The organism is Mycolicibacterium elephantis DSM 44368, assembly GCF_004014805.1.
GTDB lineage: Bacteria > Actinomycetota > Actinomycetes > Mycobacteriales > Mycobacteriaceae > Mycobacterium > Mycobacterium elephantis.
This window is the reverse complement of the sequence record NZ_ATDN01000025.1, coordinates 1-56,484: the sequence shown is the minus strand read 5'-3', so window position 1 is coordinate 56,484 and position 56,484 is coordinate 1. Positions and strand designations below refer to the sequence as shown.

Here is a 56,484-nt window from a genome sequence, read left to right as displayed (position 1 = left end):
CGCTGGCGGCGGCGGGCCGCACCGATGAGGCGCGGCGACTCCTGGCACAGCTTGCCGCACAATGCACCGAACTGGGGATGGTCCGTTACCTGGTGGACGGCGGGCCGCATGTGAAGGCGCTGCTGACCGAGCTCGACCCGGCCTGACCTGCTCAACCGCGCTGCAACGCATCTGCAACACCCGTCCGCGACGGTGATCCCGTCACCTCATCGATGGTCCGCGGGGGAATCAGCCGATGAGCAATCGACTGGAGGAGAACAAGATGAAGAAATATCCGTTGTGGGTGTTCGGCCCCGCTGCGATCGCCATGGCGATCGGCGTGGTCATGCAACCCGCGGTGTCTCAGGCGAAAGACGAGTGGGACATCGGCGCTTACGACACGTGCATCAAGGCGGCCCAAGACCGGTTCTTGGCCGAGAAGATCAGCACGTCGCAGTACTACGACGAGCTGCGGTTCTGCTGCGACATGTCCGGCGGGCAATGGACCGGCGGCAACGGTAATCACTCCGCGGGCAAGTGCGAGGCGCCGCCGGCCACCGCACAGACCGCGCCGCAAAGCCCCGGGGAAATCGTTCGGGCACCCACCGCTGGGACGGCAGATCCAGGCCAGAACCCGGAGCGCACCGGCGGCGGCACATTCGAGGCGGCTCCTATCGGTCCCGGCGGGGGTCCGGTCCTCTACATGCCGTAGACACGCTTGGGGCGCCGGCTCATCGTCGGCGCCCCAAGGTCGTGTCAATCAGGCGTCAGTCAGCGCCTCGGAGACCGGGGTCGGGTTCACCTCGATACCGCACTGGTTCGAGATCTCCACCGCCGGCTGGTTGATCGCCTTCAGCTCGGACTCGACCTGGGGATTCTGCGCGAAGTACGCACGGAACGCCTCGGTCGGCTCGGCCGGCGACTGCGTCGCGATGCGCGTCAGCTCCTCGTTGGCCTCGGGATTCGAGGCGAGGTAGGTGCTTGTCGTCGCCGACACCGTGCTGGACGTCTCGGCGATTGCGCTCACGCTGCAGGTGTTGTCCCGCGTCGGCGCCGGTTGAGCATTGGCGACCGGTGTGATGATCGCGGCTGACCCGAACGCGAGCAGGCCGCCTGCGAACATGCCGTACAGGCCGCGTCGAACGGTCGTTGCGGACATCTTCATAATCACTCCTTCGGTCTGCGACCGGATGGCCGCTCCCGAAAGGCGTAACCGCTCCCCCGCAGCGGCTAAACAACCCCCAGCGCAGGGCGGCGTGTCGTCTACTCAGTTCGTGCTGGCCAGCGCAAACGGCAGGACCTCTGCCGCTCCCGCCGCTCTGACCAGCCGCGATGCCATCGTCAGCGTCCACCCCGTATCGGTGACGTCGTCTACCAGCAGCACGGGGCCGTCGACCGCGCCGACCGCCTCGGGTGACGCCCACGCGCCGTGAAGTGCGGCGACGCGGTAGGCGGAGTTCGCCGCCGTCACCGGCCTGCGCTGCGGCGCGTACCGCAGGACCCCCAGGTCCGCCAGCCGGCCCAGGCGGGCGAGCTCACCGGCCAGCGAGGTGATCAGCAGCGGATGGGTGTCCGAATCCAGCGCGAGCACCGCCGTCGGCCGGGTTTCCCACTCCCAGGCCGCCAGCACCTGCACCGCGGCCTGGACCACGTCGTCGGGCACCGTCGTATCCGGTTCATCGAGCAGCCGCCGCAGCCGAGCGCCCCACCCGAAATCGGTCAACCTGCCGATGGCCCGGCCCACCGCGGGCCCGTCGGCGATCCGGCCCTTGAGGTCCAGCCCGAGCTTGTCCAGCCCGGACGGCCACTGCTTGCGCGGTGTCAGCTCGACACCCGGCCTCATGAGCCGGCGCCGGGTGTCCTCTTCGGCGGTCGCGGTGACGGTGGTGTCGTATCCCGCGCCGGCGCAGTTGTCGCAACGACCGCACCGCTCGCCGTCTTTCAGCAGCGGATCGTCGAGTTGCCCGCGCAGGAACGCCATTCGGCAGCTTTCGATGTCCAGGTAGTCCAGCATCGCCTGCTGCTCATGCCTGCGCGCCTCGTCGAGCTTGCGGTAGCGCGCTTCGTCGTAGATCCACTCCTGGCCGGTGCTCACCCAGCCGCCCTTGACACGTCGCACCGCACCGTCGACGTCGAGCACCTTGAGCACCATCTCCAATCGGGTCCGGTTGAGGTCGACGAGCGGCTCCAGCGCCGCCGTCGACTGCGGACGGTCAGGTTCCAGCTCCCGAATGACCTTGCGCACCAACGGCTCCGACGGGAACGCGACGGATGCGAAGTAGCGCCAGACGTCCTGGTCCTCGCGGCCGGGCAGCAGGACGACCTCCGCGCTGGACGTGGACCGGCCGGCGCGACCGACCTGTTGGTAATAGGCGATCGGCGACGACGGAGCACCGAGGTGAACAACGAATCCGAGGTCGGGTTTATCGAACCCCATGCCGAGCGCCGACGTGGCGATGAGCGCCTTGACCCGGTTGGCCAGCAGATCGGCCTCGAGTTGTTCGCGTTCAGCCGCTTCCGTCGAGCCGGTATAGGCCGCCACCGGGTGCCCCTTTTCCGCCAGTAACGCGGCGATGTCGTGTGCCTGCGCAACGGTGAGCGTGTACACGATCCCTGAGCCGGGCAGCGAATCCAGGTGCGCGGCAAGCCAAGCCGCGCGCTGCGCCGGGTTTCCGGCCTTGACCACCGACAGCCGCAGCGACTCACGGTCCAGCCCGCCGCGCAGCACCAGGGTCTCGCCGCCGCCCACGCCGAGCTGGGCGGCGACGTCTTCGACCACCCGGTCGTTGGCCGTCGCGGTGGTGGCCAGCACCGGGATATCGGCGCCCAGTTCGGCGATCAGGGTGCGGATCCGCCGGTAGTCGGGCCGGAAGTCATGGCCCCAGTCCGACACGCAGTGGGCCTCGTCGACCACCACCAACCCGGCGTCGTGCGCCAGCGCGGGCAGCACCGCATCGCGAAAGTCGGGGTTGTTCAACCGTTCTGGGCTGACGAGCAGAACGTCGAGCTCGCCACGGCTGACGCGGCGGTGGATGTCGTCCCACTCGGCGACGTTGCTCGAGTTGATCGTCGCGGCGTGCACACCGGCCCGGTCGGCGGCGGCCACCTGGTTGCGCATCAACGCCAACAGCGGCGACACGATCACCGTCGGGCCGTGCCCTTCGCCACGCAGCAGCTTGGCGGCGATGAAGTAGACCGCGGACTTACCCCAGCCGGTGCGCTGCACCACGAGCGCACGCCGCCGGTGTACGACCAGCGCCTCGATCGCCGTCCACTGATCGTCGCGCAGCACCGCATCCGGACCGGCCAGCTGCTCCAGGATGGACTGCGCCTGCGCGCGGACTTGTCTGCGTTTTGTTGCGCTCACCGCAACAAAACGCACACTAATCGCCCGTGGGGACGGGTCAGGACGTCGACGCCGCCTCCTGTTCGCGCTTGATCTCCAGCGCGATGTCGATCAGCTGGTCCTCCTGCCCGCCGATCAGCTTGCGCTGACCCGCCCTGTGCAGCAGCTGATGCGCGGGCACACCGTAGCGCTCGGACTGGCGGATGGCGTGCTTGAGGAAGCTGGAGTACACCCCGGAATAGCCCATGATCAGCGCGTTGCGGTCCAGCAGGCACTCGGCGGGCATCGCAGGCGCGACCACCTCTTCGGCGGCGTCGGCGATGTCGAAGAAGTCGATGCCGGTCTTCACGCCGATCTTGTCGAAAACCCCGATCAGCGCCTCGACCGGCGCGTTCCCCGCGCCGGCGCCGAACCGGCGGCACGAGCCGTCGATCTGCTTGGCCCCGGCACGCACGGCCTCGATCGAGTTGGCCACTCCGAGGCCCAGGTTCTCGTGGCCGTGAAAGCCGACCTGCGCGTCGTCACCGAGTTCGGCGACCAGCGCCTGCACCCGGTCGCGCACGCCCTCGAGCACCAGCGCACCGGCGGAGTCCACGACATACACGCACTGGCAGCCGGCGTCGGCCATGATGCGGGCCTGCTTGGCCAGCTTCTCCGGCGGGATGGTGTGCGCCATCATCAGGAAGCCGACAGTCTCCAGCCCGAGTTCGCGGGCCAACCCGAAGTGCTGGATCGACACGTCGGCCTCGGTGCAGTGGGTGGCGATGCGGCAGATCGAGCCGCCGTTGTTCTGCGCCTCCTTGATGTCCTCCTTGGTGCCCACGCCCGGCAGCATCAAGAACGCGATCTTGGATTCCTTGACCGTCTCGGCGGCGAGCTTGATCAGCTCCTGCTCGGGGGTCTTGGAGAAGCCGTAGTTGAAGCTGGATCCGCCGAGCCCGTCGCCGTGGGTCACCTCGATGACCGGCACGCCTGCGGCATCCAGCGCCGACACGATCGCGTGCACTTCGTCCTTGGTGAACTGGTGGCGTTTGTGGTGGCTGCCGTCCCGCAGGGACGTGTCGGTCATCCGGACGTCCCAGATCGGGTTGAAGTAGATCTCGCTCATGCCTGGCCTCCCGCTGTCGTGGCGAGGGCTTCCTTCGCGATTTCCTCGCCCACCTTGGCCGCCGCCGCGGTCATGATGTCCAGGTTTCCAGCGTAGGGCGGAAGATAGTCGCCCGCACCCTCCACCTCGATGAACGTCGTGACGACGTGGTTGCCGCCGTTGACCACCGACGGCTCGTCGAACTGCGGTTCGTTGAGCAGCCGGTAACCGGGCACGTAAGTCTGCACCTCGGCGACGACGTCCTTGATCGACTGGGTGATCGCGGCGTGGTCGGCATCGGGGGGGATCGCACAGAAGATGGTGTCGCGCATGATCATTGGCGGCTCGGCCGGGTTGAGGATGATGATGGCCTTGCCCCGCTTCGCGCCGCCGATCACCTCCACCCCGGCGCTGGTGGTCTTGGTGAACTCATCGATGTTGGCGCGGGTTCCGGGGCCGGCCGAGGCCGACGACACCGACGCGACGATCTCGGCGTAGGGCACCTCCACGGCGCGGGTGACCGCGTACACGATCGGGATCGTCGCCTGCCCGCCGCAGGTGACCATGTTGACGTTCGGCGCGTCGAGATGCTCGCGCAGGTTGGCCGGTGGGATGACGCCGGGTCCGATCGCCGCGGGCGTGAGGTCGATCGCGCGGATCCCCGCCTCCGCGTACTTCGGCGCCGCGTCGCGGTGCACATAGGCGCTGGTCGCCTCGAACACCATGTCGGGCTTCTCGCTCTGAGCCAGCAGCCAGTCCACCCCTTCGTGCGACGTTTCCAGCCCGAGCTTGCGGGCGCGCGCCAGACCCTCGCTCTCCGGGTCGATGCCGATCATCCAGCGCGGCTCCAACCACTCCGAGCGCAACAGCTTGTAGAGCAGGTCGGTGCTGATGTTGCCCGATCCGACGATCGCGACCGAAACCTTGTCCGGCATAACTAGCTCCTCGACTATTCGAAATTCAACCGCACCGAGCCGAGCCCGGCGAAATCGGCGATGTACTCGGCGCCCGGGGTGGCATCGAACGCCTTCGTGCACGACCCAGGCAACACGATGTCACCCGCCTTGAGCCGGACACCGAAGCCCTCCACCTTTCGCGCCAACCACGCGACCGCCGTCACCGGATTGCCCAGCACCGCGTCGCTGCGGCCCTTGGCCACCACCTCGCCGTTGCGGGTCAGCACGGCGTCGATCGCGGTGATGTCGATGTCCTTGGGTGACACCCGGTTCTCCCCGAGCACCCAGCCCGCCGAGGACGCGTTGTCGGCGATCGTGTCGCAGAGCTTGATCTTCCAGTCCTTGATCCTGGTGTCGATCAACTCGATGGCGGGCGCGAACGCCGCCGTCGCCGCCAGCACGTCGTCCTCGGTGCATCCGGCACCCGGCAGGTCCTCGGCCAGGACGAAGCCCACCTCGACCTCGACGCGCGGATAGAGATAGTCGGCGGACTTCACCGGCTTGTCCTCGAACACCTGCATCACGTCGAGGAGGTGCCCGTAATCGGGTTCGTCGACGTTCATCATCTGCTGCATGGCCTTCGACGACAGCCCGACCTTGTGGCCGATCACCTTGGCACCCTCGGCGACCTTCTGCCGGATGTTGATCAGCTGGATCTCGTAGGCATCAACGACGTCGATGTCGGGATGGCGGTCGGTCAACGGGGAGATCGGAACCCGGCTGCGCTCGGCCTGGGCCAGGTCGGCGGCCAACCGTTCACGAACCTCGGAACTGAGCATCTGGGTGAAGTCCCCTCGTTTCTTCGACCGGCGCAGTTGTGGGTCGGCCGGGCAATTCTATAACGTGTTCTACATGACCGGACAGGAGTACGACGTCGTCGTGGTGGGCAGCGGCGCCGCTGGCATGGTCGCCGCCCTCACCGCAGCTCACCAGGGACTCTCGACGATAGTCGTTGAGAAGGCTGCGCACTACGGCGGTTCCACTGCGCGGTCAGGTGGCGGCGTGTGGATCCCGAACAACGAGGTCCTCAAGCACGACGGCGTGAAGGACACCCCCGAGGCCGCCCGCGAGTACCTGCACACGATCATCGGCGACGTCGTACCCCCCGAGAAGATCGACACCTATCTCGAGCGCGGCCCGGAGATGCTGTCCTTCGTGCTCAAGCACTCCCCGCTGAAGCTGTGCTGGGTGCCCGGCTACTCCGACTACTATCCCGAGGTTCCCGGCGGCAAGCCCACCGGGCGGTCCGTCGAACCGAAGCCGTTCAACGCCAACAAGCTGGGACCCGACCTGGCGGGCCTGGAACCGCCCTACGGCAAAGTCCCGATGAACATGGTCGTCATGCAGCAGGACTACGTCCGGCTCAACCAACTCAAGCGCCACCCGCGTGGGCTGCTGCGCAGCCTGAAGGTCGGTGTCCGCGCCACATGGGGCAAGGTCACCGGCAAGAACCTGGTCGGTATGGGACGCGCACTGATCGGGCCGCTGCGCATCGGACTACGCGAGGCGGGCGTGCCGGTGCGTCTGAACACCGCGTTGACCGACCTCTACGTCGAGGACGGCGTGGTGCGCGGGATCTACGTGGTTGATACACGGAACTCCCAACCCACTGAGCCAGAACTGATCCGGGCCCGCCGCGCCGTGATCCTGGGATCGGGCGGCTTCGAGCACAACGAGCAGATGCGGGTGAAGTACCAGCGGGCGCCGATCAGCACCGAGTGGACGGTGGGCGCGAAGGCCAACACCGGCGACGGCATCCTGGCCGCCGAGAAGCTCGGTGCCGCACTGGACATCATGGAGGACGCCTGGTGGGGCCCGACGGTGCCGCTGGTCGGGGCGCCGTGGTTCGCGCTGTCGGAACGCAACTCGCCGGGCTCGATCATCGTGAACATGGCGGGCAAGCGGTTCATGAACGAATCCATGCCGTATGTGGAGGCGTGCCACCACATGTACGGCGGAAAGTACGGGCAGGGACCGGGGCCCGGCGAGAACATCCCCGCCTGGCTGGTGTTCGACCAGCAGTACCGCGACCGCTATATCTTCGCCGGATTGCAGCCCGGGCAACGTATCCCGAAGAAGTGGCTGGAGTCCGGCGTCATCATTCAGGCCGACACCCTCGAAGAGCTCGCGGCGAAAGCGGGCCTGCCCGCCGACGCGTTCAGGGCGACGGTCGAGCGGTTCAACGGCTTCGCCCGCACCGGGATCGACGAGGACTTCCACCGCGGTGAGAGCGCCTACGACCGTTATTACGGCGATCCCACCAACAAACCGAACCCCAATCTCGGTGAGATCAGCCACGCGCCGTACTACGCGGCCAAGCTGGTACCCGGTGATTTGGGCACCAAGGGCGGTATCCGCACCGACGTCCACGGCCGTGCGCTGCGCGACGACGGCTCGGTGATCGAAGGGCTATATGCTGCAGGCAATGTCAGCGCACCGGTGATGGGGCACACCTATCCCGGTCCGGGCGGGACCATCGGCCCGGCGATGACGTTCGGCTATCTTGCAGCACTACATATCGCCGGAGCCGCGAAGCCGGCGACATCTACGACGGGGAAGAACTGATGCCGATCAATCTCGACGAAGCCCTCGGCGCGGAGTTGCCGGCTGCTGAATTCTCTTGGTCCAGCAGTGACGTCCAGCTCTACCACCTCGGGCTCGGCGCCGGGATGGACCCGATGGACAAGCGGGAGCTGAGGTATCTGGTCGACGACACCCCGCAGGTGCTGCCCACGTTCGGCAACGTCGCGCAGAGCTTCCACATGACCGAACCGCCGTCGGTGCAGTTCCCCGGTATCGACATCGAGCTTTCGAAGGTGTTGCACGCGAGCGAGGCGGTGTCGGTGCCCGGGCCGATCCCCCCGTCGGGCACCGGACGCGCGGTCACCCGGTTCACCGACATCTGGGACAAGGGCAAAGCCGCTGTGATCTGGTCGGAGACAACGGTCACCGCGCCGGATGGCACGTTGCTGTGGACCCAGAAGCGTTCGATCTTCGCCCGCGGCGAGGGCGGCTTCGGTGGCGAGCGGGGGCCGTCGACGTCCTCCGAGCCTCCGCAACGCGCACCCGACTTCGAATTGGCGATTCCGGTGTCTCCGCAGCAAGCTTTGCTCTACCGCATGTGCGGGGACCGTAACCCGCTGCACTCCGATCCGGATTTCGCCGCGGCCGCAGGCTTTCCGAAGCCGATCCTGCACGGATTGTGCACCTATGGCATGACGTGTAAGGCGATGGTGGACACCCTGCTCGACGGCGACACCGCCCTGGTGGCAAGTTACGGTGCGCGTTTCGCCGGTGTGGTCTTCCCCGGCGAGACGCTGAAGGCGCGCATCTGGAAAGAGGGCGACGGCTTCGTCGCGATGGTCACCGCGCCCGAGCGGGACGATGCCGTGGCGTTGGCCGGTGTGGAACTGATCCCGGCCTGACGGTCATTCCTTTGCCGTAATTAAATACAGCTAACTGTCGAAATCGGCTTATTAACCCCATCGTCACTGCCACCACGCATTTGAATTGAATACAACCGGCTCGCCCAAAGATACCTTTGAGCAATTGTTACGTCAGTGAAAAAACGTCGGTCTTTCAGCATCTTTGCTCGTGTAGTATTCTTTGAGCAAAGTTATGTCGGGGCATTTCCTGGTCGTGGGCGTCGGTGGTCGAAAAGATAGGGATTCGCCCGATTCATCGCTGTGCAACATCAGATACCTTCGCAACATGAACTCTTGGTTCGTAAACTGATAGAGGCGCCGACCCCGCCATGACAGTCCGATATGCGACCTCCGAAGTGAGCACCCGCTTGCCTTCGACCTCGAGGCGCGGTCGAGGGGGTGTTCACTTGCATACGCCACCGAGGCAGGCGTCGATCTCGGTCGTCGTCATCGACGGCCAAGATGTCGTGCACGCCGCCCTGGAAGCGTGGCTTACCAGCGGTGGCACTCCATTGATCAAGATCGTGGGCAACTACTCACATCCGACCGATTTCATCGCAGAGCATCCGCTCGCGGAGGAGGGAGTCGATGTGGTGTTGATGGCGCTGCAGTACGAGGGGCACGGCCCCAACTTCGGCGCGGTGCGGCACTTGACCGAGGTCGGTTACCGAGTGATCGTCTATTCCTATCTGACCTCGAACGAGATCATCCTCACCAGTCTGGACGCCGGCGCCCTGACGTACGTGGCGAAGTTCGAGAGCGGTAAGCATCTGCGCGAAGCCATCTATGCCGCCCACGCGGGTGTCCCTTACATCCCCCCGCGCACCGCCAGGGCGCTGCAGAACGACCGAACCGTCGGCCGGCCGAGATTGACAGAGCGTGAACGGCAGGTCCTCGTTGCGTGGTTCCGCACCGAGAACAAAGACGTTGTCGCCCGGAAGCTGAACATCGAGGCGACGACAGTGCGGACTCATCTTCAGCGGGTGCGAGCGAAATACGCTGCGATCGGACGGCCGGCATCCACCAAGGCGGCACTCATCGCGCGGGCGATCCAAGACGGCATCCTGAGCGTCGACGACCTTTGATCGTCGTCTGATCGTCGTCGACACCTAGGCGAACGGCTTTTGTAGCACACTGATCAGATCGCGGTACTTCGCGACGGTGTATTCTCCCGCCTCGCCCCACGAGTCCGTTTGTGTCACAGACATGCCCGCGTCAGCGGCCCAGCCGGCGACCATCTCACCGGTCACATTCGACCGATTGCCGTCATCACGCAGTCGCCCCTGGCTCGCCACCTGTTGCACAACTCGTCCGACCGTTCCCAAGCGACATGTCAACGGCGCCAGGGCGAGACTCCAGCCACGTTTGTCCGCATGGTGCACGACCGCACTACCGCCGGGGCGGAGAACCCGGCCGATCTCGAAGATATAGGAGCGCACGACCTCGGCATCCATGTGGACGAAGGAGTCGAACGACCAGACGAAGTCAACGCAACCATCTGCGGCGGGCACCGATTGCCCGTCACCGAGCTGGTATTCGACATGGTCGAGGTGCCCGAACCGCTGTCGGCAGGTGTTCAAGCAGTTCTCGTTGATGTCCACCAGCACGACGCTGCGGGCCGAATCAACCAAGAACTCCGACCAGCGCCCGTAACCCGGTGCGATCTCCACCACGGCGGCACCGACGCAGTACGGTGCCATGAACGTCTCGACCAGGGCGTCCTTCCACATGGCATAAGGGCGTCGACAGTAGCTGGCGAGGTCGTCCCATTCGTCGCCGTTTTGAACCCAGTCGTGTTCCTGACCCCAGGTTCGGCGGTTCCAATCCAATGTCGGCATAGCGACTCCTTTCTGTGAGATGCGGACCGACTCATGACGACCCGCGGCCGGCGAGGACCTCACGGGTCCTGCCGACCTTGCGTAGTGAGCTCCTGACCAGGCTCCGGACCTCGGGATGGGACAGGACATAGGAAGTGGCCGCCGACGAGGGTCGGCGACAGGCCGCGTACATCAGCGCGCGCGGGGAACGACGACTCACGAACCCGGTCATCACCGACCGGTCGTCCGTCTTGAGGGTGTGCTTGTACTGCTCGTCGCCCCTCGAAAGATCGATGCACTGCACGCCGCGAGCGAACACGGCGGCGATCGTCCGCAGCGTGCGGACCGCACCCGGTGAGTAGCGCGCCCACTCGGGATCGTGCGCACAGAACCAACCCGTGAAGACGGTGTCGGTGGCGAGGCTCAAATCGGTGGCGATGGCCTGTCCGCCGACGCGCAAAGACGAACCGACGCAGTAGACACCGTCGCTTGGCTCTTCAGCCAACTTGTGTAACAACGCGACGACATCACGACGGGCGAACAGATCGGGCCAACCGCTGCGCCGATACTGCCGGGACTTCCAGGCAATCAGCCGACCCAGGTCCACATGGTCGGTCGCGGCGCCCGAGGAGAACACCATGTCCGGATGCTCGCGGAGTAGCTTGCGCTCCTTGTATAGAACGGTTTTGATCGCCTTACGCGTCGCTATTCGGTTCAGGTAGGGCGTCCAACCGCCATCGGTGTCGATCGTCGGCGCCGACGCGGGCTTCAACGATTGGATGCCATGCCATTGGCTCCCGATCAGCTCGGCAAGTTCGAGAACCTCCAGACCCGCCGCCTTGAGCAGCTCCGGCCACGACCACTCGAACCCGCCGCGATGGATGAACCCTTGGCGGGTGTTGACTTTGCCTCCGATCGCGGTGGCCACCCTGCGCGAGCGCAGTTCGATCGGAAGAAACCCCACGACCGCCGAGTCGTCCTCCACCACGACGACTCGGGACCGATCGCTGACGGCATCCGCGGCGAGCGCGAATCCCGGTGTCAGGAAAGGCGTCTGCGCTGACAGATCAGCCGACTGATACTCGCGCCAACACTCCAACTCGTGGGGACCGAGTTCGTGGGGGCGTACCACCGATGCCTTCACGCCAACACTCCTTACCTACTAGGCGATCGGTAACGCGTAGACGCGGACATAATCAACAAGCATCCGGTTCGGAAACGCCGTGCTCTCATCCGGTGCTCCGGGCCAATCCCCGCCGACCGCGAGGTTGAGCAGGATGAAGAACGGGTGGTCGAACACCCACGATCGACCGGCCTCCTCTTTCGTGATTCGCCGCGTGGGCCGCCCGTCGACCTGCCACTCGATGAGCTCGGGAGACCAGCGCACACTGTAGGTGTGCCAGTCCCCCAGCGACTGGCCCGGTGGCAGGACATACTCCGCGCCCCAGCGGAGTCTCGGTGCCTGAACGTGCTGTTCGATGTCTCGCAGCCGGTGACCGATGGTTTCCACGACGTCGATCTCGCCGGCCTCGGGGAACCCAACCTCGTCGAGGTCGATTCCGACCAGCCAGAATGCCCCCCACATGCCCGTGCCGACCGCGCCTTTGATGCGGGCTTCGAAAACCCCGTAGCGCTGCGAGAACTTGTACTTCGACGTCAGCTTTCCGCTGACGTACTCGCATGTGCCATACCAGCATTCGAGATCTTGGTCGGACCGGTCCGCTTCCAACACCAAATGTCCCGCGCCGTCGAGGTACGCGTTGCCCGATCGCGTGTAGTACTGCAGTTCCTCGTTACCCCATCCGGTACCGCCCACGTCGGGTGTCCAGTGCGCCGGATCCGGCGATGAGCCCGCCGGACCGTCGAACTCGTCGGTGAACGTGGGGGTATGCGCACTTCCGGGAACGGCCTCACTGCGCGTGAGGTGGAACTGGCAGGAAGACACCAGGCAGATGGTGAGGACCACGCCGAGAATCTGTTGCATCGACAGGCCGCGATAAGCGCTCATAACCGACCCACCGCGATTCCCCGTGGCGCGTTACCCACCCTGGCCGAAGTCGCGACGATACGCCTCGTTGCGGTGTCGATGACCGTGACCGCGTCCGCATACATGCCGGCGACGTAGAGCCGGGCACCGTCGGGGCTGAGCGCCAGCGTGGTCGGCGCCTCGATGACACCGATCGTATCGATGACGCGGAGCGCCTGGGTGTCGATGACCGACACGGTGTCGGAGTTCTGGTTGGCGACGAACACATATCGCCCGTCTCGGCCGACCGCGATCCCGTACGGGTATTGACCGACCGGAATGCCCGCCCCGACGAGCCGTCTGGTTTCGGTATCGATGACGGAGACGCTGTTGGAGCTTGTGTTGGCGACGTAGACGCGACTGCCGTCGGGGCTCACCGTCACCTGGTTCGGCCGCTCGCCCACACTGATGGGACTGGCGGCCAAGGACAGCGTGTGCGTGTCGAGGATCCGGACATCGTTGCGGTACTGGCTGGTGACATAGATCAGCCCGCCGTCAGGGCTGATGGCGAGGCCTCCCGGCGCGTCACCAACCCTGACCGATACGCCGACCTGCCTGCGGGTGATGGTGTCATAAGCGCGGACGTCGTCGGTTTCGCCGCCCGCGATGTAGATGGTCGTCCCGTCCGGGCTGACCGCCACCCCTGCCGGGTAGCTGCCGACCCGGATCGGATCGCCGACGACTGCGCCGGCGGCTGTGTCGATCACGGTCACGTCGTTCTCGGACGGGCTGACGACGTATCCGCGGTGCCCATCGGGGCTGAGCGCGATGTCGGACGGCACCAAACCCACGGCGATGGGGTCGGCGACCGGTGTCAGGTCACTCGCATCGAGGATCTGGACGTCGCTGGTCCTGGCGTTGGCCACGAACACGTACAACCCGGGCGCCAACGCCGCGGCGCTGTGCCGCGACGGCGGCATGGAGCACGCCGAGACCGTCGCGACCAACGCGGCGATCAGGCTGAACAGCAGTGTGTTACGCATCGCGGAACCCGATCGCCGTCTTGACTGCGGTGCGGGCGGCCCGGCCGGCCCGATAGACGGGAATCCGCTCGATCCAGTACTCGGCGAAGTCGTGCTGCTGTGCGCCGAACCTGGTCTTGAACTGCGCCAAGCCTTCGGAGAAACCGGAATCACCCATGTGGTAACGACGACAGCCGTCGCGACATGCGGCGGCGATGGCCGTCTTGTGGAGCAGGCTGTTCACTTTGACCGGCACGGCGACGTCGGCGTCCATCGCGCCCCGGGTGTAATGGGCCACCGCACCGCCGCGCAACACCAGGATCGCAGCGGTCGGGCGGCCGTCGTACCAGGCCACCGAGATCTGGCAGCGGCCGCCCATTCGTCGCGCAACGGTGCGGAACTTCTGAAGCGAATCCCTGCGGCGGCCCCGCGCCCGAGCAAGCCACCGCGGCTCGCGTTGTCGCGCCGCCCACCGATCGAAGGATTTGAGGAGAAGATCGTAGAAAACCGGCACCAGCTCGCCGCTGCAGTCGGTTTCGACGACCACGCCCGCTTCCTCGGCACGGCGGACCTCACGGCGCAACGCTGACTTGAACCGAGACTGCCACACGGCGTCGAAACCGCCGTCCAGATCGAGGATGTGTGCCCGCGACGGGACTGCGGTGATCCCGCGATGTGCAGCGAGGGGCGCCCAGAGGTCGGCCTGCAGCGGGTTGGGACGCAGGTGCACCCGCGACGACGCGGAATTCGAAAAATCCTGTAGCACAGCGGATATCAAAGCACCGTCGAGAATCTCCTGCGGCGCCACCAAACCGCCGTATCCCCAACTCACAGGCATCGAATGAGTGGCCGAAAGGCGAGTGCCGTACCGTGGCCGTACCAACGGCAGAACAGCCAGCTCACCGCCGGGAAGTTCGTATAGACGACTGGCGTCCTGGAAACGGCCCGTAGCGGTCAGGCACTCGACCCACTCCGGTGACTGTGTCGGCATCGCCTCGGCATCGGCGGCGTAGACGTCTCGCCAGACCTGACGCGGCACAGGGCTGTGTACCCGCACCCTCGGCACCGGCGCGAAGGATGGTGTGGTGGTCTGCAGGTACATGGCGCTCACATCGCCTTTAAGGACTCGGCTTGGGGACCAGAGGTGGACCGCAGCCAGTGAATGGTCCGCTTGATGCCGTCGGCGATCGACACTGTCGGCGCCCAGCCAAGCTCCGCACGACATCTGGTGTTATCCAATGCGATCGCACGGACCTCCCCGGTTCGGGCAGGCGCATGACGCGGCGGCGGCGCGCCGCCCACCGCCGCCGCGATCAAGCGGTGCACTTTGGTCACACTCGTCTGCAGGCCGGTACCGACGTTGACGATCCCGGTCACGGTCGAGTCGGCGGCGGCCGCCCTGACAAAGGCGTCGACGACATCCCCCACATACACGTAGTCGCGTGTCGACTCGCCGTCTCCGTAGACGGTGGGAACACTCCCCTCGATGAGCGCCTTGCAGAAGATCGCGATGACACCCGCTTCACCGTCCGGATCCTGCCGTGGCCCAAAGACGTTCGCGAGGCCGAGACAGACCGTGGACAAACCGTACATCTCGGCGTAGACGCCGGCGTAGAGTTCACCCGCGATCTTGGCCGCCGCGTACGGCGACAGCGGGTTGATGCTTACCTGCTCACTCACCGGGATCAGCGTTGGCGCGCCATACCGAGAGCCCCCGGACGCCGCGTAGACGACTCGTGGCACGTCGGCACGCCTGCACGCTTCGAGCACGTTGATCGTTCCCAACACGTTGACCCGCGCGTCGTACAGAGGATCGGTCACCGACTTCTGCAGGTCGGCCTGGGCTGCCAGATGGAAGACCACGTGCGGGCTGGTAGCGGCGACGATGCCCGAGAATTCCTGTGCTGTCACGTCGCCGCGGATGAACGTGAACTTTCCGACCGAGCAGTGTCCGTACCCGCGTTGTGCGGCGTCGAGGTTCTCGGCATGACCGGTGCTGAGGTTGTCGAGGCCGATCACTTGGTGCCCGTCGGCGAGAAGCCGGTCGACGAGGTTGGATCCGATGAAGCCGGCGGCTCCGGTGACGAGTGCGCGCATGATCAGCAATCTCCTGTCTGGTGGCGTGGTTTCAATTCGGCAGATCTGACGAAGACACCTCGCGTGGCGTCGGGGCCTCGCAGTCGTCGCAGCTGCCGCCAGACGGTGGTTCGCAGCCGCTCGGGGTACGGAGCAACACGTGCGCCTTGACCGTTCAGCCACGTCCGCACCTGGGTGAGCGTCGTTCCGGCGGTGACGGTGAGGCGGGCCAGCGCCATCCGGTCGTCGGCGTGGGAGCTGAGCGCATTCATCACCGCGGCCGCGGAACGGTGGCCGGCCGCCGCGACTACACGTCGAGTGCGGACCGACTGGAAGCCGTGCGGATAGGCAAAGCTGGGAACCTCGAACCCGAGTGCGTCCTCGAGCATTTCCTTGCTGCTCCGCACCTCGTCATAGACCGCATCGTCCGTCATGATGTCGAGCTGCGGATGCGTGTGGGTGTGAGCGCCGATCTCCACTCCGAGTTCAGCGAGTTCGGAAAGCTGCGACCAGTCCAGCATCGCTGCGGGCGGCAGCGTCAGGTCCGGTGCTCGGTGCCCGCGGCCGGCCAGCGCTCCGGTCGTGATGTACACCGTGCTCGGCAGTTTGAAGTCGGCCAACATCTCTGCGGCATAGGCGAAGTCGGCGAAACCGTCGTCGAAGGTGATGAGGACTGGATGGGCAGGCAGAGGGCTGTCGCCTGCGAGGGCGGCACACAGGCCGGAGACCGTCATGGCGGTCCGCCCGCTTGCCTCGATGAGCTCGAGTTGCCGGGCGAACATGGCGGGCCTGACCGTGTAGGGCGCGATCCAGTCGGCTGGTGCCTTCGACACCGAGTGATAGAGCAGGATGGGGATGACGCTCATGACTTCACCGCCGTTCCCTGAGTCGTCTCGCCGGCCGGGTCCGCCCCGGCTGCACGCTTCCCCCATGCCAGCGCGGCGATGGTCGTGACGGCGGCCAGCACCGCGATGCGCGGCGGAAGGGATCCATAGCGCAGCACTGTCATCACGACGGTGACCAGGATCGCCAGCGCCGCGCTCAGCGCGATGGTCAGAACCCACCTCTCGGAGGTGTCACGTACCAGGAGAGCCGACATCGGATATCCGGGCCCGGCCAACACGAATAGAAACACAGCGACGACACGTATCGGCGAGGCCGGTGGCATCATCATCACGATGGCCAGCACCACCCAGCCGGTGGCCGCCAAGACCCAGAATCGGATTCGTATGTCGCGCAGGGAAATAAGCGTGGTCACATCGACCCCTCTTGCTTCATCGGATGGGCCATCGTCAGCACCACCGCGTCATCCGTGCGATAGATCACCGTGAACAGCGGTGAGTTGGTGACGGTTTCGGTGAGGCTGGCGATGCTGCCCGCCGGCATCGCTCCGATCATCTCCACATCGGCGATCTGGCTGCGGGTGAGAACCAGATAGGCATGGTGATAAGGCGCCATCAGGTCGGTGAAACCGCCCACCGGGTCGTCGAGTATCGCCTGGCGATCCTCGGGTTCGAGAAGACCGAATCTCTCGTAGGTGTAGAACTCGTAATTCATGAAGGCCCAGGGAAAGTCGCGGGTGGCACCGATGATCAGAGAGCCCCTTGGCGCGATGCCGTACACGAAGACCGATGCGCCGGCTTCGCCCTGGCTGAAGTAGTTCGCCTGCTCCTTGCCGTAGTAGCTGACCAGGAATCCCGGGATCAGCATCAGCAGAACGATTGGCAGCGCAAGCCTGGTAGCCCATGAGCGTCCCTTGCGTTTGGTCGGGAAGAAGGCTGCCGCCGCGAAGAAGCACAGGAACGGCAACGCGAACAGATAGATGCGGAACACCATCTCGCCGTCGTAGTCGTTGATGGCGACCACCGGAACCGGTGCGATAGCGAGCAGTGCCAGTGCGAACTCGCGATGATGGCGCAGTCGCCGGATGAACCCCGCCACGGCCAGCAGCCCGATCGCGCCGCTGTGCAGCCGGTCGATATGCGCGACCACGACCTGGCTGGGGCTGGCATCGCCCAGGTTGATGAAGCCGGACTTCGCGTTCTCTCCTGGAGCACCGAGTTTGGCCATCAGGCCGGCCATGTTCTCGGCGATCCATGGCCAGGCGAACAGCACATCCCAGCCGACCGCGGCAAGGATCGCCACCAGCAGAAGGGCTTTCACCCGGTATCGACAAATCGCCAGGACTGCCAGCGCAAGCACCGTCATCAGCGGGGTGAGTTGGTGGGTGGGGGCGATCGCGGCCACCATCAGAACCAGTGCTCCCCAGAGCATCAGGTCCCGGCGGCGGTTTCCGGTCTCACCCCGCGGCCGAGGTGCCAGATAGCGCAAGCACAACGCCAGAATCGTGAGGTACAGGAAGAACGCGGTGGGCTGTGGGGCGAAATAGTCCTGGCCCACCCAGTTCGCCAGTACAAAGATCACCAAAGCGGTCCACAGCAGCCGGCGGTCATCGGTGAAGGTTCGGGCTATCAGGTACACCGGCCCCAGCATCAAGACCCCGAAGACAGGTGGCGCCCACGCGGCGTAGTCGAGGGAGCTTCGCAGACCGGCAGCCTCGATCAGCGTGGCGTTCAGGGTGAAGAAGCCAGGCCAGCGTTGGTAGACCCCGAGCTCGCGGATCGAGCTGTCGACTCCTTCATGACGCACGAAGAAGTCGATGACACCCACGTGCTTCCAAGCCCATGAGTAGCGCAGCGTGTCGTACAACACGCATGGCGTCGCATGCAGGATGAGAATCAGTACGCCCAGGTAGCCGCTCAGAAGCCATGGCCGGATGGGGAAACCGATGATCAGCGCGGCGTACCCGACCAGCAAGACCGCCAGCGCCAACCAGAAGGTCACCGGGAACAGCGGAACGAGACCGAAATCGCCGATCAGGTCCAACCTGATTTTCGGCAACGAAACCAGCCACAGCACAACGGCTGCGCATACGGGTGCCATTCCAGCGGCAATGAGCAATGGCCGCCGAGACGACTTCGACGTCTCCGCAGGCACGTTCACCCGGCCCTGTGTGTGCCCGACGGCGTATCCGAGACCTGTGATGACCACCCCGATGACCAACGCGAACGCGGCGATCAGCGCCGAGGGGTGGCCGCGAAACGCATGCCCGACATTGCGGGCCAGCGCGCGCGGTACGGTCGAGGTCAGGTACCGCCGTTCGGTCGACAGGGCGTGTTTGGCCGTCGCGGTGCAACTCACCCGCGCTTTCGACAGTCCCTCCGAGAAGCACCGAGAACGGTAGTAGGACCAGGTGCTTCGCGACGCGGGGACTTTGTGCAGTACACGAGCGCTGGGTTCATATAGGTGTATGCCCTCGGGGTTCTCGCGTTGGACACGGATGCACAGTTCGGTCTCCTCGCATCCCACCGGCCGCGCCCCGACTCGGCCCAACGCGGTGTCGAATCCGCCGGAGTCGAGCAACAGGCTGCGGCGCAGGGACATGTTCGCGCCGATGAAGTTGCGGATGGGGGACCGCTCGGCAGGCAGGCCCTGGTAGCTGCAGCCGACCACCCAATCGAATTCGGGGGGAAACCAGTTCGGTCGCCCTGCGTGCCAGTTCGGGGACACGTGACCGCCCACACCGAGAACATGTGGGTTCTCGTACGGCGCGGCGAGCGAGGCGAGCCAATCGGGTGCGGCGACCGCATCGTCATCGAGGAACGCGACGATGTCTGAGCGCGCTGCGCTGACGCCGGTGTTGCGAGCACCCGACAATCCCTTCGGCTCAGGACTCTGGATCACGGTGATGTCCGAGAAGGTGCTCGTCGCACGGTCATACAGCGGCCGACAGTGGTCGATCACCAGGATGATCTCGGCGGCGGGGAGCGTCTGGGCCCGCACTGATGCGATGGCGGCCGACAACTCTTGCCACCTGTCCTCGGTGTAGGCGCATATGACCACCGCCACGGTCAGCCCGGAGACATTCGTGCTGGGGCAGACAGCAATACCGCGACGCTGCCTAACTATGGGCCGGGGCAAGGCCGTCAGCCGCGGCGTCCTGGATGCGACGACCGCGCGCAGCACGGGCGCGATATTGGCCGTCCACCAGATCCGGTGTTGCTGGTATGTGGTGCATTTGCGCCACATCTCCGCCGCGTGGTGCAACCACGTCAGGATGATCAGCGCCTCCTCGTCCACCCGGTCACAGCCGGAGGTGGCCGCTTCACTGCTGTGGTAGCTGACCGACAGCGGCTCGCGTTCACGGCGATTCAATCCGCCCGCGCGCAGCCGCCGTCGCACGATGGCGCCGAGTTCGCGTCCCCCGATCATCCGGCTGACGCCGAGAACCAGCAGGTAACCGTCGAGCAGCGCAAGCTGTCCGGGTCGGGCGCCACCCCAGTCCACGATGCCGGTGACTACGCCTGTCTCCGGGTCAAGTTGGATGTTGTCGGGCGTGAAGTCGCCGTGTGTCCAGCTCACCAGCGTCCTGCGCTGCATGAGCGCACCGCAGAGCAACTCGCCGATCTGGTCGACGTTCGATGCGAGGCGCGGTTCTATCCGCAGACAGATGTCGGCGAGGGCTGCCAGCGGCTCCCCCACCCAACTGCGCAGATGGGTGTCATCGACCAGCGCTACCGTTCCGGTCTGCTCGTGCAGTCGCGCAATGGCGGTCAACGCCTCTGCGGTGAAGGCTCCGGCCCGGTCGCGGTGACGGAGCACCGCTTCGGCGAGGGTCACCCCGGGCCGGTATGTCTCCAGTGAGGTTGCGCCATCGGTTGTTTCGCGGTAGGCGATGATTCGTGGCAGCAGCGGACGCAGGTCGTTCAGCCGGTGATCCGCGGTGAAATGGTCGAGGACCGCGCGTTGGGTGCTCAGTTCGCGAGTGCCCAGAGCTCCGTAGGCGAGCTTGGCGACCGCGCACGGCTCACCGTCCTCGGATCGCAGGATCGCCACCGCGACGTCGCTGACGGTGGGCACCGCTTGCGCGTTCGTGCAACCGGCCGTCTCCGGGCAGTCGGCGACTGCCGATTCCAAGGCGTGAAACGATGGCGAGCGGCCGGCTTTTCGGCTGCGCAATAAGCTCAGCGCCGATGCGACAACCTTGTGCAGCCGCAGGGCAGCCAGCACCTGCAATATCCGAACGGTTGCGGAGGCCGGCAGCATCTGGCGCCACGCGCCGGCCTGCGGTTTGCGAATGTCGCTGTGGTTGTTCGACATCCACTGATCTCGGCGCACCAGCAGATAGCCCGCCATGACCGTCTGCGCGATCAACCAGGCCAGACCGGCCCCGGTCAACCCCATGACGTGCAGCAACACCCAGGTCAGGCTGAGCACGATGGCGCACTGGGTGAGCTGGATGGACAGCAGCAGACCGAGACGACGTTGCGCCCTGGCAGAGCTGACGGCGGTGGTGACCACGAGGTTGGGGATCGCCGCCAGTGCGAGCAGGCGAAGCGTGTCGGTAGCCTCCTGGTAACCCGGCCCGAAGATGCTGAGTAGTAGCGGGGCCGCCGCGATGGTCACGATCACCACCGGGACAAGTAGTTTCGCCGTGTGGCTGAGAACGTGTCGCACCGATTTCGCCAGCCGGCCGGGGTTCGCAGCCGTCGCGGCGACCAGCGAGGTGCCCATGTTCGTGTTGAGCAGGTGCAGGCTGTAGGCAATCACCCAAGCGATCGCAAAGTATGCGTTCGGCGCGGCGCCCAACACCGCGATCACCATGATCGGCATCAGATCGATCGAGCCGATCGACGAGATCGATCCGGCGTAATCGAAGGCGACGAACCTTCCGATCTGGCGCACAGGCGGTAGATCGTGGTCCTGGCGAAGCCGTTGATGACGTGGGATCGCCCAACCGAACATGTAGATCCCGACGACGATCACCAGCACCCACATCGACAGCACCCACGACGCGAAGATGCCGTGCATCGGCATGGCGGTGACGAGCGCCACCACAACGGCGACCTTCGCCACGGCGAACACCACGTTGATGACCGGCACCAGCTCTGCGCGCTGCAGCCCGACCAACACCCCGTTCTGGATGACGAACAGCGCATAGCCGGCGGTGCCGACCACGAACATCGCCATCGGCAGCACACCGGAGAGAAATGTCGTGTCCGGGGCAATGATTCGGACGATCAGCACGGCGGCGGTGGAGATTGCGACGGCCAGGCAGCTGCTGACGACGAAGGAGACCGCGACGAGGCGCCGGGTATGTCGCCCCGCGGTCGGCACGAATCGGACCATCGCACTGGAGAGGTTGAGCGCGGCGACAGCAGCAGCCAGTACCATCATCGAAATGGCGGCGGAGTTGCTTCCCACGCTGGCCGCGTCGTACTTCCACGCCGCCACCGCCCAGTAGCCGAAGCCGATCACCGCTGAGAGACCGGAACTGATGGTCAGCAGGTAACCGTTTCGCAGCAAGGGGTTTCGCCACCCTGCACGCATTGCAACGACGGCCTGTCGTGGCCGTGACACACGTCCGCGTGCCGGCGGGGCGAGAGTCAGATCCGCCTCGGTCACACCGAGCGATTTGGGCGACAGACTGGTGTCGGCGGTCATTGATGCGCCGCGCTGCGGTGCGTACGCCATCGGCTGACGGCATAGGCGACCGGCCCGTACGCCAGGCCACGCTTCTCCAGCCGCGCCAGTTCCGATGGCCAACCGACATACCGGCCCTGGTTGCGGGCGGACGATGCCTTGAACGCGTATCCGACACCAGCGGGCAAGCGCCGCAGCAGATGCGGCCACATCGTCGGCTCTTGCACCATCACGCTGGTCAGAAACGCACCGAGGCCGACACCGTAGCCAAACGCCTGATTGCGTAACGCGGCCATCTCGCGGTGGTGTTTGTGCCACACGATCGCATCGGGCTGGTACACCACCTGGTGTCTCAAGACGACCCGGAAGAACGCCGCCAGATCGTCGCCGCCGCGGGCGAAGGTGCCCACCCCGATCGCTGGATCGAAGCCGCCGAGTTCACGCAGCACCGACGTGTCGAACGCCATGTTGGCACCCGAGCCGAGTCGTCCCGCGGTGAAAGGAAAAAGCGGATCGTCCGAGCGGTGGTCAGTGCCGCCGAAGACCTTCAGCGCGAACCCCTTGTCGAAGCCGCCGTGTCGTTCCAGAAGCAGCTGCGCCGGCGTGTCGAGTTGGGCCGGAAGGATGAGGCCCGTCACGCATCCGACATCAGGCGCGGCGGCGAAGCCCTCCGCGATGGCGGTGAGCCAATGGCGGTCGACGATGACATCGTCGTCGACGAATGCCGTGATCTGCCCGCGGACTTCGGCCAACCCTCGGTTGTGTGCCGAAGCCAGGCCGCGACGATCTTCGCGGACGTACCGAACGCGCTGCGGAAAGTGGGTGAGCACCTCGGCGGTGGACGACGTGACCGGGTCGTTGTCCACGACCACGACGTCGAAGCGGGGGTACTCGAGGTCGAGTAGGGCATATAGGCAGTCGCGCAGGCTTTCCGGGCGCTCGCGGGTGGCGACCACGACGGTGATATGCGGAGGATCAGCCAGCACCGCAGCACGGCGCTGCAGACAACGGTGTACCGGGCCGCGCACGCGGCCAAGGGAACCGGTGTCGTTGACCGGCGCCATCTCGTCGGCCAGGAGGTGCTCGTTGACCGCCACCCGCATGGCCGACCACACCGTCGCCGCATGCGTCTCCCAGCGACGATCGGCACGCCCGTCGAGCACGACGATGCCGAGGGGGTGGGTGTGCAGCCGGACCAGCGCGAGAATCTTCTGTGTTCCCGTGGACGGCTCGGCGAGCTGCAATCTCGCGGGTGGAGCGCTCAACTCGATCTCTGTGCGGCCAACCGGGAGATCCTCCTCGAGGATCGACCTGGCGGTGGGCTCCTGGTTCAGCAGGCGTCGCTGCGGGGTCTGACATATCTGAGTCATCTCACGCGCCTGCCGCTTGTGCTTGGGCGAGATCCAGCCCGCGCCGACTGCAAACCGTCTGCACCAGGCGGCCTGTCAGGCCGGTGCGGTGGTGTCGAAGCACGGTGGCCAACACCCTGGATCCGTCGCGTATCGCATGCAGATTGGATTCGCCTGCACGCCTGGGGAGTTCCAGACTCGGCACCTCGGCAACCCGCAGGCCCGCCTGGATGGCGCGGACCGTCATCTCCGCCTCGATCTCGAACCCAGTCGCCGTGAGATCGAGGTGCTCGAGATAGCGGCGGTGGAAGGCGCAGAACCCATAGCAGAGGTCGGTGAGATCCGCGTCGTAAAGATGATTGAACACCGAGAGCAGGAATCGGTTTCCCAGCCGGCGAAACGCGGTGATATCCAGTGACCCACCGCCGCAGACGAACCGCGAGCCCTTGACGAAGTCGAAGCCGTTGGCGAGGAAGTGCAGGTAGTGCCGGATCTCCTGCGGCTCCATGCTGCCGTCGGCGTCCATCATCACGATGACGTCACCGCTTGCGGCCATGAAGCCGGTGCGCAGCGCGCTGCCTTTGCCGGTGCCCTGCTGTGGCACGATGCGGACGTCGGGACGGTAACTGCGGGCGGTGGTCAATGTCGCATCGGTGGAATTGCCGTCCACCAGGATGATCTCGTCGACCTCATCGGAGATCTTCTCGAGCACCCACGCGATGTTGCGGGCCTCGTTTCTGACCGGGATGACCAGGCTGACCGAGCCGGGCCACACTGACTTACCGACCCTTCGCCGGCGGCGCGGTGGCGGCTCGGGGTGGGAAGCCGCCACCGCTTCAACCGGGCTCGGGAGGGCCGAGGTGTCTGTGGTGCCGTTGCCGTTGGAAGCAAGTGTGTATGTCATCGCTGGTTGTCCTCGCGTCGAGTTGGTGTTGGGCTAATGCGCATCGATGACGAGGGCTGCGCCCCCGAACGCGCTGATGAAGTGCACGAGCACGTCGTCGTTGACCGTGATCCGGTTTCCGGCGATGGTGGCGCGCCATCCGGCTTGCTGCAGCGCGTCCCTCGCGGCGCCGATGGTGAGGGCGACGGCGACGATCTCGGCTACTTGCTCGGCCGTCGGCTCGATGCGCCGCGCATCGTTTCCTGGCGAAGAAGTCATCGAACCCCCCAGAACGTTCGTATGACCGGCGACCCAACCGTGTCAATGTTTGCTTGAGGACCGTGAGATTACCGGTCGATGACGGCGGCGCAAGTCTCCGGTGCCACGATTCATCCGAATGGATGACGGCGTTCTTGCACTTAAGCGTACTTTTGACGCATCCGGAGGATATGTCGTTCGTCCGTTTTCGTACAGCCGGGTACGCCGTTCGACGTACCCTCAAGTGATTTGCTAATTCTGCATATGGCCGCACGCTTTAGCGCAGCCGCCGGTCGACGAAATCACGAATGCCGTCAATAATGGCTAACTATGGACCGGCTGTGTCCGTGCGCGCGGTTGCTGGCGGCAGCTCCGGCGGGAAGGTGGAGCTTTAGGCGGGTGAGCGGCCAGCGAAGCCGGTTACCAGCGAGAGGGGCCGCCGGGATATGTCCACCCACACCTCTTCGTCGGCTGACCTTTGCCAACGCTGGCCGATCGTCAGGTCCGCGTAGGTGCATTCGGTGGCGTTGCCACCCACGATGTTGCTGAAAGCCAACTCCTAGAACGCATCTCGGTCGGGGAGGTATTGCCGGCGGTCCACAAGCGCCTGCCTACCTGCTACTTTCGGATTGGAAGACCGTCCCCGCAGGTTGGGGATGCCGATAATCGGACGACCAGGAGTGCATCACCTTGACGAAGATGAGCAAGTTCACGATCTCGGCAACCGCCACATTCGCTGCGGCCGGAGTCATCGGCGTTCTCGCCGCGCCGGTCGCAGGCGCGGACCCGGAAGCCGAAGCCACCACGCAGACACAGACTCAGCCACAGATCCAAGTTCAGACATTGACGCTGGGCGAACAGGGAAAGTTGGTTGACGGAAACGTCATTCAGGGCTGGACGGTCGACAACCTTCAGCCGAGCAGCGATGCGATTCCCTATGCCGTGCAGGGCACGCTGTGGGAAGCCACCGCCAACGATCAAGCGATCCAAGGCGCGGTGACCCCCATCGTCTCGAACCTCAACGCCCGCGCCGGCGACGGTCAGACGTACCAAGCCCTGTTCGGCGTCGCGACCCCGCAAGGTGTCAACCCGGCCACGCTGCCGCAAGGCGAACAGACCACGGGCAAGGTGTATTTCGACGTCACCGGCGCCGAGCCGAACAGCGTTGTCTACAACGCCGGCGGTCAGGACCTGATCGTCTGGGTCGCAGCGCCGGAGCCCGCATCCAGCAGCGCGGCTTCGACGTCGTATCCATCGCAGAGCCCCGCCCAGGCCGCGCCGGCGCCGGAGGGCACGTCCGCCGCACCCGCCGCGACGGGCACCGAGGTCCCCGAGGGCAGCCAGGGCACCCCGATGCCACCTGCCGAGGGTGCGCCGACCCAGGCGACCGCGGAGGGGACGCCGCAGCCCGCAGGTAGCCACGGAACTCCGGTGCCCGCCGATGACCAGGCGCCGACGCCGGCCACCTACACACCGGTCCCGACGCCCTGACCTAGCAGGCCAACGGCTGTCACGAGTGGGATGACCACCACGCGTACAGCTGCGGGAAGGTCGGCCCGTCCGGCCCGCTTTCGACGGCGCTGACCAAGAGCCGGTCCTCGTCGGTCCAGATCACGGTGGGCCGACCTTCCCGAAGGCCGCAGAACAGCGTGCCGCTGACCTTGTCCGGGGTGGCGTTGTGCTGCCACGGCCCCGGTGACTGGATGTTGCCGGGACAGATGACCTGGTTCGCGGCCTGCATCTCGGCGGTGAACGCGGCGTCGAGCGCTTCCCTGTCGCCGACCAATGTGTAGACGGCCGACAACGGGCCGTCCGGATCGATATTTCTAGCGCAGTTGACTTGCGCCAGAGTGCTTTCCGGTGCATCCACCGGTTCGCACGAGGCGGGAGGGTAGCCCGGGGGAAGCATCTGCATCAGCCGCGCTTCGTCGCCCGCACGCGACGTCGGAATCGGCGTTGCCGTCGCTGGCTGTGCCGGCGGTGATGTCGTCGAGGTCGGCGCCGGCGGCGCAGCGGTGGGCCGGGGTTCCGACGACGGCCGCGTCAGCCAGTACGCCAGCCCGCCCACCACGGCGACAGCGATGACGGCGGCCACCGCGATCAGCACCGACCTGGGCACCGAGCGTCGTTGCACCGGCCGTGGTGTCACGGTGAGCGGGGCGTCGAAGCGGCCCGGCGGCTGAGACGAATTCACGGGTCCGAGGGTAGTGGCACCGGCATGGCCCGTGGCCGTCTCAGCCCAGGATCAGACCAGATGTCGGCACACCGGTGCCCGCGGTGACGAGGACGTGCTCAACGTCCGGCACCGGGTTGACCGACGTTCCGCGCAGCTGCCGGACGGCCTCGGCGATGCCGTTCATGCCGTGGATGTAGGCCTCACCCAGCTGGCCACCGTGAGTGTTGATCGGCAGCCGCCCACCGATCTCGATCGCGCCGTCGGCGACGAAGTCCTTCGCGTCGCCCGTGTCGCAGAAGCCCAGCTCCTCCAACTGAATCAACGTGAACGGCGTGAAATGGTCGTAAAGAATCGCGGTCTGGATGTCCTCCGGTTTCAGACCAGACTGCTCCCACAACTGCCTACCGACGAGCCCCATCTCTGGCAGCCCCAACTCCGGCCGGTAGTAGCTCGTCATCGAGTACTGGTTGGGGCTGGAACCCTGCGAGGCCGCCTCGATGATCGCCGGCCGATGCTTGAGATCCTTGGCCCGCTCGGCGGACGTCACCACCAGCGCCACCCCGCCGTCGGTCTCCTGGCAGCAGTCCAACAGCCGCAGAGGTTCGGCGATCCACCGCGAATTCTGGTGATCCTCAATGGTGATCGGCTTCTCGTAGAAGTAAGCCTTCGGGTTCTTCGCCGCATGTTTGCGATCCGCGACCGAGATCATGCCGAAGTCCCTGCTGGTCGCCCCGGATTGGTGCATGTAGCGCCTGGCGATCATCGCGACCTGCGCGGCGGGCGTCGAAAGCCCGTGCGGATAGGAAAACGAGTTGTCGACGCCGGTCGAATCGGCGTTCTCCACCAACCGCATCTGCACCTGACCGAACCGGACACCGGAGCGTTCGTTGAAGGCGCGGTATGCCACAACACATTCCGCGACGCCGGTGGCCACCGCGATCGCGGCCTGCTGGATCGTCGCGCAGGCAGCACCGCCGCCGTGGTGGATCTTGGAGAAGAACTTCAGATCGCCGATGCCGATCGCGCGCGCGATGGCCACCTCGGTGTTGGAGTCCATCGTGAACGTGACCATGCCGTCGACATCGGCCGGCGTCAGACCGGCGTCGCCGAGCGCATCCAACACGGCCTCAGAAGCAAGCCGAAGCTCGCTGCGACCCGAGTTCTTGGAGAAGTCGGTGGCGCCGATACCGACGATCGCCGCCTTGCCGGACAGCTCGCCGGGCATCAGTTACCTCCGATCGTCAGTGTCGCGGTGGCGATCACATGGTCACCCAGGCTGTTGCTGCCGGTGATCTTCAACGTGATCAGCCCGTCCTCGATCGCGGTGACCTCACCCCTGAAGGTCACGGTGTCGTAGGCGTACCACGGCACCCCGAGGCGCAGACCGATCGATTTGATCATCGCGGTGGGGCCTGCCCAGTCGGTGATGTAGCGCTGCACCAGACCAGTGTCGGTGAGAATGTTGACGAAGATGTCCTTCGATCCCTTGGCCTGCGCCTTGTCACGGTCGTGGTGCACATCCTGATAGTCGCGCGTGGCGATCGCCGTCGACACGATGAACGTCGGGTCGCCGTACAACGCGAGTTCGGGCAGCTTGGTGCCCACAGAGATGGAAGGAGCGCTCATACTGCGCCCTCCGCAGCGGGCTCCCACGCGTAAAGCGTCCACGCCGGGCCGGAGTCACCTTCCGGAAAGTCGATATAGGTTGCCCGAACTGGCATTCCAATCTCCACGGTGGCTGGGTCGACATTGCGGAGCTGTCCGAGCATCCGCACACCTTCGTCGAGTTCGACCAGGGCGATCACGAACGGCAGCGTGCGGCCGGGAACCTTCGGGGCGTGGTGCACCACGAAGCTGAAAACGGTGCCCCTGCCGCTGGCGACCACATAGTCGGTGGGTTTCTCTTTGTCTTGCCAGAGCGCAGGCACCGGAGGATGCACCAGCGTGCCGTCCGGGCGCTTCTGGATGCGCAGTTCGTGCGCGTTGACGCCGTCCCAGAAGAACTTGGTGTCCCGCGACGACGCCGGCCGCATCATCGCGTCGGCATCCAGATCGTCCGGCACCTGGGTTGCCGTGGCCGCTGAATCGTCGGAGGCGGGCCTGAACTTCATGATGCGCCACATCATCTCGGCGACGGGCTCATCACCGACCTGCCAGGTGATCCGCTGCGTGATGAAGAAGCCCTCGCCCAGCGCGGTGTTCTTCGGACCGACGACGTCGGTCAGCTCCGCGGTGACGCTGACCTCCTCGCCGACTCGCAGATACCGGTGATAGGTCTGTTCACAGTTGGTCGCGACCACACCGATATAGCCTGCGTCGTCGAACAATTCGATGATCTTGCCGAGCGGGTCGTCGTCGGGACGCACGCCGCCGAGCCCCATCATGGTCCACACCTGGATCATCGCCGGAGGTGCGACCCTGCCCGGGTGACCGGCTGCCTTGGCGGCCGCGTCGTCGACGTAGATGGGGTTCTTGTCACCCATCGCGTCAAGCCAGTGGTCGATCATCGGCTGGTTGACCGGATGGCGGCCGAGCCGCGGCTTGCTCTTGCCTTCCGCCTTGACCCGCTCTGCCGCGGCCTTGATGTCCTCGACCGTACTCACCGCGGCACCCTCGGCACCTTCAGTCCCGCCGCCGCGATCATCTCCCTCATCACCTCGTTGACCCCTCCGCCGAACGTGATCACCAAGTTCCGTTTGGTCTGGCTGTCGAGCCATTTCAGCAGCTCCGCGGTGTCCGGATCGGCCGGATCTCCGTACCTGCCGACGATCCCCTCGGCAAGTCGGCCCGCGTACTGGATGCGTTCGGTGCCAAACACTTTGGTGGCCGCCGCATCAGCAACGTCGATGGTCTCACCGGATGCGGCGACCTGCCAGTTCAGCAGCTCGTTGATGCGCCACATGGCCTTGAGTTCTCCCAGCGAGCGCTTGACGTCGTCATGCTCGAGCGGGGCGACCCCGTTGCTTGCCGGCTTGGACGCCCACGCGTGCACATGGTCGTAGAGCGAGGCGAACCGGCCGGCGGGCCCCAGCATCACGCGTTCATTGTTGAGCTGGGTGGTGATGAGCTTCCAACCGCCGTTCTCCTCACCGACGAGCATGTCGGCCGGGACCCGGACATCGTTGTAGTAGGTGGCGTTGGTGTGGTGTGCACCGTCGGACAGGATCATCGGCGTCCAGGAGTAACCGGGATCCTTGGTGTCGACGATCAGGATCGAAATACCCTTGTGCTTCACCGCTTCTGGGTCCGTGCGGCAGGCCAGCCAGATGTAGTCCGCGTCGTGCCCGCCGGTGGTGAAGACCTTCTGCCCGTTGACGATGTACTCGTCGCCCTGCCGCACCGCGGTGGTACGCAGCGAAGCCAGGTCGGTGCCGGCCTCCGGCTCGGTGTAGCCGATCGCGAAATGCACCTCGCCGGCGAGGATGGCGGGAAGGAACTTCTTCTTCTGCGCCTCGGTCCCGTACTGCTGCAACGTGGGGCCGACGGTCTGCAGCGTGACGGCGGGCAACGGCACGTCGGCGCGCTGGGCCTCGTTGACGAAGATCGACTGCTCGATCGGCCCAAACCCCAGACCGCCGAACTCCTTTGGCCAGCCGACGCCGAGCTTGCCGTCCGAGCCCATCCGCTTGATGACCGCGCGGTACGCCTTGCCGTGGCGGTCCTTCTCCATCTCCTTGGCCTCTTCGGGGGAGATGAGGTTCGAGAAGTACTCCCGCAGCTCGGCCTGCAGCTTCTTCTGTTCGGGTGTCAGGTCGATGTACATTCCTAGCTCCCGTCGTCCCCTGGCCTCCGGCCGTGGCCCCATCCCTCGCCCAGTGCCGCTCCCACCAGATCTAGTCGGTGCGACGGGCCGCCCACCAGGCGCGTGAGATCTTTGATCGTGGAGTAGTAGCGGTCCATCGGGTAGGTGATGTCCATGCCCATGCCGCCGTGCAGGTGGTGACAGAGCTGCATCACCGGAGGTGCCTGTGAGGCGAGCCAGTACCCGAGAACATCGAGATCCTCGTCCGCGTCACGTCCTTCGGCCAGCCGCCACGCCACCGACGTCGCCACCAATGTCAAAGTGCGAGAGGCGATGTAGACCTCGGCCAGCTGTGCTGCCACCGTCTGAAACGTCGACAGCGGCTTGCCGAACTGCTCGCGGGTGGCGACGTAGTCCGCGGTCAGCCGCAGCGCACCGGCGACCAGACCGGAGGCGAACGCACCGATGGCGGCCAAGGCCAGCTGGTTGACAAGGTGGGGCTGCGCGGCGTCCAGCACCCCGTCCACCGGCGCATCGGTGAACGTGACGGTGTACTCATCGCCGCCGTTGGAGGACGGGGTCTTGGTCATCTGGACGCCGTCGGCGTTCGGCGAGACGACGGCGACGCCGGTGTCGGCGGTCACGATCATCCATTCCGCTTGTCCCGCATAGGGAACAGCGATCTTGGTGCCGCTCAGTCGGTGACCGTCCGCTGACTGCGACAGCACCGTTGTGGGCCGATCTGGCAGGGGCGCACCGGGTTCGTTGAGCGCGGCCGTCAGCACGGCCCCCTTGGCCACCCCGGCAAGGTAACGGTCCTGCTGCTCGTCGGTGGCCAACTCGCGCAGCGGCAGCAGCCCGAAGCCCAGCGTGGCCAGCGCGGGGCTGACCGTGCCGTGCCGGCCGATCTCGGTCAGCGCCGTGGCCACCTCGGGCAGTCCCACACCGTCGCCGCCGAGGCGGTCGGGCACCGCCAGCGCGGTCACTCCCCCGGCAACCAGGGCGTCCCAGCTGTTGTCCCGGCTGAGCACGGAGGTCACCACGTCGGCGACAGCCTGCTGCTCCGGGTTGGGCGTGAAATCCACCCATCCTCCTTATCCGAACGACGCGCCCCGCGCGGTTGACCCGGTTCCGTGCCGATCAGTGCTTCACGGGGCACTCACCGGTGTAGTCAACCTGCCAGTGCTTGATGCCGTTGAGCCATCCCGACTTCAGCCGCTCGGGGTCGCTGATCGGCTTGAGGTCGGGCATGTTGTCGGCAATGGCGTTGAAGATGAGGTTGATCGTCATCCGGGCCAGGTTCGCGCCGATGCAGTAGTGCGCACCCGTGCCGCCGAATCCGACATGCGGGTTGGGGTTTCGCATGATGTCGAACTTGTGCGGATTGTCGAAGACTTCCTCGTCGAAATTCGCTGAGCGGTAGGACATCACCACTCGCTCGCCCTTCTTGATCTGCACACCACCCAGCTCGACGTCTTCCAGTGCGGTGCGCTGGAAGGCCGAAACGGGGGTAGCCCAGCGCACGATCTCGTCGACGGCGGTCTCGGGACGTTCCTTCTTGTACAGCTCCCACTGGTCGGGGTTCTGCGAGAACGCGATCATGCCGTGGGTGATGGAGTTTCGGGTGGTTTCGTTGCCGGCCACCGAGAGCATGATGACGAAGAAACCGAACTCGTCGTCGGTGAGCTTCTCGCCCTCGATATCGGCCTCGATCAGCTTCGTGACGATGTCCTCGGTGGGGTTCTTCGCCCGCTCCTCGGCCATCTTCATCGCGTACTGGATCAACTCGACCGACGACACGGCCGGGTCGATGTGGGCGTACTCCGGGTCCTCCCCGGCGGTCATCTCGTTGGACCAGCGGAAAATCTTGTCGCGGTCGTCCTGGGGCACACCGAGCAGTTCGGCGATGGCCTGCAGCGGCAACTCGCAGGCCACCTGTTCGACGAAGTCACCGCGCTGCTGGGCAGCCGCGGTCTCGGCGATCTTCTGGGCCCGGGCCCGCAGTTCGTCCTCGAGCCGACCGACCGCGCGGGGCGTGAACCCGCGCGAGATGATCTTGCGCAGCCGGGTGTGCTGCGGCGCGTCCATGTTCAGCAGCACGTTGCGCTGCAGGTCGATGGCTTCGCGGGTCATGTCCTTCGGCCACACCGGGATGGCGCCGTCCGGCGAGCTGCCGAATACATCGCTGCGCCGCGACACCTCCTTCACGTCGGCGTGCTTGGTGACGATCCAGTACCCTTTGTCGCCGAATCCGCCGGTGCCACCTGGCACGTCGACCCAGTGGATGGGCTCGGACTTGCGCAGTTCAGCGAGTTCAGCGACGGGCAGACCCTTGAGGTTCAGCTCTGCGTCGAGGGGATCGAATCCCTTGGGCAGGTTCGGACAAGGCATCCTCGCGCTCCTTACTGCAACGTGTTCTAGTGCCAGTAAAACATGCCTTCTGCGCAGATAAAAGGCGGGTAGGCATCCTCGCTTGTCAGAGTAATGAAACGTGTTCTAGCCTGACGGAATGGGTACACCTGTCATCGTTGAAGCCACCCGCAGCCCCATCGGAAAGCGAAATGGTTGGCTGTCCGGTTTGCATGCCACGGAACTGCTCGGCGCCACTCAGAAGGCGCTCGTCGAGAAGGCACGGGCCGATTCTGGCTTTGAACCAGATCAAGTCGAGCAGGTCATCGGCGGCTGCGTCACCCAGTTCGGGGAGCAGTCCAACAACATCACCCGGGTGAGCTGGCTGGTAGCCGGGCTGCCCGAGCACGTCGGCGCGGCGACGGTGGACTGTCAGTGCGGCAGCAGCCAACAGGCCAACGGGCTGATCGCGGGCCTGATCGCCGCCGACGCCATCGACATCGGCATCGCCTGCGGGATCGAGGCGATGAGCCGGGTCGGGCTGGGCGCCAACGCCGGGCCTGACCGCAGCATTCTGCGCCCGGCGTCGTGGGACATCGACCTGCCCGATCAGTTCACCGCGGCCGAGCGGATCGCCAAACGCCGCGGCATCACCCGTGAGGACCTCGATGAGTTCGGCTTTTACTCGCAGGCCAAGGCCAAGCAGGCCTGGGCCGAGGGGCGGTTCGACCGCGAGATCAGTGGCATCGAGGCGCCGGTACTCGACGAACAGAAGCAGCCGACGAGTGAGCGGCACGTCGTCACCCGGGACCAGGGTCTGCGCGACACCACGCTGGAGGGCCTCGCCGGGCTCAAGCCGGTGATCGAGGGCGGCCTGCACACCGCGGGTACGTCGTCGCAGATCTCCGACGGCGCGGCCGCGGTGCTGTGGATGGACGAGAAGAAGGCGCGCGCTCTCGGGCTGAAACCCCGCGCGCGGATCGTCAGCCAGGCCCTGGTGGGCGCCGAGCCCTACTACCACCTCGACGGCCCGGTGCAGTCGACCGCCAAGGTGCTGGAGAAGGCCGGGATGAAGATGGGTGACATCGACATCACCGAGATCAACGAGGCGTTCGCGTCGGTCGTGTTGTCATGGGCCCGCGTGCACAACCCTGACATGGACAAGGTGAACGTCAACGGTGGGGCGATCGCGTTGGGTCACCCGGTGGGCAGCACCGGTAGCCGGCTGATCACCACCGCGCTGCACGAGCTCGAGCGCACCGACAAGAGCACGGCGCTGATCACCATGTGTGCGGGCGGCGCGCTGTCCACCGGCACGATCATCGAGCGAATCTAGGGACTCCCTTACCGGCGAGAAGACGCGAAAACCCCCAAAAGTCAGTAAAAATAGGGGTTTTCATGTCTGCTCGCGCCGGATGCGCGGGCGAATCCGCGCCCGGATGTGGTGGATCTGTCCGTCGGCGGCCGGGATCAGAAAGGTCTCGTCAACGTCGGCGACGACGCGACGGCCCGCCAGCCTCGCCTTGGTGACGACGGTGAACGTCGCGTGCACCTGGTCGCCGTCGACGCGGAACCGGCGATCGGTCGTCGCCTCGATGACGCGGTAATGCGGGCCACGGTTCAGGCTGCGGCGCAGATGATCTCCGGAGAAACCGGTCTTCAGACCCACCTCGATGCGGACGCAGCCCGGCGCGAACGGCACCTGGTCGGCCCGGTGGCTGGCGAGCGCGTCGATGTACGAGTCAGCCGCCCCGATACGGTCCGTGTCCGACACGATGTCCATTCACCGAGCATAGGATGACCGCCATGGCAAAATCCCGCCCCCGGTTCATGGACACCAAACCCGCCGACTTCTTCATCAAGTGGATGTCGAGGGTCAACACCTACATGTACCGCCGCAGCGATGGCGAGGGCTTCGGCAGCGACTTCCAAGGCATCCCGGTGGCGCTGCTGACGACGACCGGCCGCAAGACCGGCCAACCGCGGGTCACGCCGCTGTACTTTCACCGCGACGGCGACGTCGTCGTGGTCGCGGCGTCCAAGGGCGGCAGCGACAAGCACCCGATGTGGTACCTCAACCTGAAGCCGACCCCAAGGTCACGGTCCAGATCAAGAAGGAAGTGCTTGATCTGAGCGCACGCGACGCCACCGAGGAGGAGCGCGCGAAGTACTGGCCGAAGCCGGTCGAGATGTACCCCACCTACGAGGACTACCGGTCCTGGACCGACCGGGTCATCCCGCTGGTGGTTTGCGAACCCTAGGCCACGCTTGCGCTCAAGTACTTTGCGCGCGCACACATCTGGATCCACCAGCGCACCAGCGGCCGACCGGGTCATCCCACCGGTCGTTTGCGAGCCCGCGTGAGCGATTCCTGATTTCCGCGCTTACCGGCTGGCCAACCGACGTACTGTGAGCCGGACGATCGGGCTACCTACAGGGGTCGATATGCAAAGGTCTTCCACACGGCGGGTCCTCCACGTCGTTTTCACCGCGATCACTGCCGTGGTGCTGTTCTTCGTCTCGGGGCTACCGGCATGGGCCGCGGAGTCGATGACGTTGACGTTCGTGCGACACGGCCAATCGCAGGCCAACGCAGCCGACCGCATCGACACCTCGGTGCCGGGACCGGAACTCACCCAGCTCGGTGAGGAGCAGGCAGAGAAAGTGGCGATCATCCTGATCGACAGGGACTTCGACGGCATCTACGCGTCGAACATGGTGCGCACCCAACTGACCGCGATGCCGCTGGCCGGCCTGCTGAACCAAGATGTGCAAATCTTGCCTGGCCTGCGGGAGATCTCCGCGGGAATCTTCGAAGGCTCGTCAGAGTCCGGAGGCTTGGGCCGCCTCGGGTATGGCCTCGCGCCGGTGGCCTGGACGCTGGGGGCACGGTTCGTGCCGGTGCTGGGCGCTGCCGACGGAAACGCCTTCGACGCCAGGGTGGACCACGCGATCCAAGCGATCTACGACAACGGCGACCGCAACGCCGTGGCGTTCTCACACGGCGCGACGATCATGTTCTGGGTGATGATGAACGTCGACAACCCCGACCTCTCCCTGATGCTTTCGCATCCGCTTGGTAACACCGGGATCGTCGTCGTCACAGGAAATCCCGAAGACGGCTGGCTGCTCACGGAGTGGGACGGTGTCGCTGTCTCGGCCAACCCGCCCTTGTTGACCAAGCTTTTCGTCGATGTCCGCGACCTCGTCACAGCACCTCAGACAGCGCTGTACAACGTCGTGGAAGCCTTCACCAGCGGGGACATCAACGCGCTGGCGAACGCGGTCAGGGACGGTGTGATCGACGTCGTCAGAGCGGTGGTCGAGTTCGTACCCAACGTGGTTCGCGATATCGCCGATGAGTTCAGTCGCTTCTCCGCGCCGCCGGTGCACGAGCCGGTGACAATCAACGCGGCACGAAACGATACGTCGGCCGAACCGACCGATGCGACGGTCAAGCCCGACCCGACACCTGAGACAACCGCCGAGGCCGAGGAGTCGCGGGAGGCTGGCGCCACGCCGCTGCTCACCAAGATCAAGAAGCGCGCCGGGGCAACCGATTTGACGAACGGCAACAAGGTACGGCCGGGCGAGACCACCGAATTCACCGACGCCGACGCCGATGCCGGCGCCGACCTCGAGCCCGAGGCCGAGCCCGGTGACCTCAAGGGCCTGGTCACAGCGCTGACCGACCGCTTCAATCGCGCCGTGGCGCCCGATCCGAGCGAGACCGACTCGGAGGACACCCCCACCGACACCGACAGCACCGACAACGCCGACGCCGGATCAGAGCGCGCCGCCGCCTAGACGCAAGCGTTCTCAGGTTCCGTAGACGGGCACGGGCGGGCGGGCCTTGGCCAGCAGGTCCTTGACGACCGGCCCCAGCTCGGCGGGATCCCACCGGGCGCCCTTGTCGGCCTGTGGGCCGTGCGCCCAGCCCTCGGCCACCCGAACGATACCGCCCTCGACCTCGAACATCCGGCCGGTGACGTCCTTGGCCTCGGCGCTACCGAGCCAAACCACCAGCGGGGACACGTTTTCCGGCGCCATCGCGTCGAATTCCTTGTCCTGCGTAGCCATCATCTCGGCGAACACCTTCTCGGTCATCCGGGTGCGCGCCGACGGGGCGATCCCGTTGACGGTGACGCCGTAACGGCCCAACTCCGCGGCCGCCACCAACGTCAAGGCAGCGATGCCCGCCTTGGCGGCGCTGTAGTTGGCCTGGCCCACACTGCCCTGCAGCCCGGCACCGGAGCTGGTGTTGATGATGCGGGCGTCGACGGATTCGCCCGCCTTGGACTTGTCCCGCCAGTAGGCCGCCGCGTGCCGCATGGTCGCGAAGTGGCCCTTGAGGTGGACGGCGACGACGGCGTCGAATTCCTCTTCGCTGGTGTTGGCCAGCATCCGGTCACGCACGATTCCGGCGTTGTTGACCAGCACATCGAGGCCCCCGAAGGTGTCGACCGCCGCCTGGATCAGCCCCTCGGCCTGGGCCCAGTCCGCAACGTTGGCCCCGTTGGCCACGGCTTCGCCTCCGGCAGCGGTGATTTCGTCGACGACGCCTTGTGCGGCGCTGCCACCGCCAGCCGGCGAGCCGTCCAGACCGACACCGATGTCATTGACGACAACCCGCGCCCCTTCGGCGGCGTACGCCAGCGCATGGGCCCGCCCGATACCGCCACCTGCGCCCGTCACGATGACCACACGGCCGTCGAGCAGTCCCATATCCGTTGTCTCCTTTATTGTTTGATGTCAGCTGTCGTGGTGGCCAGATAGTGCGGCGGCTCACCGCCGCCGTGTACTTCCAGCGACGCCCCGCTGATGTAGGACGCGGCCTCGGACGCCAGGAACGCCGCGGCCCACCCGACGTCGGCCGGGGTGGCCAGCCTGCCCAGCGGTACGTTCTTGGAGATCGCGGCGATGGAATCGGCGTCGCCGTAGAACAATTCGGACTGTTCGGTCTCGACCATGCCGACGACCACGGAGTTGACCCGCACCTTCGGCGCCCATTCCACGGCCAACGTGCTGGTGATGCTCTCGATGCCCGCTTTGGCCGCGCCGTAGGCGACAGTGCCCGGTGTCGGCCTCCTACCGCTGACGCTCGCCACGTTGACGATCGAACCGCCCGTGTCCTGGGCTTGCATGACAGCGTTGGCATGTGTCGACACCGACAGCGGCCCAAGCAGATTCAGCTCCACGATCTTGCGGCTGAACTTCGCCGACGCCTCGGCGGCGGGCACGTACGGTGAGCCACCTGCGTTGTTGACCACCACATCGAGGCGGCCGTGACGATCGGCGATCGTCTTGATCAGGTCGGCCACCGAGTCGTCGTCACGCACGTCGCAGCTGTGGAACTCGTAGGGCAGGCCGTCGACCGGCCTGCGCGCACAGGTGACGACGGTGGCGCCCTGGGCGGCGAAGACCGCGCTGATCCCCGCGCCCACACCGCGGACGCCGCCGGTCACCAGGACAACCCGGTCATCGAGTGCGAGGTTTATCTCTGGGCGGTCGGTCACTGTGCTAGCGTACCAAGCAAGTGCTTGCTTTCCTATTCGACCCAGGACGTGCCATGACCATCACCTCCCAGACCACCGAGCCAGGCATCGTCTCGGTCACCGTCGACTACCCGCCGGTCAACGCGATCCCGTCGCGGGGCTGGTTCGAACTCGCCGACACGATCACCGCCGCGGGCCGCGACCAGAGCACCCACGTCGTGATCCTGCGGGCCGAGGGTCGCGGCTTCAACGCCGGCGTCGACATCAAGGAGATGCAGAACACCGAGGGCTTCACCGCGCTCATCGACGCCAATCGCGGTTGCTATGAGGCCTTCCGCGCGGTGTATGAGTGCGCCGTACCCGTCGTCGCCGCGGTGAACGGCTTCTGCGTCGGCGGCGGCATCGGCCTGGTCGGCAACGCCGACGTCATCGTCGCCTCCGACGACGCGAAGTTCGGCCTGCCCGAGGTGGAACGCGGAGCCCTCGGCGCCGCCACCCACCTGTCGCGGCTGGTGCCGCAGCACATGATGCGCCGCCTGTTCTTCACCGCAGCCACCGTCGACGCCGCGACCCTGCAGCACTTCGGCTCCGTGCACGAGGTGGTGCCGCGGGACGAACTGGACGAGGCCGCGCTGCGGGTGGCCCGCGACATCGCCGCCAAGGACACCCGCGTGATCCGCGCGGCCAAGGAGGCGCTGAACTTCATCGATGTGCAGCGCGTCAACTCCAGTTACCGCATGGAGCAGGGCTTTACGTTCGAACTCAACCTCGCGGGAGTGTCCGACGAACACCGCGACGCCTTCGCCGGAACCAACAAGGGATCGAAGTGACCGACAAGAGAACCACTTTGGACGAGGCGGTGTCCTCGATCGAAAGCGGCATGACCATCGGCATCGGCGGGTGGGGTTCTCGGCGCAAGCCGATGGCGTTCGTGCGGGCACTGTTGCGCACCGAGGTCACCGACCTGACCGTGGTGACCTACGGCGGCCCTGACCTGGGTCTGCTGTGCTCTGCGGGCAAGGTCCGGCGCGCCTACTACGGCTTCGTGTCGCTGGATTCGCCACCGTTCTACGACCCGTGGTTCGCCAAGGCCCGCAAGTCGGGCTCGATCGAGGCGCGCGAGATGGACGAGGGCATGTTGCGGTGTGGCCTGCAGGCCGCCGCGCAACGCCTGCCGTTCCTGCCGACCCGCGCCGGCTTGGGCAGCGACGTCCGCGCGTTCTGGGGCGACGAGCTCAAGACAGTGAAGTCGCCTTACCCCACCGGTGACGGCTACGAGGAGCTCGTCGCGATGCCGGCGCTGAACCTCGACGCCGCGTTCGTGCACATGAATCTCGGTGACGCACGAGGCAATGCCGCCTACACCGGCATCGACCCGTATTTCGACGACCTGTACCTGATGGCCGCCGAGAAGCGGTTCCTGTCGGTCGAACGGGTGGTGCCCACCGAGGAGCTGGTGAAATCGGTTCCACCCCAGGCGCTGCTGGTCAACCGGATGATGGTCGACACCGTGGTGGAAGCCCCCAACGGCGCGCACTTCACCACCGCCGAACCCGACTACCGCCGCGACGAGAAGTTCCAGCGGCACTATGCCGAGGCCGCCGCGGACGACGAGTCGTGGCAGCGGTTCAGGCAGACGTATCTGTCCGGCAGCGAATCCGATTATCAGGCCGCGGTGCGCAAGTTCGCCGAGTCGGCCAAGGAGGCAGCGAAGTGATGTCGGTGAGCCGTCCCGAAGTATGTGCGGTGGCGTGCGCGGAGCTGTTCCGCGACGCCGGCGAGATCATGGTGAGCCCGATGACGACGATGGTGTCGATCGGCGCCCGGTTGGCGAGGCTGACGTTCTCCCCCGACATCCTGCTCACCGACGGCGAGGCGCGCCTGCTGGCCGACACCCCCGCCATCGGCGCCGCGGGCGCGATCGAGGGCTGGATGCCGTTCGGCCGCGTCTTCGAAACGCTGGCCTGGGGTCGTCGCCATGTGGTCATGGGCGCCAACCAGATTGACCGCTACGGCAACCAGAACCTCTCGGCGTTCGGGCCGCTGCAGCAGCCCACCCGACAGATGTTCGGCGTGCGCGGCGCCCCCGGCAACACCATCAACCACACCACCAGCTACTGGGTCGGCAACCACTCCAAGCGGGTGTTCTGCGAATCCGTCGACGTGGTGTCCGGAATCGGTTGGGACAAGGTGGATCCGGACAACCCGGCGTTCCGGTTCGTCGACGTGTTCCGAGTTGTGACCAACCTCGGCGTGTTCGACTTCAACGGACCCGACCACCAGATGAGGGCGGTGTCGCTGCACCCCGGCATCACCCCCGACGAGGTGGCCGACAACACCTCTTTCGAGGTGCACGACCTGGACAAAGCCGAGCCGACCCGCTTGCCGAACGAACACGAACTCGAGCTTCTCCGCACGGTAATCGATCCGAAAGGACTGCGGGACAGGGAGATAAGGTGAGCACACCTTCGAGCAGGCTGCGTACGCCGCTGACCGAGCTCATCGGCATCGAGCATCCGGTGGTCCAGACCGGTATGGGCTGGGTAGCGGGTGCGCGGCTGGTGTCGGCGACTTCCAACGCGGGCGGCCTCGGCATTCTGGCGTCGGCGACCATGACGCTGGAGGAACTGCAGACCGCGGTCACCAAGGTCAAGAACGCCACCGACAAACCGTTCGGCATCAACATCCGGGCGGACGCGGGCGACGCCAACGAGCGCATCGACCTGCTCATCCGCGAGGGCGTCAAGGTCGCGTCGTTCGCGCTGGCGCCGAAGCCGGACCTGATCGCCAAGCTCAAAGAGGCCGGCGTGGTGGTGATTCCGTCGGTCGGTTTGGCCAAGCACGCCAAGAAGGTCGCCGGCTGGGGCGCCGACGCGGTGATCGTGCAGGGCGGCGAAGGCGGCGGCCATACCGGCCCGATCGCGACGACGCTGTTGCTGCCTTCCGTGCTCGACGCGGTCGACATACCGGTCGTCGCGGCCGGCGGGTTCTTCGACGGGCGAGGCCTCGCGGCGGCGCTGTCGTACGGGGCGGCCGGGGTGGCGATGGGCACCCGCTTCCTGCTGACATCGGACTCGACGGTGCCCGATGCGGTCAAGCGGCGCTATCTCGAGTCCGGGTTGGACGGCACCGTCGTCTCGACCCGCGTCGACGGCATGCCGCACCGCGTGCTGCGCACCGGACTGGTCGAGAAGCTCGAAAGCGGCTCACGGCTTCGGGGCTTCACCGCGGCGGTGCTCAACGCCCAGAAGTTCAAGAAGATGTCCGGCATGACGTGGCGGTCGATGATCAAAGACGGCCTGGAGATGCGGCGCGGCAAGGAGTTGTCGTGGTCGCAGGTGGTGATGGCCGCCAACACACCGATGCTGCTGAAAGCCGGCCTGGTCGAGGGCAACACCGATGCGGGCGTGTTGGCCTCCGGGCAGGTCGCCGGCATTCTCAACGATCTGCCGTCGTGCGCCGAGTTGATCGAGACGATCATCGACGATGCGGTCGAACACCTGAGGAACGCCGCCGCCTTCATCGAATAGGCGTCAGGTAGGTGAAGTAAATACCTTCATCCTTTGCAAATGAAGCTATAGTCTTCATATGGCGAGGGTGAAGTCAGCCGCTTCAACAGGTCTGCGGGCGACGTTGATCGGGGATGTGGTCGGCTCGCGCGGCGCCGCTGACCGTGCCGCGGTGCACCGGGCACTCGACAACGCGCTGGCCGACGCGGTGGTCGACGCGATCGATGCGCCCGCCTTCACGGTCGGCGACGAGTTCCAGGGCAGCTACCGCACCGTGGGCGCGGCGATCGAGGCGGCGCTGACCATCCGGCTGGCGGTCGCACCGGAGATCGACGTCCGGTTCGGTATCGGCTGGGGCGCCGTCACGGTGCTCGACGCCGTCACCGGCATTCAGGACGGACCGGGATGGTGGACCGCCCGCGAGGCGATCACGTGGACCGCGACCGCGCAACGGCAGCCGGGTTTGGCGCTGGTGCGCACGTCGTACCGCGCCGACGTCGGCCGCACCGACACCGACGCGATCAATGCCGCGCTGATTTGTCGGGACCACCTGCTTGGATCACTTGATGACCGATCCCTACGGATAGTCAAGGGACTGTTGCGCGACCACACCAAGAAGGACATCGCGGCAGCCGAGGGCATCAGCGCCTCGGCGGTGTCGCAGCGCGCCGGACGCGACGGGCTGGATCTGATCGTGGTGGCTTCCCGATACCTGCGGAAGATCCCGTGAACGCGCTGGCCGTCATGTTCATCGCGATGGGCATCGCCGACATCGCTCGTCGGCTGACTCAGCGGCTCTGGTTGCCGGTGGTGACGGCGCCGGCGGTCATCGTCGGCTGCGCGGCGCTGGCCGGACTGTGGCACCTCGGCGACCTCGTGCTGTTGGCCATCGCGGCGACGGCCGGCGTGGCCTGGGTGGTGCTGTGTGCCCGTGCCGAACGCACCGGCGAGCATGAGCTGATCGCGCTGGTGGTGTTCGGAGCGGCCGTCGGGCTGTTGCTCGTGTTGTCGGGCCTGGGCTCTGACGCGGGTGGGCTGGCGCAGCGCTGGTTCGCGTGGGTCGGGCTGAACGGCGTCGACGGCGTGGACGCCGACCGGCTGCTCATGGTCGTCGGTGTGGTGCTGCTCCAGGTGGTCACCGGAAACCAGCTGGTACGTCTGGTCCTCGGTGCGGTCGATGCGGTGAAGCCGACCGGCGAGCCACAGCCGTCGGACCGGTTGAAAGGTGGTCGACTGCTCGGTCCGATGGAGCGGCTGTTGATCCTCGGCCTCGGGCTGGCCGGTCAGCTGATGGCGGTCACTGCCGTCATCGCCGCCAAGAGCATCATCCGGTTCCCGGAGATCAGCGCCCAGAAAGCCCGGGAGAACGGGCACATCAGCATCGACATCGCCATCGGGGATGTCGTCGAGTATTTTCTCGTCGGCAGCTTCGCCAGCTGGATCGTCGCGCTGGGCGGGCTGGCGCTCGCGCAGTAAGGCGATTCCCCGGTTTCTGCCGCCGCCCGTTCCTAGACTCGGCGCATGAAGACCAAGGCAGCGGTTTTGTGGGAGTTCGGCGCCGACTGGAGCGTCGAGGAGATCGACTTGGATCCGCCGCAAGCGGGCGAGGTGCTGGTGTCGTGGGAAGCCACGGGGTTGTGCCATTCCGACGAACACGTTCATCGGGGTGATCTGCCTGCGCCGCTTCCGCTCATCGGCGGCCACGAGGGCGCGGGCATCGTGCAGGAGGTCGGACCCAACGTGCCCGGCTTGGCGCCAGGGGACCACGTGGTGGCGTCGTTCCTGCCGGCCTGCGGTCGGTGCCGGTGGTGTTCCACCGGGCAGCAGAACCTCTGCGACCTGGGCGCGATGATCATGACCGGCACCCAGTTGGACGGCACGTACCGTCGTCATCTCGACGGCAAGGACATCGGAGCGATGGCGCTCGTCGGCACGTTCTCGCAATACGGAACGGTGCCGGAGGCCTCGGTGGTCAAGGTCGACGACGACATTCCGCTGTCGCGGGCCTGCCTGCTGGGCTGCGGGGTGACGACCGGGTGGGGATCGGCGGTCAACACCGCCAAGGTGCGGCCCGGCGACACCGTGGTGGTCATCGGATGCGGAGGCATCGGCAGCGGCGCGATCCAGGGTGCCCGCCTGGCGGGCGCGGAGAAGATCGTCGTCGTCGAACCCGTGGAAAGCAAGCGCGACAAGGCGATTCAGTTCGGGGCCACCCACTTCGTGACGTCGGCGGCCGAAGCGATGGAGCTCGTCGGTGACCTCACCCGCGGGGTGATGGCCGACTCGGTGCTGCTGACCGTCGGCCTGCTGGAAGGTCCGATGGTCGAGGAGGCGCTCAACCTCGTCCGCAAGGGCGGCGCGGTGGTGATGACGGCGATCGCGTCGATGACCGATGTGACACCGACCCTGCCGATGATGATGTTCACGCTGTTCCAGAAGCGTCTGCTGGGCAGCCTCTACGGCGAGGCCAACCCCCGGGCGGACATCCCGCGGCTACTCAACCTCTACCGCGACGGCCAGTTGCTACTCGACGAGACGGTGACCGCCGAGTACAAGCTCGACGACGTCAACCAGGCGTATGCCGACATGCTCGAAGGCCGCAACATCCGGGGCGTCGTCATCCACGATCATCCTTGACCGAACCGGAGACGGGGCGCCGGCGATGGCTGTCGCATGTGCGGTCGGCGCTGCGCCTCGAGATCGACGCGGTCCGCCATGGCGAGCTGGACCTCAACCCGGCCGACCTGACGCGGTTCACCTTTCCGCTGCTGCTGCGGCTGGTGGGGGTGCTCGCGTTCGGCGCCGTACCGCTACTGGTGGTCCGCAGCAGCGTGGAGGCCGACGATGCGCTGGTTCCGCTGCTGGGTTCGGTGGCGCTGACGGCCGTGGGCACGGCGGTGGTCACCTGGTTGATCGCCACCGCAGTGTCGGGGCTGGTGCTGGTGGTGTTCTACCGGACCAGCCCGGCGAAAGCGTCGCGGCTGGTGATCCGCACCGTCGTCACGTCGTTCGAGCGCGTCAGCGACGTCACCGCCAGGCTGGCCACCCTTGCGCTGCTGGCGGGCGTCGTCGCGCTGGCGATCGGGCTGCCCGCACGTCGTGACACCGAGTCGGCGCACTCGATACTCGACGATCTGCTCGCCGCGCAGCTCGGGATGCTGTTGGCCGCGTTGGGTTTCGCCTTCCTCGCCGAGACGACGCGCTGCGCGGCCGATGTGGTGGACAAGCAGTCGCTGTTGCTGGCCTGGCCCTGGTCGCTGGGGATCGCGTGGTCCAGTTGGATCATCGCGAGCACCGTCGGACCGTTCGAGACCACCCGGCTGCTGAAGACACTGCTCGACGACTGGCTACCCGCCACGGTGGACGGAACGCCGCGCGCAGAGGTCATCGCGGACCTGCTGCCCGCAAGCGCGAACTGGTGGGCGGCGTTGGCGCCGCTACCGGTGATCGCCGTGATCTGGGCGCTGGAGGCGCACCGACACAACGCATTTGCGCACCTGCGAGGTGTCGTCCACGCGAGAGGGAGAGGTCAGCCGTTCAGAGGCGCTCGATGATGGTGACGTTCGCGGTGCCGCCGCCCTCGCACATGGTCTGGAGGCCGTAGCGACCGCCGGTGCGCTCCAACGTGTTCAGCATGGTGGCGAACAGCTTGGCGCCGGTGGCACCGAGTGGATGGCCGAGCGCGATCGCGCCGCCGTTGGGGTTGACCTTCGCCGGGTCGGCGCCGGTTTCCTTCAGCCACGCCATCACCACCGGCGCGAACGCCTCGTTGATCTCAACGGTGTCGATGTCATCGATCGACAGGCCGGTCTTCTTCAGCGCGTACTCGGTGGCGGGAATCGGCCCGGTCAACATGAACACCGGGTCGGCGCCGCGGGCGCTGATGTGGTGAATGCGAGCGCGGGGCTTGAGCCCGTGATCCTTCACGGCTTTCTCCGAAGCCAGCAGCACCGCGCTGGCGCCGTCGGAGATCTGGCTGGCCATCGCGGCGGTCAACCGGCCGCCCTCGCGCAGCGGCTGCAGGCCCGCCATCTTCTCCAGCGACGTGTCACGCGGGCCCTCGTCGGTGACGAACGTGCCGCCGTCGACCTCGACCGGAATGATCTCGTTCTCGAAGTGGCCGGCGCGGATCGCCTCGTGCGCGCGCTGGTGGCTGGTCAGCGAGAACTGCTCCATCTCCTCGCGCGAGAGGCCCCACTTCTCGGCGATCAGCTCCGCGCCGCGGAACTGCGAGACCTCCTGGTCGCCGTAGCGGTGCAGCCAGCTCTTGGATTCGTTGGTCGGCGAGGTGAACCCGAACTGTTCGGCGACGGTCATTGCCGAGGAGATCGGGATCTGGCTCATGTTCTGCATGCCGCCCGCGACGATCAGGTCAGCGGTACCGGACATGATTGCTTGCGCACCAAAGGAAATCGCCTGCTGGCTGGACCCGCACTGACGGTCGACGGTGACGCCGGGGACTTCCTCCGGGTAGCCGGCGGCCAACCACGACAGCCGACCGATGTTACCGGCCTGCGGGCCGATGGCGTCGAGGCAGCCGGCGATGACGTCGTCGACGGCACCGGGGTCGACGTCGTTGCGGTCGAACAGCCCTCGCCAACCGATCGCGCCGAGGTCGAGCGGGTGCACTCCGGCCAGTGATCCGTTGCGCTTGCCGACGGCGGTGCGAACGGCGTCGATGACATAGGCCTGTGACGTTGGAGGCATGATCAGTCCTTCTCTCTTGTAATGCCACCGAGAACGATAGCGAGGTACTGACGGCCGACTTCTTCGGCCGTGAGTGGTCCACCGGGCTGATACCAGCGGACCGAGACCCAGGTGGTGTCCCGGATGAACCGGTACACCAGGTCGACGTCGATGTCGGGACGGAAATAGCCGTCCTCGACGCCCTGGTTGAGCAGGTCCAGCCACATCTTGCGCTGCTCTTGGTTGCGCTGCTCGACGTAGGCGAACCGCTCTTGGGCGGAAAGCCGCTTGGCCTCGTCCTGGTAGATGACCACCTGGGCGTGCCGGTGCTCGATGGCCTCGAACGACGCCATGAACAGCCCCTTGAGCCGCTCGAGCGGATTGGGCTCGGTGTCGACGATCTGCTGATAGCGCGCGAACAACCAGTCCAGGAAGTCGCGCAGCACCTCGTCGACCATCTCCTCCTTCGAGGAGAAGTGGTGATACAGGCTGCCGGACAGGATGCCCGCGCTGTCGGCGATGTCGCGCACCGTGGTGGCGCGCAGCCCGCGCTCGGCGAACATCGTGGCGGCGAGCTCGAGAAGCTCGTCGCGGCGGGTGGGTGGCTGACCGGCCGGCTCGCTACTCATGGGTGCTGGCTCGACACCGAGATCACTTCTCCAGTCAGGTAACTGGAGTAATCGCTGGCCAGGAACGCGATGGTCGCGGCGACCTCCCACGGCTCGGCGGCGCGGCCGAACGCCTCACCTTCCGACAATCGGTCCAGCAGGTCCGCGCTGCTGGTCTTCTCCAGGAACTTGTGCCGCGCGATGCTCGGCGACACCGCGTTGATCCGCACGCCGTGTTCGACGGCCTCGATCGCGCTGCACCGCGTCAGCGCCATCACGCCGGCCTTGGCCGCCGCGTAGTGCGACTGCGAATGCTGTGCCCGCCAACCCAATACGCTGGCGTTGTTGACGATCACGCCGCCGTGGTCGGCGTCGCGGAAGTAACGCAGCGCCGCGCGGGTCGCTCGCATCACCGACGTCAGCGTCACGTCCAGGACGCGGTCCCACTCCTCGTCGGTCATGTCGATCACCGGTGTCTGCCCACCGAGACCGGCGTTGTTGACCAGCACGTCCAACCGGCCCATCCGCGCGGTCGTCGAGGCGATCAGCGCGTCGACCTGGGCGGTGGAGGTGACGTCGCATACCACGCTCTCCACCCGGCCGAGGTTGAGTTCGGTCAGCTGGTCGCGGGTTTCGCCGAGCCGGCGTTCGTGGTGGTCGGAGACGACGACGTCGGCGCCTTCGGCCAGCGCGCGGCGCGCTACCGCCGACCCGATGCCGGTGCCCGCGGCCGCCGTCACGACGACGACTTTGCCGGCGAGAAGGCCGTGCCCCTCAATCTCTTTCGGCGGTACAGAAAGATTCTTCGTCACCCTTTTGGTTCCCTCGGTAGTCCGAGCACCCGCTCGGCGATGATGTTGCGCTGAATTTCGTTGGAGCCGCCGTAGATGGTGTCGGCCCGCGAGAACAGGTACAGCCGCTGCCATTCGTCGAACTCGCCGTCGCTCAGCGTCAGCCCTTCGCGGCCCAGCACATCCATCGCGATCTCACCGAGCTCACGATGCCAGTTGGCCCACAACAACTTCGACACGTTGTCTTGACCGGGTTGCTCCACGTCCATGGTGGCCAGCGCATACGACCGCATCGTGCGCAGCCCCGCCCACGACCGGGTCAGCCGCTCCCGGACCAACGGATCATCGGCTGCGCCAGTGCGTTTGGCCAGCTCCGCGACACCGGACAGCTCGCGGGCGTACTCGATCTGCTGGCCCAGCGTGGACACCCCGCGTTCGAACGTCAGCGTGCCCATCGCCACCCGCCAGCCGTCACCGGGTTCGCCGACCACCAGCGAGGCGTCCGTGCGGGCGTCGTCGAAGAACACCTCGTTGAACTCCGAGTCGCCGGTGAGTTGCACGATCGGGCGGATCTGCACGCCGGGCTGGTCCAGAGGCACCAGCAGATACGACAGGCCCGCATGCCGTTTGGAGCCCTTCTCGGTGCGGGCGACGACAAAGCACCATTGCGCCCAGTGCGCCAGTGACGTCCACACCTTCTGGCCGTTGATCACCCATTGGTCGCCGTCGAGCTCGGCGGTCGTCGACACGTTGGCGAGGTCACTGCCCGCGCCCGGCTCCGAATAGCCCTGGCACCACAGCTCGGTCACATCGAGGATCTTCGGCAGGAACCGCTGCTGCTGCTCGGGGGTGCCGTAGGCGATCAGCGTCGGCCCGAGCAGCTCCTCACCGAAGTGGTTGACCTTCGCGGGTGCGTTGGCGATCGCGTATTCCTCGTAGAACGCCACCCGGTGGGCCACCGACAGGCCGCGCCCGCCGTGTTCCTCCGGCCAGCCCAGACACGTCAGCCCGGCTGCGGCCAGATGCTGGTTCCACGCCCGCCGTTCCTCGAAGGCCTCGTGCTCGCGACCCGGGCCGCCGAGGCCCTTGAGCGCGGCGAACTCGCCGACCAGGTTCTCGGCCAGCCAGTCGCGGACCTCGGCCCGGAACTCCTCGACCCCAATCACCCTTGTAGGCTAACCTACCAAGCACTTGCTTTGTTGAGGGAGCGTCGATGAGTTCGGATCCAAGGACCATTCCCCAGGTCTTGGACCACACTGCCGACCGATTCCGGGACCATCTCGCCCTGGTCACCGACGGCGGTGCCGTCAATTCAGCCGGAGACGACCGCACGTTCACGTTCGCCCAACTGCGCGAGCAGGTCCGCACGGCCGCCGCGGCGATGATCGACCTGGGCATCGAGGCCGGCGACCGGGTGGCGATCTGGTCGCCCAACACCTGGCACTGGGTGGTGGCCTGCCTGGCCACCCACTACGCCGGCGGGGTCGTGGTGCCGTTGAACACCCGCTACACCGCCAGCGAGGCAGCCGACATCATCGGCCGCACCGAGGCGCCGCTGTTGTTCGCGTCCGGGGAGTTCCTCGGCGTGGACAAGGCCGCCTCGATCGACCGGGACGCACTGCCGCACCTGCGTCACATCGTGCGCGTGCCGATCGAGAAGGACGACGGCACCTGGGACGAGTTCATGGCGCGCGGGGCCGGCCGGGCCGGCGACGTCGACGCGCGGGCCGCCGCGGTGAAACCCGACGACGTGTCCGACATCCTGTTCACCTCGGGCACCACCGGCCGCAGCAAGGGCGTGCTGTGCGCACACCGCCAGTCACTGGATGCGCCCGCGGCGTGGGCGGAATGCGGTCAGCTCACCAGCGCCGACCGCTACCTGTGCATCAACCCGTTCTTCCACAACTTCGGCTACAAGGCCGGGATCCTCGCCTGCCTGCAGACGGGCGCGACGCTGTTTCCTCAGCTCACCTTCGACCCCGAGAAGGCGATGCAGGCCGTGGCCGAGCACCGCATCACCGTGCTGCCCGGCCCCCCGACGATCTATCAGACGATCCTGGATCACCCCCGCCGCGGCGGCTACGACCTGTCGTCGCTGCGGTTCGCGGTCACGGGCGCCGCGACGATCCCGGTGGTGCTGATCGAGCGCATGCAGAACGAGCTGGACATCGACATCGTGCTGACCGCGTACGGGCTGACCGAGGCCAGCGGCTTCGGCACCATGTGCCGGCCCGACGACGACGCGGTGACCGTCGCGACGACCTGCGGGCGCCCGATCGCCGGCTTCGAACTGAGCATCGACGACCCCGACGAGGACGGCACCGGCGAGGTGCTGCTGCGCGGCCCCAACGTGATGCTCGGTTACCTCGACGACCCCGAGGCCACCGCGGAGGCCATCGACGCCGACGGTTGGCTGCACACCGGCGACGTGGGCCGCGTCGACGAGAGGGGAAACCTGCAGATCACCGACCGCCTCAAGGACATGTACATCTGCGGCGGGTTCAACGTGTATCCGGCCGAGGTCGAGCAGGTGCTGGCCCGGCTGGACGGGGTCGCCGAATCCGCGGTGATCGGCGTGCCCGACGAGCGGCTCGGCGAGGTCGGCAAGGCCTTTCTGGTCACCAAACCCGGTGTCGAGCTGGATGAAGAGACGGTAATCGCCTACACGCGACAGCATTTGGCGAACTTCAAGGTACCGCGGTCGGTGGAGTTCCTCGACGCGCTGCCGCGCAATCCGGGTGGCAAGGTGGTCAAGCCGCTGTTGAGGGAAAGAGTTTGATGGATCTGAGTTTCGACGACGCCACCCTCGAGTTCCAGGCCGAGGTGCGCGAGTTCCTTGCGGCGAACCGGGATTCGTTTCCGACGAAGTCCTACGACACCGCCGAGGGGTTCGAACAGCACCGGCGTTGGGACCGGGTGCTGTACGACGCCGGCCTCTCTGTGATCACCTGGCCCGAGAAGTACGGCGGCCGCGACGCTTCCCTGCTGCAGTGGGTGGTCTACGAGGAGGAGTACTTCCGGGCAGGCGCCCCCGGGCGGGCCAGCGCGAACGGCACATCGATGCTGGCGCCGACGTTGTTCGCGCACGGCACCGAGGAGCAACTCGACCGGGTCCTGCCGAAAATGGCCACCGGCGAGGAGATCTGGGCTCAGGCGTGGTCGGAGCCCGAGTCCGGGAGCGATCTGGCGTCATTGCGTTCGACGGCGACGCGCACCGACGGCGGCTGGCTGCTCAACGGCCAGAAGATCTGGAGTTCGCGGGCTCCGTTCGGGGACCGCGCGTTCGGGCTGTTCCGCTCCGATCCGGAGGCCGAACGACACCGTGGCCTCACGTACTTCATGTTCGACCTGAAGGCCGAGGGCGTCACGGTTCGGCCCATCGCCCAACTCGGCGGTGACACCGGGTTCGGGGAGATCTTCCTCGACGACGTGTTCGTCCCCGACAACGACGTCATCGGCGACGTGCACGACGGGTGGCGTGCGGCGATGAGCACGTCGAGCAACGAACGGGGCATGTCCCTCCGCAGCCCGGCGCGGTTTCTGGCCCCTGCGGAACGGCTTGTGGCGCAATGGAAAGAGAATCCCGATCCTGCCTACGCCGATCGGGTGGCCGACGCCTGGATCAAGGCGCAGGCCTACCGGCTGCACACCTTCGGCACCGTCACCAGGCTGGCCGCGGGCGGTGAGCTGGGCGCCGAGTCCAGCGTGACCAAGGTGTTCTGGTCCGAGCTCGACGTCGCACTGCATCAGACCGCTCTCGACATGCGCGGCCCGGACGCCGAGCTCGCCGACGCGTGGACCGACGGGCTGCTGTTCGCCCTTGGTGGGCCGATTTACGCCGGCACCAACGAGATTCAGCGCAACATCATCGCCGAGCGGCTCCTGGGTCTCCCCCGAAAGTAGACACATGAAATTCGATCTGGACGAACAGCAGCGCGACTTCGCCGCGAGCATCGACGCCGCGCTCGGCGCCGCGGACCTGCCCGGCGCGGTGCGGGCATGGGCAGCCGGTGACACCACACCGGGCCGCAAGGTCTGGTCGCAGCTGGCCGATCTAGGTGTCACGGCGCTGAACGTGGCGGAGAAGTACGACGGAATCGAGGCGCATCCCGTCGACCTGGTGGTCGCCGCCGAACGGCTGGGCCGTTGGTGCGTGCCCGGGCCGGTCACCGAATCCATTGCGGTGGCACCGGTTCTGCTCGCCGGCCAAGACGAGTGGGCTGAGCGCAGCGCAGCGCTGGCCGCCGGTGAACTGATCGCGACCGTCGCCATGCCCCCGCAGGTCCCGCGCGCCCTGGATGCCGACACGGCGGGCCTGGTCCTGCTCGCCACCGACGGCGAGGTGCACGACGCGGCCGCCGGTGCGCAGCACGAGTCGGTGGACCCCAGCCGCCGGTTGTTCGATGTCGAGGCGGCAGGCGAGGCCCGGCCGGCCGACGTGGCGTGGGCCTACGAGTTCGGGGCGCTGGCCACGGCCGCTCAGCTGGTCGGGGCGGGGCAGGCGATGCTGGACATGTCGGTCGAGTACGCCAAGCAGCGCAGCCAGTTCGGCAAGGTGATCGGTACCTATCAGGCCATCAAGCACAAGCTCGCCGACGTGCACATCGCCGTCGAGTTGGCGCGGCCGTTGGTGTACGGCGCGGCGCTGTCACTGGCCGATGGATCGCCGGCCGCCGCGCGCGATGTCAGCGCCGCCAAGGCCGCCGCCTCCGATGCCGCGCTGTTGGCGGCGCGTTCGGCGCTGCAGACGCACGGCGCGATCGGCTTCACCCAGGAGCACGATCTGTCGCTGTGGTTACTGCGGGTGCAGGCGCTGCGCTCGGCGTGGGGTGATCCGACCGTGCACCGGCGACGGGTATTGGAGGCGTTGTGACCGAGGAACGACAGCTACTTCGCGAAACCGTTGCGGCGCTGGTCGACAAGCACGCGCCCCCGGCGGCGGTGCGTGCGGCGATGGACTCCGAGCGCGGTTACGACGAGGCGCTGTGGCAGGTGCTGTGCGAGCAGGTCGGCGCCGCGGCGTTGGTGGTGCCCGAGGAGATGGGCGGCGCAGGCGGTGAACTGGCCGACGCGGCCGTCGTCCTCGAGGAACTCGGCAAGGCCTTGGTGCCCACGCCGCTGCTCGGCACCACGCTCGCCGAGTTGGCGCTGCTGGCCGCCGACCAGCCCGACACCGACGCGCTCGAGGGCCTCGCCGAGGGCACCCGGCTGGGTGCTGTCGTGTTCGACGCGGGATACGTGGTCAACGGCGACGTCGCCGACGTGGTGATCGCCGCCGACGGTGCTCGGCTGGCCCGCTGGACCAGCTTCACCGCGAACCGCGTCGACACCATGGACCCGACGCGCCGACTGGCACGTGTCGAACCGCAGGACACCACCGACATCGGCGCCGACCCCGGCCTCGCCGACACCGCGGCGATCCTGCTGGCCGCCGAGCAGATCGGCGCGGCGTCCCGTTGCCTGGACCTGACGGTGCAGTACACCAAGGACCGGGTGCAGTTCGGCCGCCCGATCGGCAGCTTCCAGGCGCTCAAACACCGGATGGCCGACCTGTACGTTGCGGTGCAGTCTGCGCGCGCGGTCGTCGACGATGCGATCGGCGAGCCGTCACCCACCTCGGCGGCGCTGGCCCGGGTGTCGGCGAGCGAGGCGTTCTCCAAAGTCGCCGCGGAGGCGGTACAGATGCACGGCGGCATCGCGATCACCTGGGAGCACGACATCCAGCTGTACTTCAAGCGGGCGCACGGCAGCGCACAGCTGCTCGGACCGCCGCGGGAGCACTTGCGGCGGCTCGAAGCCGAGGTGCTGTAACGCTCAGGCGCGCAACCACTCCCACGCCTGCGGTAGTTCGTCGCGGCGAAACGTCGCCAGCTGGCCCGTCATCAGCAGCGAAGCCGCCACATTGACGCACCACTGCTCCCATCTGGGCGCCCCGACCATCGCGACCTTCGCGAAGTCTCTGCGGTGCTTCCAATCGAACACCGTGTTCGCCCACGCGGCCGCGAGTGCCCAACCCTCGAAGTCTTCGTCGATCACGAACATCACCTTGAGCGTGCCGGTGCGATCGAGCATCGACCGAACGCGAGGCGCGAGGACCTCGCGGTAATCCCGACCGGTCAACTTTCCGCGCGCGTGGACGACGAGAATGTCGGCGGTACTGGTCGGCTCGAACTCGATCATGATCCGGTGTAGGGCGCGAACAGTTCGTCAGCGGACCGGCTCAGGTCTTCGGGCACCTCGATGCGCACGACGACCGCGTCGCGATCTTGCCGCACGGTGAAGACCAGGAACGGGCAGCATTCCCGCTCACGGCGTACGAACTCCCGCACCTGCTCGACGACCGTAGCGTCGTACTCGAGTTCGACCTCGCGGTCTGCTCGACGGTACTCGCGTAGGGCGGAGGAGTTCAGTTCGTCGATCCAGGCGAGGCGTTTCCGGTAGTCGCCCGGCGGCAGGTTACAGGCTGGGGACGGTTCCATATCCTCGAGGATGGTCCTTCACGTAGCTTGAGGTTCAACAGAGCAGGGTGTTGGTGATGACTCGGACGGAATTGAAGATCGGGGAGCTGGCGCGGGCCGCCGGTACATCGCCGTCCACGATCCGGTACTACGAGCAGATCGGTCTGTTGCCTGCGCCGACCCGGGTCGGCGGTCAGCGGCGCTACCGTCACGAGGCGGTCGGGCAGTTGGCTTTCATCAGGCACTGCCGGGAGTTCGGATTTCCGGTTGAACAGGTCCGGACTCTGGTGTCGCTGAGGCTCGACACCGACCGTTCGTGTGACGAAGCCCGCGAGCTGGCCGAGACCCATCTGGCTTCCGTCCGCGACAAGCTTACGGAGTTGCATGCGCTCGAACGCAACATCGCGGAGCTGATCGAGGAGGCCGACGGCGCCTGCGCCGGTGCCTCGGGCGCTGACTGTGCCGTGCTGCGCGGCCTCGCCGAGCCGGCATGCGAGGATCACGCGTGATGACAGGACTTCGATGAGCGGGAAGATCGCGCTGCGGGCGGGGATTCCGCCGTTCTATGTGATGGACGTGTGGCTGGCCGCGGCCGAGCGTCAGCGAAGCCACGGTGACCTGGTCAACCTGTCGGCCGGCCAGCCCAGTGCGGGGGCGCCCGCGGCGGTGCGGGCCGCTGCCAAGGATGCGTTGGACAACACCGTGCTCGGATACACCGTCGCGCTTGGTATTCCGGAGCTGCGGGAGGCCATCGCCGAGGCATACCGCGGCCGGTACGAACTCACTGTGGATCCGGACGACGTGGTCATCACCACCGGTTCGTCGGGCGGTTTCCTGTTGGCGTTCCTGGCCTGCTTCGACGTCGGCGACCGGGTGGCGATCGCGAGCCCGGGTTACCCCTGCTACCGCAACATCCTCTCGGCGTTGGGCTGTGAAGTCGTCGAGATCGCCTGCGGACCGGAGACCCGGTTCCAGCCCACCGCGCAGATGCTCGCCGAGCTGGATCCACCGGTGCAGGGCGTCATCGTCGCCAGCCCCGCCAACCCGACCGGAACGGTCATTCCTCCCGAAGAACTTGCCGCGATCGCGTCGTGGTGCGCGTCGACGGGTGTGCGCTTGGTCAGTGACGAGGTGTACCACGGGCTGGTCTACGAAGGCGCGCCCGCGACCAGCTGCGCCTGGGAGACGTCACGGGAAGCAGTTGTGGTGAACAGCTTTTCGAAGTACTTCGCGATGACCGGGTGGCGGCTCGGCTGGCTGCTGGTGCCCAAGGAACTGCAGCGCGCGGTCGACTGTCTGACCGGTAACTTCACCATCTGTCCGCCGGCGCTGGCTCAGGTCGCGGCCGTCGCTGCCTTCGCGCCGGAGTCGATCGCCGAAGCCGATGCGCTGCTGGACCACTACGCCGCCAACCGTCGCCTGCTGCTCGACGGGCTGCGGAGCATCGGTATCGACCGGCTGGCCCCAACGGACGGCGCGTTCTATGTCTACGCCGACGTCTCGCATCTGACCACCGACTCGCTGTCGTTCTGCTCGAAGTTGTTGAACGACACCGGTGTTGCCATTGCGCCGGGCATCGACTTCGACCCGGCACGCGGTGGCTCGTTCGTCCGGCTGTCATTCGCAGGCCCGACGAGTGATATCGAGGAGGCGGTGCGGCGCATCGGCTCTTGGTTGCAGTAGCACCCCGCCCCGGGCTCAGAAGGGTGGGGGTTTTTCGTTTTGGGTGAGCCAGGCTTGGTGTTGGCGTTGTTGTTCGGTGATGAGTTCTTGGCGTTGGCGGCGTTCGGCGTTGATGCGGTCGCGGCGGTCTTGGTCGCGGGTTTGTTTGCGCCGCGGCATCTTCGCCAGCCGGTCGGGGTCCGGTGGGCTCGCGTCGGTGGGCAGGTCGAGTTCGCCGGTGGGTCGGGCCAGGGCCGGAAACAGGCTCGCGCCGTGGGCCTGGCTGCGGTAGACGTGCCCGGTGGGCGAAGTCAACACCACGGTGCCGTCGGGGAACTGATGGTCGCGCCAGCCGCCGGGG

At 66.4% G+C, this 56,484-nt stretch carries 55 protein-coding genes and 2 pseudogenes (1 of these 57 only partly in view); 23 read left to right on the top strand and 34 right to left on the bottom strand.

Going from position 1 to position 56,484, the window contains the following annotated elements; genetic code table 11:
- Positions 1-146, top strand: partial view of an AfsR/SARP family transcriptional regulator gene (locus tag MELE44368_RS17820; RefSeq protein ID WP_128109718.1) — the 3' portion only. The gene continues 3,022 nt to the left of window position 1, outside the view; 146 of the gene's 3,168 nt are visible here — the last part of the coding sequence; its start codon lies off the left edge, out of view; its stop codon occupies positions 144-146.
- An 89-nt stretch (positions 147-235) separates the two neighbouring features.
- Entirely contained in the window at positions 236-691 is a 456-nt protein-coding gene (locus MELE44368_RS17815) for a hypothetical protein (protein WP_128109717.1), read from the top strand.
- A gap of 48 nt (positions 692-739) precedes the next feature.
- On the opposite strand, the gene MELE44368_RS17810 is transcribed toward MELE44368_RS17815, so the two are convergent.
- The 5 genes from MELE44368_RS17810 to MELE44368_RS17790 form a co-directional block, all read right to left on the bottom strand.
- Complete coding sequence (locus MELE44368_RS17810) at positions 740-1,144, bottom strand: hemophore-related protein (protein WP_128109716.1); 405 nt, start codon at positions 1,142-1,144, stop codon at positions 740-742.
- Between the two features lie 102 nt (positions 1,145-1,246).
- Entirely contained in the window at positions 1,247-3,346 is a 2,100-nt protein-coding gene (locus MELE44368_RS17805; protein WP_128109715.1) for a RecQ family ATP-dependent DNA helicase, read from the bottom strand.
- Between the two features lie 37 nt (positions 3,347-3,383).
- A complete protein-coding gene (gene dmpG, locus MELE44368_RS17800) occupies positions 3,384-4,433 on the bottom strand; it encodes a 4-hydroxy-2-oxovalerate aldolase (RefSeq protein WP_128109714.1) in 1,050 nt (349 codons plus the stop codon).
- Entirely contained in the window at positions 4,430-5,347 is a 918-nt protein-coding gene (locus MELE44368_RS17795) for an acetaldehyde dehydrogenase (acetylating) (protein WP_128109713.1), read from the bottom strand. Before MELE44368_RS17795 ends, dmpG begins: the two co-directional genes overlap by 4 nt.
- Positions 5,348-5,361: 14 nt before the next feature.
- Positions 5,362-6,147 (bottom strand): 2-keto-4-pentenoate hydratase, encoded by a 786-nt coding sequence (locus tag MELE44368_RS17790; RefSeq protein WP_128109712.1) that lies wholly within the window; start codon positions 6,145-6,147, stop codon positions 5,362-5,364.
- A gap of 73 nt (positions 6,148-6,220) precedes the next feature.
- On the opposite strand from MELE44368_RS17790, the gene kstD reads away from it, so the two are divergent.
- The 3 genes from kstD to MELE44368_RS17775 all read left to right on the top strand — a co-directional run bounded on the left by kstD (position 6,221) and on the right by MELE44368_RS17775 (position 9,878).
- Positions 6,221-7,933: a 3-oxosteroid 1-dehydrogenase gene (gene kstD / locus MELE44368_RS17785; RefSeq protein WP_128109711.1), complete on the top strand. Its 1,713-nt coding sequence runs from the start codon at positions 6,221-6,223 to the stop codon at positions 7,931-7,933.
- Positions 7,933-8,793: an enoyl-CoA hydratase ChsH3 gene (locus MELE44368_RS17780; protein WP_128109710.1), complete on the top strand. Its 861-nt coding sequence runs from the start codon at positions 7,933-7,935 to the stop codon at positions 8,791-8,793. The genes kstD and MELE44368_RS17780 overlap by 1 nt, the downstream gene beginning before the upstream one ends.
- 467 nt (positions 8,794-9,260) lie before the next feature.
- On the top strand, positions 9,261-9,878 hold the full coding sequence (locus MELE44368_RS17775; RefSeq protein WP_241566670.1) for a LuxR C-terminal-related transcriptional regulator: 618 nt from the start codon (positions 9,261-9,263) through the stop codon (positions 9,876-9,878).
- 24 nt (positions 9,879-9,902) lie between these two features.
- Here MELE44368_RS17775 and MELE44368_RS17770 read toward each other — a convergent pair whose 3' ends face one another.
- The 12 genes from MELE44368_RS17770 to MELE44368_RS17715 form a co-directional block, all read right to left on the bottom strand.
- Positions 9,903-10,631 carry a class I SAM-dependent methyltransferase gene (locus MELE44368_RS17770; RefSeq protein WP_128109708.1) on the bottom strand — a complete coding sequence of 243 codons (729 nt, stop codon included), beginning with the start codon at positions 10,629-10,631 and terminating at the stop codon, positions 9,903-9,905.
- Between the two features lie 31 nt (positions 10,632-10,662).
- The gene (locus tag MELE44368_RS17765) at positions 10,663-11,754 is read right to left on the bottom strand and encodes a GNAT family N-acetyltransferase (protein WP_128109707.1); all 1,092 of its coding nucleotides are present in this window, start codon (positions 11,752-11,754) and stop codon (positions 10,663-10,665) included.
- A gap of 18 nt (positions 11,755-11,772) precedes the next feature.
- Positions 11,773-12,618: a glycoside hydrolase family 16 protein gene (locus tag MELE44368_RS17760; protein WP_128109706.1), complete on the bottom strand. Its 846-nt coding sequence runs from the start codon at positions 12,616-12,618 to the stop codon at positions 11,773-11,775.
- A complete protein-coding gene (locus tag MELE44368_RS17755; protein ID WP_128109705.1) occupies positions 12,615-13,619 on the bottom strand; it encodes a beta-propeller fold lactonase family protein in 1,005 nt (334 codons plus the stop codon). The genes MELE44368_RS17760 and MELE44368_RS17755 overlap by 4 nt, the downstream gene beginning before the upstream one ends.
- Positions 13,612-14,700 carry a GNAT family N-acetyltransferase gene (locus tag MELE44368_RS17750; RefSeq protein WP_206613799.1) on the bottom strand — a complete coding sequence of 363 codons (1,089 nt, stop codon included), beginning with the start codon at positions 14,698-14,700 and terminating at the stop codon, positions 13,612-13,614. Before MELE44368_RS17750 ends, MELE44368_RS17755 begins: the two co-directional genes overlap by 8 nt.
- Positions 14,701-14,705: 5 nt before the next feature.
- A complete protein-coding gene (locus tag MELE44368_RS17745) occupies positions 14,706-15,695 on the bottom strand; it encodes an NAD-dependent epimerase/dehydratase family protein (protein ID WP_128109703.1) in 990 nt (329 codons plus the stop codon).
- 2 nt (positions 15,696-15,697) lie between these two features.
- A complete protein-coding gene (locus MELE44368_RS17740; protein ID WP_206613798.1) occupies positions 15,698-16,540 on the bottom strand; it encodes a polysaccharide deacetylase family protein in 843 nt (280 codons plus the stop codon).
- Entirely contained in the window at positions 16,537-16,932 is a 396-nt protein-coding gene (locus MELE44368_RS17735) for a hypothetical protein (RefSeq protein ID WP_128109702.1), read from the bottom strand. Before MELE44368_RS17735 ends, MELE44368_RS17740 begins: the two co-directional genes overlap by 4 nt.
- Positions 16,929-22,040, bottom strand: coding sequence for a glycosyltransferase (locus MELE44368_RS17730; RefSeq protein ID WP_164890138.1), 5,112 nt, complete (start codon positions 22,038-22,040; stop codon positions 16,929-16,931). The genes MELE44368_RS17735 and MELE44368_RS17730 overlap by 4 nt, the downstream gene beginning before the upstream one ends.
- Before the next feature lie 134 nt (positions 22,041-22,174).
- Positions 22,175-23,527: a glycosyltransferase family 2 protein gene (locus tag MELE44368_RS17725; RefSeq protein WP_128109700.1), complete on the bottom strand. Its 1,353-nt coding sequence runs from the start codon at positions 23,525-23,527 to the stop codon at positions 22,175-22,177.
- 1 nt (position 23,528) lies between these two features.
- On the bottom strand, positions 23,529-24,410 hold the full coding sequence (locus MELE44368_RS17720) for a glycosyltransferase family 2 protein (RefSeq protein WP_128109699.1): 882 nt from the start codon (positions 24,408-24,410) through the stop codon (positions 23,529-23,531).
- 33 nt (positions 24,411-24,443) lie between these two features.
- Complete coding sequence (locus tag MELE44368_RS17715) at positions 24,444-24,668, bottom strand: hypothetical protein (RefSeq protein WP_128109698.1); 225 nt, start codon at positions 24,666-24,668, stop codon at positions 24,444-24,446.
- Positions 24,669-25,346: 678 nt separating this feature from the next.
- Between MELE44368_RS17715 and MELE44368_RS17710 the strand changes: the two genes are divergently transcribed.
- On the top strand, positions 25,347-26,138 hold the full coding sequence (locus MELE44368_RS17710; protein WP_128109697.1) for an MPT63 family protein: 792 nt from the start codon (positions 25,347-25,349) through the stop codon (positions 26,136-26,138).
- Between the two features lie 19 nt (positions 26,139-26,157).
- Here MELE44368_RS17710 and MELE44368_RS17705 read toward each other — a convergent pair whose 3' ends face one another.
- From MELE44368_RS17705 to MELE44368_RS17675, 7 genes are read right to left on the bottom strand one after another with little or no spacing between them, the layout of a single operon-like run.
- Positions 26,158-26,841 carry a hypothetical protein gene (locus MELE44368_RS17705; protein WP_241566669.1) on the bottom strand — a complete coding sequence of 228 codons (684 nt, stop codon included), beginning with the start codon at positions 26,839-26,841 and terminating at the stop codon, positions 26,158-26,160.
- Positions 26,842-26,881: 40 nt separating this feature from the next.
- Positions 26,882-28,048 carry a 17-hydroxy-3-oxo-4-pregnene-20-carboxyl-CoA lyase gene (locus MELE44368_RS17700; RefSeq protein WP_128109696.1) on the bottom strand — a complete coding sequence of 389 codons (1,167 nt, stop codon included), beginning with the start codon at positions 28,046-28,048 and terminating at the stop codon, positions 26,882-26,884.
- Positions 28,048-28,449: a MaoC family dehydratase gene (locus MELE44368_RS17695; protein WP_128109695.1), complete on the bottom strand. Its 402-nt coding sequence runs from the start codon at positions 28,447-28,449 to the stop codon at positions 28,048-28,050. Before MELE44368_RS17695 ends, MELE44368_RS17700 begins: the two co-directional genes overlap by 1 nt.
- Positions 28,446-29,426, bottom strand: coding sequence for a bifunctional MaoC family dehydratase N-terminal/OB-fold nucleic acid binding domain-containing protein (locus MELE44368_RS17690; protein WP_206613797.1), 981 nt, complete (start codon positions 29,424-29,426; stop codon positions 28,446-28,448). Before MELE44368_RS17690 ends, MELE44368_RS17695 begins: the two co-directional genes overlap by 4 nt.
- On the bottom strand, positions 29,423-30,586 hold the full coding sequence (fadE29, locus tag MELE44368_RS17685; protein WP_128109693.1) for an acyl-CoA dehydrogenase FadE29: 1,164 nt from the start codon (positions 30,584-30,586) through the stop codon (positions 29,423-29,425). Before fadE29 ends, MELE44368_RS17690 begins: the two co-directional genes overlap by 4 nt.
- Before the next feature lie 2 nt (positions 30,587-30,588).
- Complete coding sequence (locus MELE44368_RS17680) at positions 30,589-31,650, bottom strand: acyl-CoA dehydrogenase family protein (protein ID WP_128109692.1); 1,062 nt, start codon at positions 31,648-31,650, stop codon at positions 30,589-30,591.
- 55 nt (positions 31,651-31,705) lie between these two features.
- Positions 31,706-32,956 (bottom strand): cytochrome P450, encoded by a 1,251-nt coding sequence (locus tag MELE44368_RS17675; RefSeq protein ID WP_128109691.1) that lies wholly within the window; start codon positions 32,954-32,956, stop codon positions 31,706-31,708.
- Between the two features lie 118 nt (positions 32,957-33,074).
- Between MELE44368_RS17675 and MELE44368_RS17670 the strand changes: the two genes are divergently transcribed.
- Positions 33,075-34,250 (top strand): steroid 3-ketoacyl-CoA thiolase, encoded by a 1,176-nt coding sequence (locus MELE44368_RS17670; RefSeq protein WP_128109690.1) that lies wholly within the window; start codon positions 33,075-33,077, stop codon positions 34,248-34,250.
- 60 nt (positions 34,251-34,310) lie between these two features.
- On the opposite strand, the gene MELE44368_RS17665 is transcribed toward MELE44368_RS17670, so the two are convergent.
- Complete coding sequence (locus tag MELE44368_RS17665; RefSeq protein ID WP_128109689.1) at positions 34,311-34,697, bottom strand: DUF8021 domain-containing protein; 387 nt, start codon at positions 34,695-34,697, stop codon at positions 34,311-34,313.
- A 14-nt stretch (positions 34,698-34,711) separates the two neighbouring features.
- On the opposite strand from MELE44368_RS17665, the pseudogene MELE44368_RS17660 reads away from it, so the two are divergent.
- Together MELE44368_RS17660 and MELE44368_RS17655 are read left to right on the top strand one after the other, a co-directional pair.
- Positions 34,712-35,175, top strand: a pseudogene (locus MELE44368_RS17660) (nitroreductase family deazaflavin-dependent oxidoreductase).
- 184 nt (positions 35,176-35,359) lie between these two features.
- On the top strand, positions 35,360-36,721 hold the full coding sequence (locus tag MELE44368_RS17655) for a histidine phosphatase family protein (protein WP_206613796.1): 1,362 nt from the start codon (positions 35,360-35,362) through the stop codon (positions 36,719-36,721).
- Positions 36,722-36,733: 12 nt separating this feature from the next.
- On the opposite strand, the gene MELE44368_RS17650 is transcribed toward MELE44368_RS17655, so the two are convergent.
- On the bottom strand, positions 36,734-37,639 hold the full coding sequence (locus MELE44368_RS17650; RefSeq protein WP_128109688.1) for an SDR family oxidoreductase: 906 nt from the start codon (positions 37,637-37,639) through the stop codon (positions 36,734-36,736).
- A gap of 14 nt (positions 37,640-37,653) precedes the next feature.
- Positions 37,654-38,430: an SDR family oxidoreductase gene (locus MELE44368_RS17645; protein WP_128109687.1), complete on the bottom strand. Its 777-nt coding sequence runs from the start codon at positions 38,428-38,430 to the stop codon at positions 37,654-37,656.
- A 53-nt stretch (positions 38,431-38,483) separates the two neighbouring features.
- Between MELE44368_RS17645 and echA20 the strand changes: the two genes are divergently transcribed.
- From echA20 to MELE44368_RS17605, 8 genes are read left to right on the top strand one after another with little or no spacing between them, the layout of a single operon-like run.
- Positions 38,484-39,239, top strand: a complete 756-nt coding sequence (gene echA20, locus MELE44368_RS17640) for a (7aS)-7a-methyl-1,5-dioxo-2,3,5,6,7,7a-hexahydro-1H-indene-carboxyl-CoA hydrolase (protein ID WP_128109686.1) — start codon at positions 38,484-38,486, stop codon at positions 39,237-39,239.
- Positions 39,236-40,126 (top strand): cholesterol ring-cleaving hydrolase subunit IpdA, encoded by an 891-nt coding sequence (ipdA, locus tag MELE44368_RS17635; protein ID WP_128109685.1) that lies wholly within the window; start codon positions 39,236-39,238, stop codon positions 40,124-40,126. The genes echA20 and ipdA overlap by 4 nt, the downstream gene beginning before the upstream one ends.
- Positions 40,126-40,869: a cholesterol ring-cleaving hydrolase subunit IpdB gene (gene ipdB, locus MELE44368_RS17630; protein ID WP_164890137.1), complete on the top strand. Its 744-nt coding sequence runs from the start codon at positions 40,126-40,128 to the stop codon at positions 40,867-40,869. The genes ipdA and ipdB overlap by 1 nt, the downstream gene beginning before the upstream one ends.
- Entirely contained in the window at positions 40,866-41,939 is a 1,074-nt protein-coding gene (gene ipdC, locus MELE44368_RS17625; protein ID WP_128109683.1) for a (3aS,4S,5R,7aS)-5-hydroxy-7a-methyl-1-oxo-octahydro-1H-indene-4-carboxyl-CoA dehydrogenase, read from the top strand. Before ipdB ends, ipdC begins: the two co-directional genes overlap by 4 nt.
- 58 nt (positions 41,940-41,997) lie before the next feature.
- Entirely contained in the window at positions 41,998-42,648 is a 651-nt protein-coding gene (locus MELE44368_RS17620; protein WP_128109682.1) for a SatD family protein, read from the top strand.
- Positions 42,645-43,394: a hypothetical protein gene (locus tag MELE44368_RS17615; protein WP_128109681.1), complete on the top strand. Its 750-nt coding sequence runs from the start codon at positions 42,645-42,647 to the stop codon at positions 43,392-43,394. Before MELE44368_RS17620 ends, MELE44368_RS17615 begins: the two co-directional genes overlap by 4 nt.
- 45 nt (positions 43,395-43,439) lie before the next feature.
- A complete protein-coding gene (locus MELE44368_RS17610) occupies positions 43,440-44,555 on the top strand; it encodes an NDMA-dependent alcohol dehydrogenase (protein WP_128109680.1) in 1,116 nt (371 codons plus the stop codon).
- Positions 44,552-45,472, top strand: coding sequence for a hypothetical protein (locus MELE44368_RS17605; RefSeq protein ID WP_128109679.1), 921 nt, complete (start codon positions 44,552-44,554; stop codon positions 45,470-45,472). The genes MELE44368_RS17610 and MELE44368_RS17605 overlap by 4 nt, the downstream gene beginning before the upstream one ends.
- On the opposite strand, the gene fadA6 is transcribed toward MELE44368_RS17605, so the two are convergent.
- From fadA6 to ipdE1, 4 genes are read right to left on the bottom strand one after another with little or no spacing between them, the layout of a single operon-like run.
- On the bottom strand, positions 45,456-46,625 hold the full coding sequence (gene fadA6, locus MELE44368_RS17600; protein WP_128109678.1) for a steroid 3-ketoacyl-CoA thiolase FadA6: 1,170 nt from the start codon (positions 46,623-46,625) through the stop codon (positions 45,456-45,458). The genes MELE44368_RS17605 and fadA6 overlap by 17 nt on opposite strands.
- Positions 46,626-46,627: 2 nt before the next feature.
- Entirely contained in the window at positions 46,628-47,233 is a 606-nt protein-coding gene (kstR2, locus tag MELE44368_RS17595) for a TetR family transcriptional regulator KstR2 (protein ID WP_128109677.1), read from the bottom strand.
- Positions 47,230-48,024: a (5R,7aS)-5-hydroxy-7a-methyl-1-oxo-2,3,5,6,7,7a-hexahydro-1H-indene-carboxyl-CoA reductase gene (gene ipdF / locus MELE44368_RS17590; protein ID WP_128109676.1), complete on the bottom strand. Its 795-nt coding sequence runs from the start codon at positions 48,022-48,024 to the stop codon at positions 47,230-47,232. Before ipdF ends, kstR2 begins: the two co-directional genes overlap by 4 nt.
- Positions 48,021-49,169 carry an acyl-CoA dehydrogenase IpdE1 gene (ipdE1, locus tag MELE44368_RS17585; RefSeq protein WP_128109675.1) on the bottom strand — a complete coding sequence of 383 codons (1,149 nt, stop codon included), beginning with the start codon at positions 49,167-49,169 and terminating at the stop codon, positions 48,021-48,023. Before ipdE1 ends, ipdF begins: the two co-directional genes overlap by 4 nt.
- Before the next feature lie 47 nt (positions 49,170-49,216).
- On the opposite strand from ipdE1, the gene fadD3 reads away from it, so the two are divergent.
- From fadD3 to ipdE2, 4 genes are read left to right on the top strand one after another with little or no spacing between them, the layout of a single operon-like run.
- Positions 49,217-50,782, top strand: a complete 1,566-nt coding sequence (gene fadD3, locus MELE44368_RS17580) for a 3-((3aS,4S,7aS)-7a-methyl-1,5-dioxo-octahydro-1H-inden-4-yl)propanoate--CoA ligase FadD3 (protein ID WP_128109674.1) — start codon at positions 49,217-49,219, stop codon at positions 50,780-50,782.
- On the top strand, positions 50,782-51,906 hold the full coding sequence (locus tag MELE44368_RS17575; RefSeq protein WP_128109673.1) for an acyl-CoA dehydrogenase family protein: 1,125 nt from the start codon (positions 50,782-50,784) through the stop codon (positions 51,904-51,906). Before fadD3 ends, MELE44368_RS17575 begins: the two co-directional genes overlap by 1 nt.
- Positions 51,907-51,910: 4 nt before the next feature.
- Entirely contained in the window at positions 51,911-52,876 is a 966-nt protein-coding gene (locus MELE44368_RS17570) for an acyl-CoA dehydrogenase family protein (protein WP_128109672.1), read from the top strand.
- Complete coding sequence (gene ipdE2 / locus MELE44368_RS17565) at positions 52,873-53,814, top strand: acyl-CoA dehydrogenase IpdE2 (protein ID WP_128109671.1); 942 nt, start codon at positions 52,873-52,875, stop codon at positions 53,812-53,814. The genes MELE44368_RS17570 and ipdE2 overlap by 4 nt, the downstream gene beginning before the upstream one ends.
- A gap of 3 nt (positions 53,815-53,817) precedes the next feature.
- Here the strand turns inward: ipdE2 and MELE44368_RS17560 are convergent, their stop codons facing one another.
- Both MELE44368_RS17560 and MELE44368_RS17555 read right to left on the bottom strand, forming a co-directional pair.
- Entirely contained in the window at positions 53,818-54,183 is a 366-nt protein-coding gene (locus tag MELE44368_RS17560; protein WP_128109670.1) for a SpoIIAA family protein, read from the bottom strand.
- On the bottom strand, positions 54,180-54,482 hold the full coding sequence (locus tag MELE44368_RS17555) for a hypothetical protein (protein WP_128109669.1): 303 nt from the start codon (positions 54,480-54,482) through the stop codon (positions 54,180-54,182). Before MELE44368_RS17555 ends, MELE44368_RS17560 begins: the two co-directional genes overlap by 4 nt.
- A gap of 56 nt (positions 54,483-54,538) precedes the next feature.
- On the opposite strand from MELE44368_RS17555, the gene MELE44368_RS17550 reads away from it, so the two are divergent.
- The gene (locus MELE44368_RS17550) at positions 54,539-54,970 is read left to right on the top strand and encodes a MerR family transcriptional regulator (RefSeq protein ID WP_128109668.1); all 432 of its coding nucleotides are present in this window, start codon (positions 54,539-54,541) and stop codon (positions 54,968-54,970) included.
- Between the two features lie 13 nt (positions 54,971-54,983).
- Complete coding sequence (locus tag MELE44368_RS17545) at positions 54,984-56,144, top strand: pyridoxal phosphate-dependent aminotransferase (protein WP_128109667.1); 1,161 nt, start codon at positions 54,984-54,986, stop codon at positions 56,142-56,144.
- Positions 56,145-56,159: 15 nt separating this feature from the next.
- On the opposite strand, the pseudogene MELE44368_RS17540 reads toward MELE44368_RS17545, so the two are convergent.
- Positions 56,160-56,484: pseudogene (locus MELE44368_RS17540) on the bottom strand (HNH endonuclease); the annotation flags it as partial.

Bases quoted from the DNA above. Each gene is read 5' to 3' on its own strand.
- MELE44368_RS17815 (WP_128109717.1), top strand. From the start codon at position 236: ATGAGCAATCGACTGGAGGAGAACAAGATGAAGAAATATCCGTTGTGG.
- MELE44368_RS17810 (WP_128109716.1), bottom strand. From the start codon at position 1,144: ATGAAGATGTCCGCAACGACCGTTCGACGCGGCCTGTACGGCATGTTC.
- dmpG (WP_128109714.1), bottom strand. From the start codon at position 4,433: ATGAGCGAGATCTACTTCAACCCGATCTGGGACGTCCGGATGACCGAC.
- MELE44368_RS17795 (WP_128109713.1), bottom strand. From the start codon at position 5,347: ATGCCGGACAAGGTTTCGGTCGCGATCGTCGGATCGGGCAACATCAGC.
- MELE44368_RS17790 (WP_128109712.1), bottom strand. From the start codon at position 6,147: ATGCTCAGTTCCGAGGTTCGTGAACGGTTGGCCGCCGACCTGGCCCAG.
- kstD (WP_128109711.1), top strand. From the start codon at position 6,221: ATGACCGGACAGGAGTACGACGTCGTCGTGGTGGGCAGCGGCGCCGCT.
- MELE44368_RS17780 (WP_128109710.1), top strand. From the start codon at position 7,933: ATGCCGATCAATCTCGACGAAGCCCTCGGCGCGGAGTTGCCGGCTGCT.
- MELE44368_RS17770 (WP_128109708.1), bottom strand. From the start codon at position 10,631: ATGCCGACATTGGATTGGAACCGCCGAACCTGGGGTCAGGAACACGAC.
- MELE44368_RS17760 (WP_128109706.1), bottom strand. From the start codon at position 12,618: ATGAGCGCTTATCGCGGCCTGTCGATGCAACAGATTCTCGGCGTGGTC.
- MELE44368_RS17755 (WP_128109705.1), bottom strand. From the start codon at position 13,619: ATGCGTAACACACTGCTGTTCAGCCTGATCGCCGCGTTGGTCGCGACG.
- MELE44368_RS17750 (WP_206613799.1), bottom strand. From the start codon at position 14,700: ATGTACCTGCAGACCACCACACCATCCTTCGCGCCGGTGCCGAGGGTG.
- MELE44368_RS17745 (WP_128109703.1), bottom strand. From the start codon at position 15,695: ATGCGCGCACTCGTCACCGGAGCCGCCGGCTTCATCGGATCCAACCTC.
- MELE44368_RS17740 (WP_206613798.1), bottom strand. From the start codon at position 16,540: ATGAGCGTCATCCCCATCCTGCTCTATCACTCGGTGTCGAAGGCACCA.
- MELE44368_RS17725 (WP_128109700.1), bottom strand. From the start codon at position 23,527: ATGACTCAGATATGTCAGACCCCGCAGCGACGCCTGCTGAACCAGGAG.
- MELE44368_RS17720 (WP_128109699.1), bottom strand. From the start codon at position 24,410: ATGACATACACACTTGCTTCCAACGGCAACGGCACCACAGACACCTCG.
- MELE44368_RS17715 (WP_128109698.1), bottom strand. From the start codon at position 24,668: ATGACTTCTTCGCCAGGAAACGATGCGCGGCGCATCGAGCCGACGGCC.
- MELE44368_RS17710 (WP_128109697.1), top strand. From the start codon at position 25,347: ATGAGCAAGTTCACGATCTCGGCAACCGCCACATTCGCTGCGGCCGGA.
- MELE44368_RS17700 (WP_128109696.1), bottom strand. From the start codon at position 28,048: ATGCCCGGCGAGCTGTCCGGCAAGGCGGCGATCGTCGGTATCGGCGCC.
- MELE44368_RS17695 (WP_128109695.1), bottom strand. From the start codon at position 28,449: ATGAGCGCTCCTTCCATCTCTGTGGGCACCAAGCTGCCCGAACTCGCG.
- fadE29 (WP_128109693.1), bottom strand. From the start codon at position 30,586: ATGTACATCGACCTGACACCCGAACAGAAGAAGCTGCAGGCCGAGCTG.
- MELE44368_RS17675 (WP_128109691.1), bottom strand. From the start codon at position 32,956: ATGCCTTGTCCGAACCTGCCCAAGGGATTCGATCCCCTCGACGCAGAG.
- MELE44368_RS17670 (WP_128109690.1), top strand. From the start codon at position 33,075: ATGGGTACACCTGTCATCGTTGAAGCCACCCGCAGCCCCATCGGAAAG.
- MELE44368_RS17665 (WP_128109689.1), bottom strand. From the start codon at position 34,697: ATGGACATCGTGTCGGACACGGACCGTATCGGGGCGGCTGACTCGTAC.
- MELE44368_RS17655 (WP_206613796.1), top strand. From the start codon at position 35,360: ATGCAAAGGTCTTCCACACGGCGGGTCCTCCACGTCGTTTTCACCGCG.
- MELE44368_RS17650 (WP_128109688.1), bottom strand. From the start codon at position 37,639: ATGGGACTGCTCGACGGCCGTGTGGTCATCGTGACGGGCGCAGGTGGC.
- echA20 (WP_128109686.1), top strand. From the start codon at position 38,484: ATGACCATCACCTCCCAGACCACCGAGCCAGGCATCGTCTCGGTCACC.
- ipdB (WP_164890137.1), top strand. From the start codon at position 40,126: ATGTCGGTGAGCCGTCCCGAAGTATGTGCGGTGGCGTGCGCGGAGCTG.
- MELE44368_RS17620 (WP_128109682.1), top strand. From the start codon at position 41,998: ATGGCGAGGGTGAAGTCAGCCGCTTCAACAGGTCTGCGGGCGACGTTG.
- MELE44368_RS17610 (WP_128109680.1), top strand. From the start codon at position 43,440: ATGAAGACCAAGGCAGCGGTTTTGTGGGAGTTCGGCGCCGACTGGAGC.
- fadA6 (WP_128109678.1), bottom strand. From the start codon at position 46,625: ATGCCTCCAACGTCACAGGCCTATGTCATCGACGCCGTTCGCACCGCC.
- kstR2 (WP_128109677.1), bottom strand. From the start codon at position 47,233: ATGAGTAGCGAGCCGGCCGGTCAGCCACCCACCCGCCGCGACGAGCTT.
- fadD3 (WP_128109674.1), top strand. From the start codon at position 49,217: ATGAGTTCGGATCCAAGGACCATTCCCCAGGTCTTGGACCACACTGCC.
- MELE44368_RS17575 (WP_128109673.1), top strand. From the start codon at position 50,782: ATGGATCTGAGTTTCGACGACGCCACCCTCGAGTTCCAGGCCGAGGTG.
- MELE44368_RS17570 (WP_128109672.1), top strand. From the start codon at position 51,911: ATGAAATTCGATCTGGACGAACAGCAGCGCGACTTCGCCGCGAGCATC.
- MELE44368_RS17560 (WP_128109670.1), bottom strand. From the start codon at position 54,183: ATGATCGAGTTCGAGCCGACCAGTACCGCCGACATTCTCGTCGTCCAC.
- MELE44368_RS17555 (WP_128109669.1), bottom strand. From the start codon at position 54,482: ATGGAACCGTCCCCAGCCTGTAACCTGCCGCCGGGCGACTACCGGAAA.
- MELE44368_RS17550 (WP_128109668.1), top strand. From the start codon at position 54,539: ATGACTCGGACGGAATTGAAGATCGGGGAGCTGGCGCGGGCCGCCGGT.
- MELE44368_RS17545 (WP_128109667.1), top strand. From the start codon at position 54,984: ATGAGCGGGAAGATCGCGCTGCGGGCGGGGATTCCGCCGTTCTATGTG.